60 protein-coding genes (2 of these 60 running past the window's edge) are annotated in these 54,081 nt (G+C 65.2%); 35 read left to right on the top strand and 25 right to left on the bottom strand.

Translation table 11 applies throughout. The annotated features are described in order from the left end of the window. The 3 genes from ACTJI2_RS16615 to leuE all read right to left on the bottom strand — a co-directional run. On the bottom strand, positions 1-1,203 hold the 5' portion of the coding sequence (locus ACTJI2_RS16615; protein WP_440842775.1) for an amino acid permease. 219 nt of this gene lie to the left of the window's left edge; the window shows 1,203 of its 1,422 coding nt (coding positions 1-1,203); the start codon lies at positions 1,201-1,203; its stop codon lies off the left edge, out of view. Between the two features lie 347 nt (positions 1,204-1,550). Continuing rightward, on the bottom strand, positions 1,551-1,904 hold the full coding sequence (locus ACTJI2_RS16610; RefSeq protein WP_440842774.1) for a DUF488 domain-containing protein: 354 nt from the start codon (positions 1,902-1,904) through the stop codon (positions 1,551-1,553). Positions 1,905-1,914: 10 nt separating this feature from the next. After that, positions 1,915-2,550: a leucine efflux protein LeuE gene (gene leuE, locus ACTJI2_RS16605; protein ID WP_440842773.1), complete on the bottom strand. Its 636-nt coding sequence runs from the start codon at positions 2,548-2,550 to the stop codon at positions 1,915-1,917. Positions 2,551-2,663: 113 nt separating this feature from the next. Here leuE and rmuC point away from each other — a divergent pair, with 113 nt between their 5' ends. Then, positions 2,664-4,013 (top strand): DNA recombination protein RmuC, encoded by a 1,350-nt coding sequence (gene rmuC, locus ACTJI2_RS16600; protein WP_192198251.1) that lies wholly within the window; start codon positions 2,664-2,666, stop codon positions 4,011-4,013. A gap of 233 nt (positions 4,014-4,246) precedes the next feature. On the opposite strand, the gene ACTJI2_RS16595 is transcribed toward rmuC, so the two are convergent. The 7 genes from ACTJI2_RS16595 to ACTJI2_RS16565 all read right to left on the bottom strand — a co-directional run bounded on the left by ACTJI2_RS16595 (position 4,247) and on the right by ACTJI2_RS16565 (position 9,489). Next, positions 4,247-5,284 (bottom strand): MlaA family lipoprotein, encoded by a 1,038-nt coding sequence (locus ACTJI2_RS16595; RefSeq protein WP_440842772.1) that lies wholly within the window; start codon positions 5,282-5,284, stop codon positions 4,247-4,249. Between the two features lie 32 nt (positions 5,285-5,316). After that, positions 5,317-5,625 carry an STAS domain-containing protein gene (locus tag ACTJI2_RS16590; protein WP_440842771.1) on the bottom strand — a complete coding sequence of 103 codons (309 nt, stop codon included), beginning with the start codon at positions 5,623-5,625 and terminating at the stop codon, positions 5,317-5,319. Then, positions 5,600-6,259 carry an MlaC/ttg2D family ABC transporter substrate-binding protein gene (locus ACTJI2_RS16585; protein ID WP_318288118.1) on the bottom strand — a complete coding sequence of 220 codons (660 nt, stop codon included), beginning with the start codon at positions 6,257-6,259 and terminating at the stop codon, positions 5,600-5,602. The genes ACTJI2_RS16590 and ACTJI2_RS16585 overlap by 26 nt, the downstream gene beginning before the upstream one ends. Before the next feature lie 8 nt (positions 6,260-6,267). Then, positions 6,268-6,801, bottom strand: coding sequence for an outer membrane lipid asymmetry maintenance protein MlaD (mlaD, locus tag ACTJI2_RS16580; protein ID WP_318288119.1), 534 nt, complete (start codon positions 6,799-6,801; stop codon positions 6,268-6,270). A 4-nt stretch (positions 6,802-6,805) separates the two neighbouring features. Next, positions 6,806-7,558 (bottom strand): MlaE family lipid ABC transporter permease subunit, encoded by a 753-nt coding sequence (locus ACTJI2_RS16575; protein ID WP_141454892.1) that lies wholly within the window; start codon positions 7,556-7,558, stop codon positions 6,806-6,808. A gap of 226 nt (positions 7,559-7,784) precedes the next feature. After that, the gene (locus ACTJI2_RS16570) at positions 7,785-8,576 is read right to left on the bottom strand and encodes an ABC transporter ATP-binding protein (RefSeq protein ID WP_440842770.1); all 792 of its coding nucleotides are present in this window, start codon (positions 8,574-8,576) and stop codon (positions 7,785-7,787) included. Positions 8,577-9,063: 487 nt separating this feature from the next. After that, on the bottom strand, positions 9,064-9,489 hold the full coding sequence (locus ACTJI2_RS16565; RefSeq protein WP_440842769.1) for a hypothetical protein: 426 nt from the start codon (positions 9,487-9,489) through the stop codon (positions 9,064-9,066). A 541-nt stretch (positions 9,490-10,030) separates the two neighbouring features. Between ACTJI2_RS16565 and ACTJI2_RS16560 the strand changes: the two genes are divergently transcribed. The 5 genes from ACTJI2_RS16560 to ACTJI2_RS16540 all read left to right on the top strand — a co-directional run bounded on the left by ACTJI2_RS16560 (position 10,031) and on the right by ACTJI2_RS16540 (position 20,613). Next, a complete protein-coding gene (locus ACTJI2_RS16560) occupies positions 10,031-10,810 on the top strand; it encodes a hypothetical protein (protein ID WP_440842768.1) in 780 nt (259 codons plus the stop codon). A 277-nt stretch (positions 10,811-11,087) separates the two neighbouring features. After that, positions 11,088-14,420, top strand: coding sequence for an exodeoxyribonuclease V subunit gamma (gene recC / locus ACTJI2_RS16555; protein ID WP_440842767.1), 3,333 nt, complete (start codon positions 11,088-11,090; stop codon positions 14,418-14,420). Next, positions 14,417-18,118 carry an exodeoxyribonuclease V subunit beta gene (gene recB, locus ACTJI2_RS16550; RefSeq protein ID WP_440842766.1) on the top strand — a complete coding sequence of 1,234 codons (3,702 nt, stop codon included), beginning with the start codon at positions 14,417-14,419 and terminating at the stop codon, positions 18,116-18,118. The genes recC and recB overlap by 4 nt, the downstream gene beginning before the upstream one ends. Next, positions 18,115-20,178, top strand: coding sequence for an exodeoxyribonuclease V subunit alpha (gene recD / locus ACTJI2_RS16545; protein WP_440842765.1), 2,064 nt, complete (start codon positions 18,115-18,117; stop codon positions 20,176-20,178). Before recB ends, recD begins: the two co-directional genes overlap by 4 nt. Positions 20,179-20,262: 84 nt before the next feature. Continuing rightward, on the top strand, positions 20,263-20,613 hold the full coding sequence (locus ACTJI2_RS16540) for a DUF2200 domain-containing protein (RefSeq protein ID WP_440842764.1): 351 nt from the start codon (positions 20,263-20,265) through the stop codon (positions 20,611-20,613). Positions 20,614-20,629: 16 nt separating this feature from the next. Here the strand turns inward: ACTJI2_RS16540 and ACTJI2_RS16535 are convergent, their stop codons facing one another. Next, complete coding sequence (locus ACTJI2_RS16535; protein ID WP_440842763.1) at positions 20,630-22,141, bottom strand: serine hydrolase domain-containing protein; 1,512 nt, start codon at positions 22,139-22,141, stop codon at positions 20,630-20,632. A 256-nt stretch (positions 22,142-22,397) separates the two neighbouring features. Here ACTJI2_RS16535 and ACTJI2_RS16530 point away from each other — a divergent pair, with 256 nt between their 5' ends. Further along, on the top strand, positions 22,398-22,610 hold the full coding sequence (locus ACTJI2_RS16530; RefSeq protein WP_141454886.1) for a ParD-like family protein: 213 nt from the start codon (positions 22,398-22,400) through the stop codon (positions 22,608-22,610). After that, a complete protein-coding gene (gene map, locus ACTJI2_RS16525) occupies positions 22,607-23,383 on the top strand; it encodes a type I methionyl aminopeptidase (RefSeq protein WP_440842762.1) in 777 nt (258 codons plus the stop codon). Before ACTJI2_RS16530 ends, map begins: the two co-directional genes overlap by 4 nt. Before the next feature lie 155 nt (positions 23,384-23,538). Here the strand turns inward: map and ACTJI2_RS16520 are convergent, their stop codons facing one another. Beyond that, positions 23,539-24,189, bottom strand: coding sequence for a glutathione S-transferase family protein (locus tag ACTJI2_RS16520; protein WP_440842761.1), 651 nt, complete (start codon positions 24,187-24,189; stop codon positions 23,539-23,541). A 166-nt stretch (positions 24,190-24,355) separates the two neighbouring features. Between ACTJI2_RS16520 and ACTJI2_RS16515 the strand changes: the two genes are divergently transcribed. Genes ACTJI2_RS16515 through ACTJI2_RS16505 form a run of 3 tightly spaced genes read left to right on the top strand, consistent with a single transcriptional unit; the run spans position 24,356 to position 25,514 of the window. Next, positions 24,356-24,643, top strand: coding sequence for a hypothetical protein (locus ACTJI2_RS16515; protein ID WP_318288130.1), 288 nt, complete (start codon positions 24,356-24,358; stop codon positions 24,641-24,643). Beyond that, positions 24,643-25,125, top strand: coding sequence for a hypothetical protein (locus ACTJI2_RS16510; protein WP_318288131.1), 483 nt, complete (start codon positions 24,643-24,645; stop codon positions 25,123-25,125). The genes ACTJI2_RS16515 and ACTJI2_RS16510 overlap by 1 nt, the downstream gene beginning before the upstream one ends. 5 nt (positions 25,126-25,130) lie before the next feature. Continuing rightward, positions 25,131-25,514, top strand: a complete 384-nt coding sequence (locus ACTJI2_RS16505; protein WP_318288132.1) for a hypothetical protein — start codon at positions 25,131-25,133, stop codon at positions 25,512-25,514. Between the two features lie 55 nt (positions 25,515-25,569). On the opposite strand, the gene ACTJI2_RS16500 is transcribed toward ACTJI2_RS16505, so the two are convergent. Further along, positions 25,570-26,574: a hypothetical protein gene (locus ACTJI2_RS16500; protein WP_318288133.1), complete on the bottom strand. Its 1,005-nt coding sequence runs from the start codon at positions 26,572-26,574 to the stop codon at positions 25,570-25,572. Then, positions 26,567-27,118, bottom strand: coding sequence for an RNA polymerase sigma factor (locus ACTJI2_RS16495; RefSeq protein WP_318288134.1), 552 nt, complete (start codon positions 27,116-27,118; stop codon positions 26,567-26,569). Before ACTJI2_RS16495 ends, ACTJI2_RS16500 begins: the two co-directional genes overlap by 8 nt. A 126-nt stretch (positions 27,119-27,244) precedes the next feature. Here ACTJI2_RS16495 and ACTJI2_RS16490 point away from each other — a divergent pair, with 126 nt between their 5' ends. The 9 genes from ACTJI2_RS16490 (at position 27,245) to bla (ending at position 33,691) form a co-directional block, all read left to right on the top strand. Continuing rightward, on the top strand, positions 27,245-27,916 hold the full coding sequence (locus tag ACTJI2_RS16490; RefSeq protein ID WP_440842760.1) for a dioxygenase family protein: 672 nt from the start codon (positions 27,245-27,247) through the stop codon (positions 27,914-27,916). After that, complete coding sequence (locus ACTJI2_RS16485; protein ID WP_440842759.1) at positions 27,913-28,479, top strand: cytochrome b; 567 nt, start codon at positions 27,913-27,915, stop codon at positions 28,477-28,479. Before ACTJI2_RS16490 ends, ACTJI2_RS16485 begins: the two co-directional genes overlap by 4 nt. A gap of 122 nt (positions 28,480-28,601) precedes the next feature. Beyond that, positions 28,602-29,522: a hypothetical protein gene (locus ACTJI2_RS16480; protein ID WP_318288137.1), complete on the top strand. Its 921-nt coding sequence runs from the start codon at positions 28,602-28,604 to the stop codon at positions 29,520-29,522. A gap of 63 nt (positions 29,523-29,585) precedes the next feature. After that, positions 29,586-29,978 (top strand): hypothetical protein, encoded by a 393-nt coding sequence (locus ACTJI2_RS16475; protein WP_440842758.1) that lies wholly within the window; start codon positions 29,586-29,588, stop codon positions 29,976-29,978. 225 nt (positions 29,979-30,203) lie between these two features. Then, entirely contained in the window at positions 30,204-30,971 is a 768-nt protein-coding gene (locus ACTJI2_RS16470) for a DUF4440 domain-containing protein (protein ID WP_440842757.1), read from the top strand. Positions 30,972-31,139: 168 nt separating this feature from the next. After that, on the top strand, positions 31,140-31,898 hold the full coding sequence (locus ACTJI2_RS16465; protein WP_440842756.1) for a DUF2225 domain-containing protein: 759 nt from the start codon (positions 31,140-31,142) through the stop codon (positions 31,896-31,898). Positions 31,899-31,941: 43 nt separating this feature from the next. Beyond that, complete coding sequence (locus tag ACTJI2_RS16460) at positions 31,942-32,265, top strand: hypothetical protein (protein WP_440842755.1); 324 nt, start codon at positions 31,942-31,944, stop codon at positions 32,263-32,265. A gap of 154 nt (positions 32,266-32,419) precedes the next feature. Continuing rightward, positions 32,420-32,632, top strand: coding sequence for a hypothetical protein (locus tag ACTJI2_RS16455; RefSeq protein WP_318288142.1), 213 nt, complete (start codon positions 32,420-32,422; stop codon positions 32,630-32,632). Between the two features lie 180 nt (positions 32,633-32,812). Next, entirely contained in the window at positions 32,813-33,691 is an 879-nt protein-coding gene (gene bla, locus ACTJI2_RS16450) for a subclass B3 metallo-beta-lactamase (RefSeq protein ID WP_440842754.1), read from the top strand. Positions 33,692-33,751: 60 nt separating this feature from the next. Here bla and ACTJI2_RS16445 read toward each other — a convergent pair whose 3' ends face one another. From ACTJI2_RS16445 to ACTJI2_RS16435, 3 genes are read right to left on the bottom strand one after another with little or no spacing between them, the layout of a single operon-like run. Beyond that, entirely contained in the window at positions 33,752-34,234 is a 483-nt protein-coding gene (locus ACTJI2_RS16445) for a PH domain-containing protein (protein WP_440842753.1), read from the bottom strand. Positions 34,235-34,253: 19 nt separating this feature from the next. Next, positions 34,254-35,273 (bottom strand): hypothetical protein, encoded by a 1,020-nt coding sequence (locus ACTJI2_RS16440; RefSeq protein WP_440842752.1) that lies wholly within the window; start codon positions 35,271-35,273, stop codon positions 34,254-34,256. Beyond that, positions 35,270-36,292 carry a radical SAM protein gene (locus tag ACTJI2_RS16435; protein ID WP_440842751.1) on the bottom strand — a complete coding sequence of 341 codons (1,023 nt, stop codon included), beginning with the start codon at positions 36,290-36,292 and terminating at the stop codon, positions 35,270-35,272. The genes ACTJI2_RS16440 and ACTJI2_RS16435 overlap by 4 nt, the downstream gene beginning before the upstream one ends. Before the next feature lie 248 nt (positions 36,293-36,540). Here ACTJI2_RS16435 and ACTJI2_RS16430 point away from each other — a divergent pair, with 248 nt between their 5' ends. From ACTJI2_RS16430 to ACTJI2_RS16410, 5 genes are all read left to right on the top strand, one after another. Beyond that, the gene (locus ACTJI2_RS16430) at positions 36,541-37,032 is read left to right on the top strand and encodes a restriction endonuclease (RefSeq protein WP_440842750.1); all 492 of its coding nucleotides are present in this window, start codon (positions 36,541-36,543) and stop codon (positions 37,030-37,032) included. Between the two features lie 460 nt (positions 37,033-37,492). Beyond that, positions 37,493-38,113 (top strand): DUF5343 domain-containing protein, encoded by a 621-nt coding sequence (locus tag ACTJI2_RS16425; RefSeq protein WP_440842749.1) that lies wholly within the window; start codon positions 37,493-37,495, stop codon positions 38,111-38,113. Then, the gene (locus tag ACTJI2_RS16420; RefSeq protein ID WP_440842748.1) at positions 38,110-38,676 is read left to right on the top strand and encodes a Swt1 family HEPN domain-containing protein; all 567 of its coding nucleotides are present in this window, start codon (positions 38,110-38,112) and stop codon (positions 38,674-38,676) included. Before ACTJI2_RS16425 ends, ACTJI2_RS16420 begins: the two co-directional genes overlap by 4 nt. A gap of 331 nt (positions 38,677-39,007) precedes the next feature. Then, the gene (locus tag ACTJI2_RS16415; RefSeq protein WP_440842747.1) at positions 39,008-39,262 is read left to right on the top strand and encodes a hypothetical protein; all 255 of its coding nucleotides are present in this window, start codon (positions 39,008-39,010) and stop codon (positions 39,260-39,262) included. A gap of 563 nt (positions 39,263-39,825) precedes the next feature. Continuing rightward, positions 39,826-39,999: a SymE family type I addiction module toxin gene (locus ACTJI2_RS16410; protein ID WP_203322098.1), complete on the top strand. Its 174-nt coding sequence runs from the start codon at positions 39,826-39,828 to the stop codon at positions 39,997-39,999. A gap of 107 nt (positions 40,000-40,106) precedes the next feature. Here ACTJI2_RS16410 and ACTJI2_RS16405 read toward each other — a convergent pair whose 3' ends face one another. Next, complete coding sequence (locus ACTJI2_RS16405) at positions 40,107-41,057, bottom strand: alpha/beta fold hydrolase (RefSeq protein ID WP_440842746.1); 951 nt, start codon at positions 41,055-41,057, stop codon at positions 40,107-40,109. Between the two features lie 128 nt (positions 41,058-41,185). On the opposite strand from ACTJI2_RS16405, the gene ACTJI2_RS16400 reads away from it, so the two are divergent. From ACTJI2_RS16400 to ACTJI2_RS16365, 8 genes are all read left to right on the top strand, one after another. Then, positions 41,186-42,013: a cupin domain-containing protein gene (locus tag ACTJI2_RS16400; protein WP_440842745.1), complete on the top strand. Its 828-nt coding sequence runs from the start codon at positions 41,186-41,188 to the stop codon at positions 42,011-42,013. Between the two features lie 102 nt (positions 42,014-42,115). Then, positions 42,116-43,006: a hypothetical protein gene (locus ACTJI2_RS16395; protein WP_192198224.1), complete on the top strand. Its 891-nt coding sequence runs from the start codon at positions 42,116-42,118 to the stop codon at positions 43,004-43,006. Positions 43,007-43,069: 63 nt separating this feature from the next. After that, a complete protein-coding gene (locus tag ACTJI2_RS16390) occupies positions 43,070-43,702 on the top strand; it encodes a hypothetical protein (RefSeq protein WP_192198223.1) in 633 nt (210 codons plus the stop codon). 108 nt (positions 43,703-43,810) lie between these two features. Next, entirely contained in the window at positions 43,811-44,029 is a 219-nt protein-coding gene (locus tag ACTJI2_RS16385) for a hypothetical protein (RefSeq protein WP_183639987.1), read from the top strand. A gap of 90 nt (positions 44,030-44,119) precedes the next feature. Further along, complete coding sequence (locus tag ACTJI2_RS16380) at positions 44,120-44,596, top strand: VOC family protein (protein WP_203322009.1); 477 nt, start codon at positions 44,120-44,122, stop codon at positions 44,594-44,596. Between the two features lie 19 nt (positions 44,597-44,615). Next, positions 44,616-45,005, top strand: coding sequence for a hypothetical protein (locus ACTJI2_RS16375; protein WP_440842744.1), 390 nt, complete (start codon positions 44,616-44,618; stop codon positions 45,003-45,005). Between the two features lie 27 nt (positions 45,006-45,032). After that, positions 45,033-45,581, top strand: coding sequence for a YdeI/OmpD-associated family protein (locus ACTJI2_RS16370; protein ID WP_440842743.1), 549 nt, complete (start codon positions 45,033-45,035; stop codon positions 45,579-45,581). A 255-nt stretch (positions 45,582-45,836) separates the two neighbouring features. Then, a complete protein-coding gene (locus ACTJI2_RS16365) occupies positions 45,837-46,124 on the top strand; it encodes a hypothetical protein (RefSeq protein WP_203322006.1) in 288 nt (95 codons plus the stop codon). 519 nt (positions 46,125-46,643) lie between these two features. Here the strand turns inward: ACTJI2_RS16365 and ACTJI2_RS16360 are convergent. From ACTJI2_RS16360 to ACTJI2_RS16330, 7 genes are all read right to left on the bottom strand, one after another. Then, entirely contained in the window at positions 46,644-47,192 is a 549-nt protein-coding gene (locus ACTJI2_RS16360; RefSeq protein ID WP_440842742.1) for a thioredoxin family protein, read from the bottom strand. Between the two features lie 2 nt (positions 47,193-47,194). Next, positions 47,195-47,899, bottom strand: a complete 705-nt coding sequence (locus ACTJI2_RS16355) for a cytochrome c biogenesis CcdA family protein (protein ID WP_440842741.1) — start codon at positions 47,897-47,899, stop codon at positions 47,195-47,197. Positions 47,900-48,030: 131 nt separating this feature from the next. After that, complete coding sequence (locus tag ACTJI2_RS16350; protein ID WP_183640000.1) at positions 48,031-48,447, bottom strand: organic hydroperoxide resistance protein; 417 nt, start codon at positions 48,445-48,447, stop codon at positions 48,031-48,033. A 59-nt stretch (positions 48,448-48,506) separates the two neighbouring features. Beyond that, on the bottom strand, positions 48,507-49,019 hold the full coding sequence (locus tag ACTJI2_RS16345; RefSeq protein WP_141454858.1) for a cytochrome P460 family protein: 513 nt from the start codon (positions 49,017-49,019) through the stop codon (positions 48,507-48,509). Then, the gene (locus ACTJI2_RS16340) at positions 49,016-50,071 is read right to left on the bottom strand and encodes an alpha/beta fold hydrolase (protein ID WP_440842740.1); all 1,056 of its coding nucleotides are present in this window, start codon (positions 50,069-50,071) and stop codon (positions 49,016-49,018) included. Before ACTJI2_RS16340 ends, ACTJI2_RS16345 begins: the two co-directional genes overlap by 4 nt. A gap of 27 nt (positions 50,072-50,098) precedes the next feature. Then, the gene (locus ACTJI2_RS16335; protein ID WP_440842739.1) at positions 50,099-51,427 is read right to left on the bottom strand and encodes an epoxide hydrolase family protein; all 1,329 of its coding nucleotides are present in this window, start codon (positions 51,425-51,427) and stop codon (positions 50,099-50,101) included. Between the two features lie 50 nt (positions 51,428-51,477). After that, positions 51,478-52,218 (bottom strand): SDR family NAD(P)-dependent oxidoreductase, encoded by a 741-nt coding sequence (locus ACTJI2_RS16330; RefSeq protein WP_192198214.1) that lies wholly within the window; start codon positions 52,216-52,218, stop codon positions 51,478-51,480. A gap of 218 nt (positions 52,219-52,436) precedes the next feature. Here ACTJI2_RS16330 and ACTJI2_RS16325 point away from each other — a divergent pair, with 218 nt between their 5' ends. Together ACTJI2_RS16325 and ACTJI2_RS16320 are read left to right on the top strand one after the other, a co-directional pair. After that, positions 52,437-53,228: an alpha/beta fold hydrolase gene (locus tag ACTJI2_RS16325; RefSeq protein WP_440842738.1), complete on the top strand. Its 792-nt coding sequence runs from the start codon at positions 52,437-52,439 to the stop codon at positions 53,226-53,228. Positions 53,229-53,350: 122 nt separating this feature from the next. Next, positions 53,351-54,081, top strand: partial view of a response regulator gene (locus tag ACTJI2_RS16320; RefSeq protein WP_141454854.1) — the 5' portion only. The gene runs 13 nt beyond the window's last position; 731 of the gene's 744 nt are visible here — the first part of the coding sequence; the start codon lies at positions 53,351-53,353; the stop codon falls past the right edge of the window.

Raw genomic sequence — 54,081 nt, 5'->3', positions numbered from 1 at the left:
CAGGCACACCGCCACCGCGATGAATGCCGCCAGCGTGCCGGCGTTGGCCAGCGCGGCGATTTCGTCCAGGCGCGCCACCCCGGCCAGCGCGGCCACCAGGATCGCGGTGAACACGGTGATCGCCACCGGCGTGCCGGTGCGAGGGTTGACCTTGGACAGGCCACGCGGCAGCAGGCCGTCACGCGACATCACGAAGAAGATGCGGCTCTGGCCGTACAGGAACGCCAGCAGCACGGTCGGCAGGGCGACCACGGCGGCGCCGGCGATGACCTTGGCGGCGGTGCCCTGGCCGAGTTCGCGCAGGATCAGCGCCAGCGGCTCCGGGCTCTGGCCGAACACGGTGTAGCTCATCGCGCCGACCGCGGCGGCGGCGACCACGATGTAGATCAGGGTGCAGCCAATCATCGAGCCGACGATGCCGATCGAAAGATCGCGACCGGGATTTTTGGTTTCCTCCGCGGCGGTGGAGATCGCATCGAAGCCGTAGAAGGCGAAGAAGATGATCGCCGCCGCGGCCATCACCCCGCGCTCGACGCCGTCCGCGCCCATCGACTTGACGAAGCCGTAGGGCATGAAGGGTTCCAGGTGGGCCGCATCGAACTGCGGCAACGCGATGGCGACGAACACCGCCAGCGCGATCACCTTCACCACCACCAGGATGGCGTTGAGGGTGGCGCTCTCGCGGGTGCCGGCAATCAGCAGGCCGGCCACCACGAAAGTGATCAGCACCGCCGGCAGGTTGATCAGGCCGCCGGCGTGCGGACCTACGGTCAGCAGGGTCGGCAAATCCACGCCCATGCCTTTCAGGAAGCCGACCGCGTAGCCCGACCAGCCCACCGCCACCGTGCTGACCACCAGCGAGTACTCCAGGATCAGGCTCCAGCCGACCACCCAGGCGATGGATTCGCCCAGCACGGTGTAGCTGTAGGTATAGGCGCTGCCGGCGGCCGGCATCAGCGTCGCCATCTCGGCATAGGCCAGCGCCGCGCAGGCGCAGACCACGCCGGCGACCACGAACGACAGCAGCACGGCGGGACCGGCCAGGTTCGCGCCCACCCCGATCAGGGTGTAGATGCCGGTACCGACGATCGCGCCGATGCCCAGCGCCACCAGATGAGGCCAGCTCAGCGTGGGCACCAGCCGGCGGCCCTCCTCGTGCACGGTGACGCGATCGATGGACTTGCGCCGGAGCCAGGTCTGCATGGAGTGTCCTTGAATACGGAAGGGACCCGGCAGGCCGGGCAGGGCTCGACGGCAATAGGGTCGAGGCGCGTGCAGGCTAAAGGCCGGCCGCCTCGGTGGCAATCGGCAGCGCACCACCGGTGTCCGGGTTTACGGTTGCCGAAGAGCGCTGGATGCTGGCGCGAAAAGCAAGCGCTTCTCAACCGCCGAATGGCGGGTCAATCCCCCGTCGACCGCTGAAGCGGCCGCCCGCCCTCTTTTTAAAAGGGGGCATCCAGACGATGCCCAGACCTGGGAACCCGCTTCTCTTCCCCCTTTGAAAAAGGGGGACCGAGGGGGATTTGCTTCTGCCCCGGGGCGCCGAAACCCTACCGCCCATGATGCTTCTTCAGATACTCCGCCAGCGCCACGGCCTGGTTGTGCTCGGGGTCGCGCGCGCCGTAGACCAGGGTCACCCGACCGTGCTTCAAAGCCTCGCGCAGCGGTGCCAATGCTTCGGGCTGGGCGTCCAGTTCGGCGAAGTAACGCTCCCGGAATCCATCCCAGCGCGATGGCTCATGCCCGTACCAGGTACGCAATTCGGTGCTGGGCGCCGCCGCCTTCATCCACTCCGCGTCCAGCTTCTCCTTCGACACCCCGCGCGGCCACAGCCGGTCGACCAGGATCCGCTTGCCGTCCGCCCGCGCGGCGGGTTCGTAGGCACGCTTGATCCGCAGGTCCATGGGAGTCTCCTCAACCGGTGCCCAGCCGCACGCCGAAACCAACCAGGAAAACGCCCGCCAGCGATTGCAGCCAGCGTCGCAGGCGCGGCTGCTGGCGCACCCGCTGGCTCATCGCGTGGCCGGCCAGGATCAGCAGCGAGCAGTACAGCAGCGTGATCACCGCGATCAACGCCGCCATCGTGGCGAAGGTCGCCAGGCCCTGGTGGTGGGCCGGATCGATGAACAGCGGGAAGAATGCCATGTAGAAGATGATGGCCTTCGGATTCAGCAGGGTGACCAGGATGCCCTGGCGGAAATAGCGCCCGGCTTCCATCCGCACCGGACCACCCGCGCCTTCGCCACGCTGCCACAGCAGTTGCACGCCAATCCAGATCAGATAGGCGGCGCCGGCGTACTTCACCAGCCCGAACAGCACCGGATTGGCCTTCAGCAGCGCGGCCACGCCGATCACCGCCAGCCACATCAGGATCTGATCGCCCAGCGCCAGTCCGGCCAGGGTCGCGTAACCGGCGCGCAGGCCGCCCTTGCCGGTGGCCGTCAGCAACGAAAACGTGCCCGGACCGGGAATGGCGAGGAAGACGATCACGGCCGCCACGAAGGTGCCGAGATCCTGGATGCCCATCCACTGCATGACGATTCGTTTCAATCAGGGGGACTCGGATTCTGCGCCCGAAAATCGGGCCTGTCATGCGCGTGCGCCGACGGTTTGCCGCGACGTTGGTATCAAGGACTGAGACGCGCCCGGCTACACTGTCCGCCATGGATACCCAGACCCTGCTTGTCCTGCTCCTGATCCTCGCCGCCGCGGCCGTCGTGTTGTTGGTCGTGTTGCTGCTGCGCCGACCCGAGGACCGTCTGGGCGGCGTACTGGAGCGCGCGCTGCGCGACGAGCAGCGCGACGGGCGCGGCGAGCTGCGCGAGCAGCTGGAAGGGTTGTCGCGCCAGCAGGAAATCCGCATCGAGGGCTTCGGCCGCAGCCTGGCCGACCTGAGCACCCGCACCGACCAGCGATTGGACGTCCTGCGCGAGGCACTGAACGAGGATGCCCGCAAAGGCCGGCTGGAAGCGGCCGAATCGCAGCAGCGTTTCGCCGACACTCTGGGCCAGCGGCTGGCCGAACTGACCCAGCGCAACGAGCTGCGCATCGGCGAGATGCGCACCACCCTGGAAGCGCGACTGAAGGAATTGCAGGCCGACAACACCGCCAAGCTGGAGCAGATGCGGCAGACGGTGGACGAAAAACTGCAGACCACCCTGGAAGCGCGGCTGGGTGCCTCGTTCAAGCTGGTGTCCGAGCGGCTGGAGCAGGTGCAGCGCGGGCTGGGCGAAATGCAGCAGTTGGCCACCGGCGTGGGTGACCTCAAGCGCGTGCTGAACAACGTCAAGGATCGCGGCGGCTGGGGCGAAGTGCAGCTGGAAAACCTGCTCGAACAGGTGCTGACCGGCGAGCAGTTCGCGCGCGGCGTGCGGGTTCGTCCCGAAAGCAGCGAAGCGGTCGACTTCGCCATCCGCCTGCCCGGGCGCGGGGAGGATCAGGCGCCGGTGTGGCTGCCGATCGACGCCAAGTTCCCGCGCGAGGATTTCGAGCGCCTGCTGGACGCGCAGGAACGCGGCGACACCGAAGCGATGCGCGGCGCGGGCGCGCAGCTCGAACGCGCGATCAAGGTGCAGGCCAAGTCAATCAACGAAAAGTACGTGGTGCCGCCGCACACCACCGATTTCGCGGTGATGTTCCTGGCCACCGAGGGCCTCTATGCGGAAGCGATCCGCCGGCCCGGCCTGGTCGATACCTTGCAGCGCGAACACCGCATCGTGGTGGCCGGCCCGACCACGCTCGCGGCGCTGCTCAACAGCCTGCAGATGGGTTTCCGCACCCTGGCCATCGAACAGCGCTCCAGCGAGGTCCGCCACCTGCTGGGCGCGGTGAAGACCGAGTTCGGCAAGTTCGCCACCGTGCTGGAGAAGGCCCACAGCCAGCTCGACACCGTGCAGAACAGCATCAAGGCCGCCGGCGTGCGCACCCGCGCCATCGAGCGCCAGCTGCGCAACGTCGAAGCCCTGCCCGGCGAGGACAGCCAGAAGCTGCTCGGCGCCGACGAGGCGGAATAGCGTCGCCCTGAAACCGAGCGTTGTAGGAGCGACGTAAGTCGCGACCTTTTCGCCTGTCGAACGATGGGTCTGTCGCGACTTACGTCGCTCCTACAAGGTACGAACCGGAATCGCTCGGGATTATCGGTAAACCTGAAAGGAGCCAGACAAGAAAAAACCGGCGCTTTGCGCCGGCTTTTCCTGGGTCTCCGATTCGCGACTGACGCCGCTCCCACGATTCGCAAAGCGGACGATCAGTCGCCCGGAGTGAGCTGTGGCATCGGCATGGCATTGGCCGGAACGGTCGGATCCGGATCCTCGTCGTTGAGGTAGTCCGGCAGCGACTGGTCCTGATCCTGCGAGCGGGTGCCCTCGATCTGGTAGGCGCGGCGCTGCATCCACGAATCGCGGACCAGGGTGTAGTCGTCGACCGCGCCTTCGCGCAGGCTGTCCAGCGACAGCAGCTGGGCGCGGGTGTCCACCAGGTTCAGGCCCTGCAGGAAGATGCGGGTCTTGTCGTCCTCGATGTAGCGCACCGGACTGAGCGGAATGTCGCCAGCCAGGCCGAACACGTCGCGCACGGTGCGCGGGCCGAAGAACGGCAGTTCCACGTAGCGTGACTTCTTCCAGCCCCAGACGCCCAGGGTCTGGCCGAAATCCTCGCTGCGGCGGGGCAGCTTCGCGTCGGAAGCCGGATCGAAGATGCCGCCGATGCCCAGCGTGGAGTTCAACAGGAACCGGCCCAGCGCCTGGCCGGCGTACTTGGGGCGGCCCTGCAACAGGTGGTTGATGGCGGCCAGCGGCTGGGTCAGGTTGTCGAAGAAATTGCTCACGCCCAGTCGCATCGGCCGCGGCACGACGTTGGAATAGGCGCGGGCCAGCGGGCGCGCGACCGCGCGATCCACCGCGTTGTTGAAGCGGTGCACCTTGCGGTTGAACTTCTCCCACGGGTCGTACACCGCCGGCGACGATACCGCGGCGGGCAGGGTGGGGTCGGCCACCGCACCGCCGTAGATGGCGGCGAAGTCGTCTTCGGCACTGGTGGCCGGCGCATCGGCATCGGTGGTCGCGGCGGTGGCCGGCACTTCCACCGGCGGAACCGTGGCGCCGGGATCCGGTGCGATTTCGGTCGAGGACGAAGGCGCGGCTTCGGCGGCGGCCACCGGTGCGCCGCCGTCGATCACGGTGGCGTCGGCGGTGGGATCCGGAGCGGAAGCCGTCTTCGGCGCCGACGCGCAGGCCGTGGCCAGCGCGGCGAACAGGAGCACGGTGCAGAGTCGGAAGGTGTTCATCCCGTTTCCTTGGAATCTCGGGGGGGAGAGGGTCAGGCCGGAAACTCCAGTCCCGGCGTCAGGCGGTACGCGGCACACAGTTCGGTGAAGCCGGCAGGCTGGCCTTCGATGGCCGGCACGCCGCCGGACGCGCGTACCCGCGCGGCCAGTTCGGCCAACAATGCCAAGCCGGCGCTATCCACGGTAGTGACATTGGTCAGGACGATGCGTTGCACGCCGGTGGCCTTGGCCAGTTGCGGCCACAGTGCGACCGCCGCGGCGCGATCCAGCGCACCGCGGAACACCAGCGCGTCGCCCTCGCGGGCGACGCCGGCGTCACTTCTTGCCGCTGGCGCTGGCATTGGTCTGCAACTTGCCGGCACGCAGGTCGGCGGCGACCTGGCTGATCGATTTCTGCCGCAGTGGGGTGTCGAACTGGGTCTTGAACGTCTGCACGAACGAGACGCCCTCCACCATCACGTCGAACACCTTCCACTTGCCGCCCGCCTGGCGCAGCAGGTAATCCACCGGAATCGGCTCGCCGTCCGGGCGCAGCATCTCGCTGGCGACCTTCACGCCGCGTCCGCCGGGCAGGGCGGACTCGGACTTCACCCGCACCTTTAGCTGGGTATTGAAGTCGAGCAGCGCCGAACCGTAACGGGTCATCAGGCTGTCGCCGAGCGCGTCGGCGAAAGTCTTGACGTCGGCGTCGCTGGCGCCGCGTCCGTGGATGCCCAGCACCAGCCGGGCCGCGTAGTCGCGGTCGAACAGGTTGTTGAACTCGCCGGAGATGTACTGGCGCAGGGTGGCCGGGTTGGCCTTGAACTCGGCACGGCGCTTTTCCAGCGTGCCGATGATGCGCGAGCTGTTGGTCAGCACCACCTGGCTGGCCGAACTCGGCGCGGCCTGGGCGGTGGCGGTCTGCGCGCTGGCGAGCACCGGCACGCCTGCGAGCAGCGCGGTGGCCAGGGCGAACGGCAGGAGGGAACGTTTCATGATCGTTTTCATGGCTGGGTTTGTTCTTCCGTCGGTTGTGCGGGCGGAGCGGCTTCTTCGCCGGGTGTGCTGCTGCCGGCGCTGCCGCCGCCGCTGAACATGTATTTGCCGGCCAGCTGCAACAGATCCACGGCCGGTTGGGTGAAGGCGATTTCCTCGCCGGGCTTCAGTACTTCCGGATCGCCGCCGGGCGACAGGCCGACGTAGTTCTCACCCAGCAGGCCGCTGGTGAAGATGCCGGCGGAGGTATCGGCGGGCAGATCCTTGAACTTGGTATCCAGGGACAGGGTGACGATGGACTCGAACTTGACCGGATCCAGCTGAATGTCGGCCACCTGGCCGACCACCACGCCGCCGATCTTGACCGGCGCCTGTTTGCGCAGCTGGCCCAGGTTGGTGAAGCGCGCCTTCAGCTCGTAGCTGCCGCCACCGATGCCGAAGCGCTTGTTGGTGGAGGCGATCGCCAGCACCAGCAGCGAGGCCAGGGCCAGCAGCAGGAAGGCGCCGACGGCGAATTCGAGACGGGGTCCACGGACAGCCATGGCATCAACTCCGGAAAAGCAGGGCGGAAAGGACGAAATTGAACATCAGCACCAGCAGCGAGGCGTTCACCACCGCGCGGGTGGTCGCCACCGAGGTGCCCTCGATGGTCGGTTCGGCGTGGTAGCCCACGTAGGCCGCGACCAGCGCGCTGGTGCCGCCGAACACCGCCGACTTCAGCAGCGCCACGCCGAAGTCGTCCCAGAAATCCACGCTGTTCTGCAACGCGGACCAGAACGTGCCGTTGTCCAGGCCCAGCACGTGCACGGCTTCGAAGTAGCTGGCGCTGATCGCCAGGCTGCAGAAGAAACCGGTCAGCAGCGGCACGGTCAGCACCGCCGCCCAGAAGCGCGGCGCGACCGCCTTGGCGACCGGATCGATGGCCATCAGCTCCAGCGCCTTGATCTGATCGGTGGCGCGCATCAGGCCCAGCTCGGCGGCAATCGAACTGCCGGCGCGGCCGATGAACAGCAGCGCGGTCAGCACCGGACCCAGTTCGCGGTACAGCGACAGGCCCAGCAGCGTCGACAGCGCGTCGGAGGCGCCGAACGTGGTCAGGGTGCGATAGCCCTGCAGGGTCAGCACCAGCCCCACGAACGCGCCGCCGACCGCGATGATCGGCAACGAGCGACCGCCGATCTTGTAGATCTCGCGGGTCAGCTCGGCGAGGAAGTCGCGGGTCGGCGCCGAGGCGCGGAACACCGACAGCGAGAACAGCCCCGCGCGGCCAAGCGAACGGGTGGCGGCGACGAACGGCATCAGTGGATCCCTCCCTTAGGCAGCAGTCCCTTCCCCCGCGTGCGGGGGAAGGTGCCCGAAGGGCGGATGGGGGCAAATGCAGGAACCTGGACGAATACGTCTTCATCCCTGCCCCCACCCCAACCCTCCCCCGCGTCGCGGGGGAGGGGGCTATTTATGAGTGCGGCAAGCCGGCCGTGCGCGAAGCCGGCTTCGATTCCCGATTCCCGATTCCCGATTCCCGGCTTCAAGCGGCTTCCCCCACGCGCTTGACCGCATCGAACGCGATCGGGCCATCCGGTTCGCCGCGCAGGAACTGGCGCACCAGCGGGTCGCCGGTGTTCTCCAGTTCGGCCGGCGTGCCGGTGAACACCAGGCCGCCGTTGGCGATCACCAGCGCCTGGTCGGCGATCGGCAGGGTTTCGTGGACGTGGTGGGTGACGATGATGCTGGTCAGTCCCAGGGTGTCGTTGAGGCGCTGGATCAGGCTCATGATCACGCCGCTGGCGATCGGATCCAGTCCGGTCAGCGGTTCGTCGTAGATCATCAGCGGCGGATCCAGCGCCAGGGCGCGCGCCAGCGCGACCCGGCGGGCCATGCCGCCGGACAGTTCGCGCGGATACAGATCGGCGGCGGCGCGCAGGCCGACCGCGTTCAACTTGAACTCGACCAGGCGCCGGACCAGCGGCGCGGCCAGCCGGGTGTGGGTGCGCAGCGGCAGCGCCACGTTCTCGGCCACGGTCAGATCGGTCAGCAGGCCATTGCCCTGCAACAGCACGCCGATACCCTTGCGCATCTCCAGCAGCGCGTGGCTGCGGCGCGGCACAGCCTGACCGAATACTTCCACCTGGCCCGCGGCCGGTGGCAGTTCGCCGGTCAGCGCAGCCAGCAGGGTGGACTTGCCGCTGCCGCTGGGACCGAGCACGGCGGTGATGCTGCCGCGCGGCACCGTCAGCGCGATGTCGCGCAGGATGGCGCGTCCGCCGCGATCGAGGCGGACATCGGACAGGCGCACGGCGGGTGTGTCGGCGGATGTCATGGCGGGGGCAGGCGCTTAACGGAAAAGCAACGAGGAAGCTTCGCGGCTGGCGGCTGAACAAAACCGAACTGACCGGTACAGGTATTGTGCCGGAAACCAAGGCCGACGGAGCCGAATCGGTGGGAAACACCGTCCCGGTATTCTTCATGACGAACGAAACCGTGGCCGGTTGGGCCGACCGTTACGATGTCGCGCGGCGGTGCGGGGCGCTCGAGCGCCTGTCCAGCGCAAGTGGCTTGCTCCGAGCGAGCGCTCCTGGAAAAAGAGCACGTCCACGGAGGGAGCATCGGGTGTGTCGCTTCCCGGGTAACCTTAATCAGGTGCCTGGTGCCCGCTGTTCAGCCTGACCTGGAAGAACCACGTGGCAAGTACCTGACCCTTCGAGGAGGGGAACGGAACCTCATCAGAAAGCGGTACTTCGACTGCGGATCAGGACGTGCCGCGAACGCGTAAGGAAATAAAGAAGCGATCAACCCTGCAGCGGTCCCTATCCACCAGTGGCCAGTCTGGAACAGTTGCGGAATGTACCAGAGGACTGCAACTGGACAGCATCACCGCTGCGATACAGCGACAACTCCTCGCCGATATAAGCTTCGTCGAAGCCGTTGGAAGCAGATTCGGCACGAGTCAACATCGTCGACCCGGAAGGCAGTTTCACCAGAGCGTTGTGTTTGTCGTAGGTCACCGTGAGACCGCTACTGTCGTCGCAGGCGTATACAACCATGCTTCCCGAGGACGTACCAGGTGCGGGGGCAGGCAATGAGGGCGGCGCCGGCTGGACTGCAACGGGAGCCGCTGCCATTTCTTCCGCAGGTGGCGTGGCCTCGGATTCTTCGGAGGCATTGTTGGGGGTGCATGCCGCAGTCATCGCGGCCAACAGGAATCCGGCTACCACCCGTAATCCGTAATTCATTTCAGTTCCCCGTGTGGATCAGCCGTGATCATAGTCTGTCCTGCCATGCCCCAAGTCGCCTTTTCTGCATGTGCCTGTTTTTCACGCCAGAGCGTGCGCGATGAATCCGACGGACGGTTGGCGCACACGGCGATACATGTGCGCTTTTTACGTTCACAGGTATGTTAAAAGGGCGGCCAGGGCGAGCATCCGAATCACACCAACAACTCTGCTTGGTGGCCTGGCCCAAGGGGAACATGCGTAGTCGGCACCAAGGAACTCCAGACGGGCTTCACCCGAGATGGGACGTTTGGCAACGGCATGTGTAAGGCAAGTCCCAACACTGACTTCAGGTACTAGGGGAACTATCATGGGCTCTAAGAAACCAGCATTGTGCTATCTGTTGCTCATATCGGTATTGCTCCTGCTTACCAGCGGGAGCGCGTTCGCACAGGCAACCCGAACATGGGTGTCTGGCGTCGGAGACGATGTCAATCCCTGTAGCCGTACCGCGCCCTGCAAGACATGGGCTGGCGCGATTTCCAAGACGGCAGCGGGCGGCATGATCAATTGCATCGATCCCGGCGGATTTGGTGCCGTGACGATCACGAAATCAATCACGATTTCCTGCAAGCATGTGGAAGGCTCGGCCTTGGCTTCCAGTACTACTGGCGTCACCATCAATGGCGCGGGCATTGATGTCGTGCTCCGTGGGCTGGATATCGATGGAAGTCCGACAACCTCACCAGGCCTGAACGGGATTCGTTTCCTCCAAGGGGCATCACTTATCGTCGATGACTGCGTCATCCGTGATTTCAGTGCGGCTGCGCCCAATGGAAATGGCATCCTTGTCAACAACACATCGCTAGTGGTCGAGGTTCATATCCTCAACTCGAGCATAACCGGAAATGGCGCAGGAACGACCGGCGCCGGGCTCAACATCGCGCCTACGGGTTCGGGTGGCGCGCGCGTCACCATCACGAACTCCGTGCTGTCGAATAACAGCGTTGGACTGCGTCTCGACTCAGCCGGTACTTCGGGCACTATCAACGCCACCATTACAGATACGACCGCAGCTGGCTCTTCATCCCATGGCGTTTTCGTGAATGCAGGCGGGCCGATCCGCGCGATGCTGAATCGAGTGACCTCCGTCAACAACCTGGGTGACGGCCTGCGGGCGGCAGGTGCCAATGCCATAGCCAGAATAGGTAGTTCCGTTGTAACGGGTAACAATGGAACTGGCCTTCTCGCTCTCAGCGGCGGCCAGGTCCAGTCTTATGGAAACAATCAGGTCAACAGCAACATGACAGACGGCGCGGCTACCGCGGTGGGCCTCAAGTGAAGCGCGCCGAGTGACCAACATTGATGACCATTCTGGCCCATGAATCGTCCGTTGCTAGGCAGCGGGCGATTCGTGGGGTTTTGCAGGACCCCGAGAATCGCTGACACAAGATACTGAAGCATCTTCGGCGTAGGCTCCGACGGAAGTCAGTTCGAACAATGCGGGCAATCTGATCAGGCGCCCGGTGATTGGACGCCTTGAGCTCTGTGCAGTGTCTCCACCCACTTCATGAGTCCGGCGACTCCGTTCCAGGGCCGCTCTGCGGCACAATGGAGTGATGCAAGGATCGCCCCCCGACTTCCGCCTCTACCACTCCAATTCCCTGGACGTGCTGGCGGGCCTGTTGGCGGCCGAACTGCGCCGGCCGGTACCCGGACAGCCGCTGCTGGCGCCGGAGCTGGTGCTGATTCCGCAGGTGGCGATGCGGCGCTGGTTGCAGGCCACGCTGGCGGCCGAACACGGGGTGGCGGCGAACCTGGAATTCCTGACTCCCGGCGAGTTCGTCGCCCGCGCGCTGGCCGCCAACGTGCCCGGCGAAGGCGAGGATCTGGACGCGGCCGGCCTGCGCTGGCGCCTGTACGCGGCGCTGACCGATCCGGCGCTGCTGGCGCGGCCCGCGCTGGCGGCGCTGCGCGCCTATCTGGCCGGCGGCGACCCGGTGAAGCCATGGGCGCTGGCCGGCGAGCTGGCCGGCGTGTTCGAGAAGTACCAGGCCTGGCGCCGCGACTGGCTGCTGCGTTGGGAAGCCGGCGCCGATCCGGAAGATCCGCAGGCGCTGCTGTGGCGGCACATCGCCGCCGGGCGCGAACATCGCGCGCGCCGCATCCAGCAATATCTCGATCGCTTCGCCGGCCCCGACTCGGCGCTGCCGGCCGGCTTGCCGGGGCGCCTGTTCGCCTTCGCCACCCTCAACATCTCGCCCGACGTGCTGCGCGTGGTCGCCACCCAGGCGCGCGCCGGCACCCTGCATTTCTATCTGCCCACGCCCACCCAGGCGTATTGGGGCGATCTGCAGACACTGGGCGAACGCCTGCGCGCGGGCGTGGCCGATCCCTTTGCCGGGCAAGCCGGCGAGAACCCGCTGTTGCAGGCCTGGGGCGCGGCCGGTCGCGATTTCATGGCCGTGCTCGGCAGTTACGAAGTGGTGCATCCGGCCGGCGAAATCGCCGCCTATGCCGATCCCGAACAGGACCCCGCGCCCACCCTGGCCGAGGGCGGTCTGTCCGACAGCCTGCTGCACCGCATGCAGCGGGATCTGTTCCATCGTCGTCCCGCGCCATCCGGTCCGCCGCGCGGGCAGGTGGATCGCCAGGATCCCGGCCTGCAGATCCACGCCTGCCACACCCGCCTGCGGGAAGTGCAGGTACTGCATGACCAACTGCGCGCGCTGCTGGACGACAAACGATTCGATCCGCCGCTGCAGCCGCGCGAGATCGCGGTGCTGGCGCCGGACATCGATCCCTACGTGCCCTACCTTGACGCGGTATTCGGCGGTGAAGGCCACGCCGACGCGCTGCCGTGGGCGCTGGCCGACACCAGTCCGCTGGCCAGCGAACCGCTGGCCGAGGTCTTCCTGCGGCTGCTGGCGCTGCCGATCTCGCGCTTCGGCCTGGACGAGATCCTCGATCTTCTGGCCAGCGCGCCGGTGGCCGAGGCCGCCGGGCTGGACACCGACGCCATCGAGCGCCTGCATGGCTGGCTGCGCGCGGCCGGCGCGCGCTGGGGCCTGGACGCCGCGCACCGCGCCGCGTCCGCTGCGCCCGCCGACGACGCCTACACCTGGCAGTTCGCGCTGGATCGGCTGTTGCTGGGCCACGCCAGCGGCGCCGCGGACGAGATCGCCGGGGTCGCGCCGTGGACGGAGCTGGAAGGCGGCGCGCTCGATGCGCTCGACACCCTGATCCGCCTGCTGCGCGAACTGGCCCGCCAGCGCCGCGACCTGGGCCAGGCGCTGGCGCCCGCGCAGTGGCGCGAACGCCTGTTGCGCCTGCTCGACGCGCTGCTGCCGGAGCGCCCGGCTGCGCCGCGCGCGCAACGCGCGCTGGATCGCCTGCGCACGCTGATTGATCGCTTCGCCCGCGACGCCGAGGCCGCCGGCCACGACGCCGAGGTGCCGGCGGAAGTGGTGCGCGCGCACTTCACCGAACTGCTCTCGGAAGCCGACACCCGCGCGCCGCTGCTCACCGGCGGCATCAGCGTGGGCCGGATGGTGCCGATGCGGCTGTTGCCATTCCGGGTGACCTGCCTGCTCGGCATGAACGACGGCGAGTTCCCGCACCGGGATCCGGCCGCCGGCCTCAACCGCCTCACCGCCGAACTGGGCACCGAGCGCCGCCGGCATGGCGACCGCTCCACCCGTGAGGACGATCGCTATCTGTTCCTGCAACTGTTCGCGGCCGCGCAGGATGTGTTCTACCTCAGCTACCAGGGCGCGGATCCGCGCGACGGCAGCGCCCGCGAGCCTTCGGTGCTGGTCAGCGAACTGCTGGACGCGGCGGCGGCGTACCACGCCGATCCGGCCGCGCGGAAAGCGCTGGTGGTGCAGCATCCCTTGCAGCCGTTCGCGCCGGCGGCGTTCGGTGGCGACGAACCACGCCGCTTCAGTTATCGCGCGCAATGGCGTCCGGCCGCGGATCGTCTGGGCGGCGTGCGCGCCGCGTTGTCGCCGTGGCTGGCCGGCCCGCTGCCGGCACTGGACACGCCCGCCACCGAATTGTCGCTGGACACGCTGCGTCGTTTCTTCGCCGATCCGCAGGGCCAGTTCCTCGCCCAGCGGCTGGGTTTGCGGCTGCCGGAGCCGATCGAACAGGCCGAGGATGTCGAACCGCTGGTGCTGCCCGGCCGCGGGCTGGAGCGCGCCGCCCTGCAACAGGCGGTGATCGAGGCGCTCGACGCCGGCGAGGAGTCCGGCCTGCGCGCCCGCCTGCGTGCCCGCGCGCTGCTGCCTTCCGGCGCGCTGGGCGAACGCCAGTTCGAAACCCTGCTCGCGGAAATCCGTCCGTTCGCGCAGGCGCGCCGCGACTGGCTGGCGAACGACGTCGTCGCCTCCGAGCGCTATGAAGTCCGCATTGACGATGTGCAGCTGCACGGTCGCGTCGCCGACGTGCATCCGCGCGGACTGGTGCGGATGCGCGCGGACCCGATCAATGGCAACGCCGCGCTGCGCTGGGGCCTGGATTGGCTGCTCGCCAACGCGGCCGGCGCGCGACTGCCGCTGGTGCAGTTCCATGACGGCGGCGATGGTCCGGGTCCGTACGTGATCGACGCGCCGGACGAGGCACAGGCGCGCGATGCGCTGCGGCAACTGCTTTCCCTGCACGCCCGGGGCCTGCGCGAACCGCTGTGGTTCGCGCCCTATACCGGCTGGGACATCTGGAACGCCGATCCGGAGAAGCGTCGCGGCGTCGCCTGGAAGCGCTGGCACGGCGACGGCAACGGCGGCTGGCCCGAAGGGGAGGGCGAGGCGATCCGGCTCGCACTGCGCGGTCGGGACCCGTTCGCCAACGAAGCCGACTACCGCCAGCTGGAAGACACCAGCCTGGTGATCTACGACCTCGTGCGGCGCGGCCATGCGCGCGATCGCGACGTCGGCGAAGGAGACGCCGCATGAGCGCGACCATGCCTGCGGCCAATGCCTACCTGACCCGCGCGCTCGATGGCGTGCAGCTGATCGAAGCCAGCGCCGGCACCGGCAAGACCTACACGCTCGCCACCCTGTTCACCCGCCTGATCGTCGAACAGCGCCTGCGCATGGGCCAGGTGCTGGCGGTGACCTACACCGAGGCCGCCACCCAGGAACTGCGCAAGCGCATCCGCGAACGCCTGTCGCTGGCCGCCGGCCTCGTCGGCACGCTCGCCGGCAACGACGACAGCCACGAGGCCGCGCTGACCCGCGGCATTCTCCAGCGCCAGCTCGAACGCGGCGAGGAAACTCCCGACCAGTTGTCCCGCCGCCTGCGCATCGCGGCGGAGGAAACCGATCTGGCCGCGATCTTCACCATCCACGGTTTCTGCGCACGCGTGCTGCGCGAGCACGCGCTGGAAACCGGGCAGGGCTTCGACGCGTTCGAACTGCTTGGCAACGCGCGCGACCTGTATGCCGAGGTGGCCGCGGATCTGTGGCGCATGCACGCGGCCGATCCGGCGGACGCCGACGCGCTGATGGGCCTGTGGAACGGACCGGACGCGCTGGCGGGGGACTTGCCGGCGCTATGCGGACCGTTGCCGCTGTATCCGCAGGTGCCGTCCGATACCGATCCGCGGGCGCAGGCTGAAACACAGGCCGTGCGCGCGGCCCGTGCCGCGAATCTGATCGAGGCCATCGCCAACCATCAGGCCGATGCGCGCGCGGCGATCGCCGCGGCGTTCGACAACAAGGTGTTCGATGGCCGGCGCGCGCGGCGGCCGAGCTTCGACAAGGCGTTCGAGGAACTCCAGGCGGGCACGCGGCTGGGCGACTGGCCACGCACTGACAAGACCCACGTGCAGAAGCTGTTGCCGGACGCGTTGGCCGGCTTCTGCAAGGAAGGGCAGGGTGCCGGCGCGCCGGCATCGCCGCTGTTCGACGCCTTGCGCGATTGGTGCGAAGCCGATACGGCCTGGCAGCGGGTGCAACTGCTGCAACGCACGGCCCTGCTGCACCACCTGCGCGCCGAGGCGCGCCAGCGCCTGGATGCGCTCAAGCGGCTGCGCCGCGTGCGCACCTACGACGATCTGATCGAAGGCGTCGCCGAAGCGCTGGAAGGTCCGCACCGGCAGGCGCTGGTGGCGCGGTTGCGCGCGCAGTACCGGGTCGCGCTGGTGGATGAATTCCAGGACACCGACGAGCGCCAATGGCGGATCTTCGCGCGGGTGTTCGGCGACTCGGACGAGGTGCGCGCGATCGGCGACGTACCGGCGCTATTCCTGATTGGCGATCCCAAGCAGGCCATCTACGGTTTCCGCGGCGGCGACGTGGCCACCTACCTGCTCGCGCGTGGCGAAGCCGACGAGGCGCCGCGGCTGGATCACAACTTCCGCTCGCGCCCCGGCGTGCTGCGCGCCGTCCAGGCGCTGTACGACGGCGCGCGGGAGGCGGGGCAGGACGCCTTTCTCCATCCCGGCATCCAGTTCGAACCCGTGCATGCCGGCGGCAAGCGCGGTGACGCCGACTATCTGCGCGATGGCGAACCGGCGCCCGCGTTGACCCTGCGCCTGCTGCGTCAGGCGGATGGCCAGCCGCTCGGCGCCGACGGCTCGCGCGACGCCGCCACCGCCGCCTGCGTGGCCGAGATCCATCGCGTATTGAACGACGCGCGCGAAGGCCGCGCGCTGCTCGACGGCCGTCCGGTGCGTCCCGGCGACATCGCCGTGCTGGTGCGCAACCACCGCGACGCCACCCGCATGCAGCAGGCGCTCGCCCGCGCCGGCGTGCCCGCCGTCGCCGCCGGCAAGCAGAGCCTGTTCGAGACCACCGAAGCCGGTGAACTGCGCACCCTGCTGCTGGCGCTGCTGCAACCGGCCGACAGCGGTCGCCTGCGTGCCGCGTTGTCCACCGTGCTGCTGGGTGAGGACGCCCACGCGATCGCCGCGCTGGAAACCGAAGGCGACGCGCAGCGGCACCACCAGGCCCGCCTGCTGCACTGGCGCGAGCGCTGGCAGCGCAGCGGTCCGTTCGCGCTGGTGTCCGATCTGTGCGCCGAACAGGCCGAACGCCTGCTTGGCCTGATCGACGGCGAGCGCCGCATGACCAACTACCTGCAGTTGGGCGAACAGTTGCAGGAAGCCGCCGCGCACACGCTCGGCCTGCACGGCCTGCTTGACTGGCTACAGGCGCGCATTGCCAACGCCGATCCCGACGACGAGACCCAGCTGCTGCGACTGGAATCGGACGCGCTCCGCGTGCAGATCGTCACCCTGCACAAGAGCAAGGGCCTGGAGTACCCGCTGGTCTATCTGCCCTTCACCGGCATCGGCACGCGCCGTCCGGACAGTGGCCGCTACCGCGTGCTGCACGAAGGCGGCCGCCGCGTGTTGCGCTGGCGCATCGACAAGGAGGATCCGGCGTGGAAGGCCGCCGGCGACGCGGCTTCCGGCGATGGCCAGGCCGAGGACGCACGCCTGCTCTATGTCGGCCTCACCCGCGCCGAGCATGCGCTGTGGATCGCGGCGGGCGACATCACCGACTTCGCCAGGAGTCGCCTCGCGCCGCTGCTGGCCGGCGCCGAATCGCTGCGCGGGCACGCCGATGTCCGCATCGTCGAAGGCCCGGCCGAACCGCCGCCGCCGCGCCTGCCCGCCGAACACGACGCAGGCGTGGCGCCCGCGCGCGTCGCCCGCCGCCGTATCGCCGCCGACTGGTGGGTCTACAGCTTCACCCAGCTCGCCCACGCCGAATCCGGCGCCGACCCGCTTGCCGCCGCCACCCAGGCTGACCCCGGCGGCGAGGACGAAACCCGCGTGGCCGACGTCGACGAATCCGGCGCCGAAACCGCCGCTTCCGTCTTCACCGCCGATCCGCGTTTCGCCGGCAGCCACTTCGGCGTGGTCATGCACGCCGCGCTGGAAGACGCCGACTTCGCTGCCTGGCGCGACTGGCGACCCGGCGACGATGCGCCCGCCGGACAGGACCGAATCATCGCCGACGCCCTGCGCGCGGGTGGCTATGCCGAAGCCGATGTCGCCGACGGCCTCGCCGTGCTGGTGCCGCTGATCGGCCATACCCTGGGCACGGTGATGCCCGAAGGCGGTCGCCTGGCCGACCTGCCGCCGGACATGCGCCGCGCGGAAATCGAATTCCATTTCGCCATGACCTCCACGCCGGTCACCGCGCTGCTCGCGTTGCTGCACGAGCATGGCGTGCTGCGCCAGCGGCACGCGTTCGGCCTGCGCCAGCGGCTGGAAGGCCTGATGACCGGCCTGATCGATCTGACCTATTGCCAGGACGGACGCTGGTACGTGCTGGACTACAAGTCCAACCAGTTGCCCGGCTACGACGCCGCGTCGATGCAGCAGGCGATGGCGCACAGCGAATACGACCTGCAGGCGCTGATCTACACGCTGGCCCTGCACCGGTGGCTGCGTTTCCGGCTGGGCGAGGCCTATGACTATGCACGCGACTTCGGCGGCGTGCGCTACCTGTTCTGCCGCGGCATGGATCTCACCCGGGATCCCTCGCCCGGCGTCCACGCCCAACGCTTCGCCCCCGAACTCGTCCATGCACTCGATGCCTTGTTCGCCGGCTCCGTTCCATCGTCCCGCGATCTGCCCCCTCCCCCGCAAGCGGGGGAGGGCCGGGGTGGGGGCAACCGCCAAGGTAATCGCGCATGAACACCCACAACCTCCTCGCCAACCTTTGGCAAGCCGGCCACCTGCGCACCCTCGATCACGCGCTCGCCCAGAGCCTGCGCCGTCTCGATCGCGATACTCCCGACGACGTCCTCGCCGCCACCGCGCTCGCCTCGCTCGCCGTCTCCAAGGGCCATGCCGGGCTATTGCTCGCGCAGCCGCAGGCACTGCTGGAGACGGATGCCGATATCGCTTGGCCGGCAGCGGACACGTGGGCTTCGCAACTGGCGGCGTCGCGCTGGGTTGCTACCCCGGATGATCCGGTTGCTGTTTCCGATCCGCATGCGCCGCTGGTGCTGGAGCGGGGACTGCTCTACCTGCGTCGTTATCGCGAATACGAACGCCAACTGGCGGAGGGTCTGCGGCGTCTCGCGGCGCATCGAGTTGATGCGGGAGAAGTGTCCGCGCTTGATGCGTTGTTTGTTCGGCTGTTTCCGGGTGCCCCCATCCCAGCCCGGCCCGGCCCGGCGCAGCACGCCGGGCGTTCGGATCATCCGCGCGGCAGTGCCGCGCAAACGGATGCTCCTCACTCCCCGCACGCGGGGGAAGGGCTCAAGGTAGAGAAGAATCAGACACTTCCTCTATTCGCGGAGGAGCAATTCGGTGCTGAACCCAACAAACCCCTTACCGCGCCTGCGGGGGAAGGTGCCCGAAGGGCGGATGGGGGCAACACGACCATCGATCACCAGGCACTGGCCGCCACCCTCGCCCTCCATCACAGCCTCCTGCTCGTCACCGGCGGCCCCGGCACCGGCAAGACCACCACCACCGCGCGCCTGCTGGTGCTGCTCGCGGCACAGGCGCGCGATGTCGGCCACCCGCCGCCGCGCATCGCCCTGGCCGCGCCGACCGGACGCGCCGCCGAGCGCATGGCCGAAAGCGTGCGCCATGCCATCCAGGCACTGGCCGCCGCCGGCATCGACGGCGATCTGCTTTCCGCATTGCCCACCACCGGCACCACCCTGCATCGCCTGCTCGGCACGATTCCCGACTCGCCGCGCTTCCGCCACGACGCCGATCATCCCTTGCCGTTCGACGTCGTGGTCGTGGACGAAGCCTCCATGGTCGATCTGCCACTGATGGCCAAGCTGGTCGACGCCATCCCCGGCGGTTCACGGCTGGCGCTGCTGGGCGATCCGGATCAGCTGCCCTCGGTGGAGGCGGGCGACGTCCTGTCCGCCATCCTCGCCGCCGCCATCGACGGGATCGCCCATCGTCCCGGCGAAGGCAGCGACCCGCACCCGGGCACGCAGGAAACCTTTTCCGGCATCCGCGTCCATCTCCAGCGTGGCTGGCGCCAGAGCGAGTCGCTGCAACTCGCTCCCCTCGCCGACGCCGTGCGCGCAGGTGACGCCGACACCACGCTCGCCCTGCTGCGCGCCGGCGAACTGTCCAGCGTCCACTTCCACGAAAACCTCGCCGACCCGCTGCAAACCCAGCAGGATGCCTTGCTCGCCCACTGGCAAGCGTTGGCGACCGCGACCACGCCCGCACAGGCGCTGGCACTCTCCAGCCGCCTGCGCATCCTCACCGCCGTGCGCGAAGGCCCGCAGGGCGCGCGCACGCTCAATGCGCGCATCGAACGCCTGCTGCTGGAAAGCCAGGGCGCCGGCCTGCCCCGCGCCGCCGGGCAGGGCCACTTCCACGGCCAACTGCTCATCGTCACCGAGAACAGCTACCGCCACCGCCTGTTCAATGGCGATATCGGCATCTGCCTGAGGGACGAACAGGGCGCGCTCGCCGCCTGGTTCCCCGGCGACGACCCGGCCCAGCCACGCGCCTTCCATCCCGCCGCCCTGCCCGCGCACGAATCCGCTTTCGCCATGACCGTGCACAAGGCCCAGGGCTCGGAATTCGACACCGTCTGGCTGCTGCTCCCCGCCCGCACCAACCGCGTGCTCTCGCGCGAACTGATCTACACCGGACTCACCCGCGCCCGCCGCGAACTGCACGTGGCCGGTGGCGAAGCGGTTATCCGCGAAGCACTGGCGAGGCACGCGAGCCGGTGGTCGGGGTTGGGGTGGCGGTTGGCTTCGACTTGATCGGGGCTGTCACCGGCTTGCCCGGATGGCATCCTTGCCATGCAGTCCGCATGCACCCACACCCCATCATCCGAGGAAATCCCGATGCGCCTAGAAAAGCTCTTCGCGATGAAGTTCTCCAGCGTGTATCCGCTGTACATCAAGAAAGTGGAATCCAAGGGGCGATCGCAAGAGGAGCTCGACCAGGTCATCCGCTGGCTCACCGGCTACAGCGAGGCCGGCCTGCGCAAGCAGATCGAATCCGACGCCAGTCTCGAATCCTTCTTCGCGCAGGCGCCGCAACTGAATCCCAACGTCTCGCTGATCACCGGCGTGGTGTGTGGCATCCGGGTGGAGGAGGTCGAGGATCCGCTGATGCGGAAAATCCGCTACCTGGACAAGCTGGTCGATGAATTGGCGAAGGGCAAGGCGATGGAGAAGATCCTGCGCAAATAGGGAATGTCCCGCACGATCACTCGTCCGCGACGCGCTCCAGATCCGTCCAGAACGGGAACATGTTCATGTTCTCGGAAGTCTTGCGCCAGGCGACGATTTCGCCGTCGATCCGGTTGCCGCGCAGCTTCAATGCCAATGCCAGATCCATCAGCCCTTCGCGGCGGGTATCCGGGCTGCCGACATCGCCCTTGACCTCGCCCGACACCAGCCCGTCGATCAGGCCGAAATCGGCAATCGGATTGGCCGGGCCGTCGCCGACCGCCAGCGTCGCCTTGCCGGCATCCGCAATGACCATCACGATCGGCACGCGCCGGCCCTGCGCCAGCAGCGTCCCGCGCCAGGTGCCGCGATAGTCCTTCACCGGCTGCAAGGGCAGCAGCGGCGCGTTCGCCGGCCGGGGCAGGCGGGTCCAGCCGGGCACGACTGTTTTCAGCAGGCGGTCGCGCACGTCGTCGATGAAGTTCTTCTCGCCGCGCCGGTTGCTGAGCACGATCACCGCGGCGTTGGCCGAAGGCACCAGCACGAACTCCGCCTTGACGCCCGCCTGTCCGCCACCGTGATGCAGCACGCCGATCTGTCCGGGCTCGTTGTAGATCTCCCAACCCATCCCGTAGTGGAAGTGCGGCGCGACCTGCGTGGCCGGACGATGCAGCTCGTCCAGTTGCGCCTGGCCCAGAATCTTCGCGGAAGCGTCCAGCCCCTCGCCGCCCAGGTGCAGCATCGCGAACCGCGCCAGATCGTGCGCGCTGGCGTACAGTTCGCCGGAACCCGGCGTGCCGGTCAGGTAAAACGGCAGCGGCTTGCCGTCGTCGGTGTAGCGCACGGCCATCTCCGCGCGGCGCGACAGATCGGTGTCGAAGAAGCTGTCCTTCATGCCGAGCGGCCGCAGGATGCGATCGCGCAGGAAGGCGCCGAGCTCCTGTTCCGATTGGCGCGCGACGATCTCGCCCAGGATGCCCATCGCCACGTTGGAATACTCGTAGCGCTCGCCGACCGGCGCGATCAGGTGGCCATAGTCGCGGATCAGTTCCGGCATGGTCGGTTGCCTGGCGACGCCGCCCTCGGGATACATCGAGAAGAACGTCGGCAAGCCCGACGAATGCGTCGCCAGCCGGCGCACGGTGGCCTCGCGCGAAGGCCCGTTTGCGTCGACGATCTTTTCCACGCCCAGGTAGTCATTGGCTGGGCGATCCAGATCCAGCTTGCCTTCGGTCGCCAGCATCATCACTGCCTGGGTGGTGAACGGCTTGGTGGTCGAGGCCACCGAGAACGCCGTGTGCGCCGTCGCCGGCCGGCGCGCTTCGCGATCGGCCCAGCCGAAGCCCTGCTCCCAGATAATCCGGCCGTCCTTGACCACCGCCATCGAAATACCAGTGAGCCGGTCGGCCGCGACTTCCTTCTCGACATCCGCCTGGATCGCCGCATACGGTTCCGGCGGCTCCGCGGCGGTGGCCGCGAACAGGGCGGACAGCCACAGGGCGGAACCGAGCAATATGCAAAGCAGGCGGAGCTTGCGCGCTGGACTCATGTGCCCTTTCCTCGCCGGGATTGCCCAATGGGATGCGCGAACCAGGCGTGCGGTTTAACCCGCCTTGCACCTCCCGGCACGCCGAAGCGGACTCAACCATGCAATCGCGCCCTGTAGGAGCGACGTAAGTCGCGACCACGTTACGCCCCGAGGCCTTCAATCAGTCAGATATCCATCTTCGAACAGGCAATGGCAGTCGTTGAGCACAATATACGAAACATATATACTTCGTATAATCCAACCACTGGAAAGACCCATGGGCATAGTCAACATCGACGACGACCTCCACGACCAGATTCGTCGTGCCTGCACCGTGACCAGCCGCTCCATCAACGCGCAGGCCAACTTCTGGATCAAGGTCGGCATGCTCTGCGAAATGAATCCGGAACTGAGTTTCCAGGACATCGTCGCCAACGAATTGCGCGCGGCCGGCGTGCGACCGCAAACCCTGCGCCCGGGCCGCACGTGATCAAGAGCACCGCCGAAATCGCGTTGATGGCGGAAGCCGGATCGCTGCTGGCCAAGGTGTTCGACGCGCTGGGTCGTATGGATCTGGAAGGGCGGAATACGCTGGACATCAATGATTTCGTCGAGCGCATGATCGTCGGCGAACTTAAAGCGCGGCCCGCCAGCAAGGGACAGTACGGATTTCCGTATGTGCTCAACGCCTCCATCGACGACGTCGTCTGCCATGGCATGCCGTCGAAGGACGACGTGCTGCGCGGCGGCCAGATCGTCAACCTGGATATCACCCTGGAAAAGAACGGCTACATCGCCGACTCCAGCACCACCTATCTGGTGGGGGAGGTCGCCTATCCGGCGCGCAGGCTGGTGGCCACCGCCTACCGCGCCATGTGGCAGGGCATCGCGGCGGTGCGTCCGGGCGCGCGCCTGGGTGACATCGGCCACGCCATCGCCCACTACGCGCGCGCGCTTGGCTACAGCGTCGTGAAGGAATATTGCGGCCATGGCATCGGCCGCGAAATGCACGAGGACCCACAGGTGCTCCACTACGGCACGCCGGGCACCGGGCTGGAACTGGAAGAGGGCATGGTGTTCACCATCGAGCCCATGCTCAACGCCGGCCGGGCGGCGATCCGCTCCCATCCGGATGAATGGCCGGTCTACACCCGCGACGGCAAGTTGTCAGCGCAGTTCGAGCACACCGTGGCGGTGACCCGGACCGGCGTGCGGGTGTTGACGCTGCGGGACGGAGAGAAGCCGCTCTGCGAACTCGGTTGAACCGTCATTGCGTCCAAAAATCCTGTAGGAGCGACGTCAGTCGCGACCACGGATTGCCATGCGCGTCGCGACTGACGTCGCTCCTACAGGGTCGGCCGCGCGTGGACATGCCACCGGAGTGATTGGACGACTCACTCGTCGTTCGATATCGCGCCTCACCCCGCCTGCGAAGCCTCGAACACCGCCAACTGCGCCGCGAACGCCCGCTTATACGCTTGCCTCGCTTCCCCTCGCGCCACATAGGCGGCGAGGTTCGGATACTCGTCCACCAAATTCGAACTGCGCAGCCTTTGCAGCACCGAAATCATCAGCAGGTCACCTGCGCTGAAGGCACCATCCAGCCAGTCGGCGTCGCCCAGGCGCGCGGAGAGCTGGGCCAGCCGGGTCCGGACCCGCTGCTCGATCATGGCAATGCGCGGTTCGAACCAGGGCTCGCCGCTCTCGAAGATCCTCATCATGGCGTGCTCGACGATGGGCGGCTCCATCGTGCTGACCGCGGTGAACATCCAGGTGATCGCGCGTGCACGGCCATTGGAGTCTTCGGGAAACAAGCCGGCGTGGCGCTCCGCGATGTGGAGCACGATGGCGCCCGAGTCGAACAGCGTCAGGTCGCCTTCCTCATAGGTAGGAATCTGGCCGAAGGGCTGCAGCGCCAGGTGCCCGGGTTGCTTGAGCGCGGCGAAGGACAATAGCCGCACATCGTAGGGTTGCCCGGCTTCCTCCAATGCCCAGCGCACGCGCACGTCGCGTGACAGGCCCTTGCCGCGATCCGGCGAGCTTTCGAAGGCGGTGATGGTGGGGCTCATGGCGGGTCTCCTGATGATGGGAAGGGCGCTGCCGCGCCGCCTTCTCTGGATAGACGAACGACCTGGCCGGAAATCGACAGGCCGCCAGAACCGGCGGTTTGTCCAACCCGTGACTGCATAAGTAGTATGGGGGGACCCCGGAACCTTCATTGGATGGCGGTCGCACATGGTCTACCCGCATTCGATCCTGTCCCCCCGGAATCTGGAGACGGTCAGATTGCACCTGGAATCTTCGGGATTCGCGGTCGTCCTCCATTGGCATCTTTTCGGTGCGAGCCATCCGACCCCGCTGGCTTTCAGCGACTTTGAGACTTTCCGTGACTATCTGGCGTCAGCAACCAAGCCAGGTGATGCCATCGACGTTTGGCCGTTTCCCAGGGAGGAAGGGCAACGAATCGCTTTCGGAAAGATCCCCGAAACCGACGGGAGAGTCGAACAGGGCGGTGCCTACTGATGCATCTTGATATCAGGACCCTGAGGGAAGCCCTCGCCCTACCCATTGCCACCTTCAGCTGCTCGGCCATGGCGGCGTGCCTGCTGGCCGCGCTGGCGTGGGGTGCCGGGCCGCACGCGCCTCTTATCCGGGGCGATTTCGGCGTCATGGTCTTTCTCGCTTTCGCCGTTTGCCTCCCCTACGTCGTGATCGTCGGTCTTCCGGTGGGCCTGTTCCTTGTCCACAAACGCATGTTCAGAGCCGTCCCCGCGTTCGTGGCGGGTGCCATTGCGGCCAGCCCGCTGCCGCTGATCTTGCTGGCGTCCGCATTTTGGGGCTCAATCTCGGCCGGCGAGGTGGGCATTGCATTTGCTTTTCTTCTTGTTGCGTCGCTGGTGGGCGGGTTCTCCGGGCTGGCGTTCTACTGGACGCACCGGTTCATGAGCCCTGAGCATCAACTCAATCCGGCACCCATTCGCTTGTCGGGTCAATCCAGGAGTTGAGCGGCATGAGGAAGTTTCATGTTTCAGTGTTGGTCATGTCATTCGCATGTGTGCCCCTTGCGCCCGCGCAGGCGGATGATCAGGTCGCGCCGCTGCAATGCGACATAGGCCCGCTCCAAAGGACCTATGGTGGGACCGAATGGGTCGTGTACGCCTGCTCCGACAAGAAGACGGTGGTGATCTACACGGATTCTTCCAATCCTGGAAAAGATTTCTTTTTCATGTTCACGCCGAAAGATGGTCAGTTGCAGCTCTACGGCGAAGGCAATGGAGACAAGAAGTACACCGCTGCTGCTTTTGATGAGCTCAAGTCCATGACACAGGATGACGTCGATGCTCTGATCAAGGAGACAGGGACCACCATGCCCCCGCCTGCATCGGGCAACTAGGCAGTGCTCGATACCTTATTGGAGGGGGATTTCTTCATCGAATGGCGTGCTCCCCTCACCCCAACGCATCCCGCCAGTTGAGCCACCACGCCTTGGGCGGGCGCGGAATCTGTTCCCACCATAGATTCATGGCGTGCACGCTGCCGTGCCGCCAGGCTTTGCGGTGATTGGGATCCGGAACCGGTCCATCGAACATCGTGGCGAGTCTCGGGTAGATAGGGCCGGACGCGAGTGCCGGATAGCGGGTGAGCAGGGTGAGCAGGGTAAAGCGGTCGGATGCGGTGGCCGTCTGGGCGACGACCGCCTCGATGTCGGATGCGCGGTTTCCCTCCGACATCGCCAGGTCCAGGTGCTCGACCGCGCGCCGGAACCCGACCGTCGCCGAAGTCGCAAGCGGAATGCCACTGCGCTGTTCGTTGAAGCCGAGCGTCGAGCCCGCCGGCACCAGCGTCTCCTGTCCGTTTACCCGATGCATGATCCAGCCGCTGGTGACGTGGATGGTTCCTTCGCCCCGCGCGTTGCGGCTCATGTCGAACTCGCAGCCCAGATCGACGGTTTCGCTGGCGCCCGCCGCGATGCCGAAATAGCCTGGCGGCGCCCAGATGCGTGCACGCACGCGGCCTTCCAGCAGGTCGAGGCGATGGTGTCCGCTGCGCGTGTCCGAGAGCGTGATCCGCGTGCCTGGAAGAATCTCCATCCGGCCGATGCGCGCGACCCGGATCGTCGCCGACTGATTGGCGGCAGTCGCCAACGTCTGGCCCACCGCCCACGTCTGCGGCAAGGTACGCACGTCCGTTTCGACCGCCCACTGCCGGTGATCGCTCCATTGCAAGCGCCACGGCAGCCAGGTCGCGATGCCGATCGCGCATGCGGCCAGCGTCGCGGCAACGGCGAAGACGATACGGCGCCCGCGCCCGCCCACCCGCGAGGGACGCGACTTCGACCAGACCACATCGGTCCTGGGCACATGGCGATACGCGCCCAGCGCCGATGCCAGGCGTTCGAGATCCGGATCGCCGGGCAGATCCGGATCCCACAGCGGATCGGGTTTCTCAGTCATCGCTCATCTCCTCTTGCCGGGACGCGATGCCCAGCGCGTCGCGCAGCCGGCCCATGCCGCGATGAAGATTCACCCGCACCGACTGCGGCGTCAGTCCGGTGAGCTGCGCGATCTCAGGGCCGCTCAAGCCTTCGACCAACCGCAGGATCAGCGTCTCGCGATAGGCTTCGGGCAGCTGCCGGATTGCGCGCAAGGCCTCGCTCGCCTGTGCCATCGATTCGGGTCCGGATCCCGGCCAGGCCGGTTCGTCCGCATCCGCCAGTTCCCGTTCCTCGACGGTCGCCGCCGGTCGGGTGCGGCGCGCGATCATCGCGATCCACGGCCCGAAGCGTTCCGGCTCGCGCAGCTGGTCCAGCTTGCCGAAGGCGATGGCGAAGGTTTCCTGGGTCAGCTCTTCCGCCCGCGCACGCGAGGTCATGCCCAGATGGATGGCGTGCACCAGCGGCGCGAAACCGCGATACAGCCAGGCGAATGCCGCCTGCGACCCGCGCTGGGCCGCGTGTACTTGCCGGGCGATGTCCTGGGGCGGTGTCGCGGCCTTCATGTCCTGGCGAATCCGGAGAACCTGGAAGTAGAGGAGACCCGCGGCCAAAGCGTTAACACGACGGACGGGGTTAACTCCGCCACGGGAAACGCGCTCTTCATCGGCGAACCCACCCGGAGCGCACCCATGCCCCACCCGCTGCCCCCCATCTTGAGCCTTGCCGTGGACGCCGCGCGAGTCTCGGCCCTGTTTCTCCTGCTGGCCACCTGTGGCCGGGCCGATGCCGGCACCACGCCGGTGGTCGGGCTGCCCTGCGAAGACTGCGACGTGCCCCTGATCGGCCTGCCCGCCGCGCCGCCGTCGCAAGCACGACTGGCGCCCGAAACCGAACCCGGCGAACGACTGCGCCTGGGCGGGCGAGTGACCGACGCGCAGGGGCGGCCGCGCCCGGGCGTGATCGTGTACGCGCACCAGACCAACCGGCAGGGCGTTTATCCGGGCGAGAAATCGGAAACGGATCCCGGCATCCGCGCCCACGGCCGGCTGCGTGCCTGGGCCACCACCGGTGCCGACGGCCGCTACACCTTCCTCACCATCCGCCCCGGCAGCTATCCGGGCACGCGGATGCCGCAGCACATCCACCTGTACGTCATCGAGACCGGCTGCGCGCTGTACTACATCGACGACGTGCTGTTCCGCGACGACCCGCACCTCACCCCCGCCGTGGCGCGCAAGATGGATCGGGGACGCGGCGGTTCCGGCATCGTCACGCCGGAGCGGGTCGCGGACGGATGGCAGGCAACCCGCGACATCGTGCTTGGCCGCAACATTCCCGGTTATCCGGGCTGTACCCCGTGAAAGCCCAGACGCCCGGGCGATATCCGCTCGCGCTGCGGCTGCTGCACTGGCTGCTCGCGCTGCTGCTGCTGGCGCAGGTGATGCTCGGATTCGCGGCCGAGCACTGGACGCCGCGCGCGATCTCCGACGCGCTGTTCCCGCCCCACTTCAAACTGGGCGTCCTCATCCTGTGCCTGATGATCCTGCGCCTCGGCCTGCGCCTGCGCTTGCCGGTGCCCGCCGACGCCAGCGATGCCCCACGCTGGCACCGCCGAATCCGATCCTGCGTCCACGCACTGATCTACCTGCTGGTACTCGCGCTGCCGATCAGCGGCCACGTCATCTGGGTATGGATGGGCGCGGATCGCACCCTGATCGGCGGACTCCAGCTGCCCGCGTTCTTCGTTCCGCCGCACGACAACGAAACCGGGCGCGTCTTCGCCTGGTACGTGCACGTCTACGGCGCCTGGACCCTGTCGGCGCTGGTCGGCCTGCATGTGGCCGCGGCGGTGCTCCGCCAATGGCGGCGGAAGGATGGCTATATCGCCCGGCGCATGGGATTCGGCCGCGTCAGGCCGGCCTGAGAGAGCGTTCCAGGCCGGGCCCCGCAACGGCGCCCGGCGCCAAATGGCGCCTCCGCCAGGACTTCGCTATCGTGGTGGTTACCGCCGTGCGGCGGGAGGGGTCAGGGATTCGGGGAGGCAGGATGCAAGCTCGTCATTGGATGTGCCTGACGGTCATCGTCGCGGCGCTGGGGTTGGTCGGATTTGGGGGCAAGTCGCGGCCTGCGATACCAATGCTCACTCCCGTGCAGATCCAGTACCTCGACGAGCCACTGAGCGTGATGCAATTACCCGCCGACACCGTGCGAGTGCCGGATAGCCAGATGATCGTGGCTGGTCCCCACTACTCCGCCGGATCGATGCTGCTTGGCGGTGCCCTGGGAGCGCTCGTCGACATGGCGCGGAGCAATCGCGAGTCGCAGCGCCTGATGAAAGAAAATCCGGAGGTCGCACTGCATTTTCAACTGAATGAGCGGGCGCGAGAAATTACCCGGGCGCGACTGGCGCAGATGCCACCGGGCAAGGTCAACACATTCGCCGCTGACGGCACCTCGCGCCTTGAGGTGCGAGTGATGGTGGTTCTCAATTTCACTCATGACAATGCTTACGCACGGCCCTACGTCTGGCTCAAAGCAGGCCTGGTTCCGGCAGGGATAAATCACGCGACCTGGCAGACCAATTACTTTGCATCCTGGGGACCGGCCCGGCCGATGCAGGGTGAGGACGGCTGGTCGGCGCAGGGCGGAGAAGAACTCCGCCGCACCGTGGATATCGCATTGCAGGAGGCCATCCACGTAATGCTGGCGGATGTGTCCCAGCCATTTCCCCGCGAGGCATCCACAATCCAGATCATCAAGATGGACTACCCGTACGAGCGCGAGGCCATGAACTCCAAGGTCTATCGCCTGGGTGAGGACGAGAAATTCGTGTACTTCATGCCCAAGGTGGGCGACACCTGGGGCAAGGCCGGCGTGCACGCGGTCGACAAGTACATGCTGGAGTACTACACCGGGACCGGCCGTTTCGCACCGAAGGCGGCGGAGCCGGTTGGACGTTCCGAGTGACCCCATTCCCGGCGTTCCGCCGGATCCATTGACCTCGAGGTTCGGATGATCAAGCCCGCATGCATGCTGATCCTGCTCCTGTTCACCGGAATGGCGCACGCCGGTGACGATTTCGACGCGCGTGTTGCCCGCGCCACCAAGGTGGAACGCTCATCGCCGGTTGGTCGCGAGTATCTGATGCAGGAGTTCATGCCGGAAACAGACGAGGCGTTCGAAAAGGCCCATGGCGATTGCTCCAGCCAGGGACAGAAAGGAACAACGGAGAAGTTCACCACGGTGTTCGACATCGATGCCACGGGCAACATCGTCAATGTCGCCGTCGCGGAAAAGGAACAGAGCAACTACACCCGGTGCTACGCGGAGCGCATCACGAAGATAAAAGCCCCGCCGCCGCCGGAGTCATTCGCCAAGAAGGGTTTCCCCGTCGTGATTCAGGGGACTTACCAGATTCGTTGAATCCCTCCATCGGCAGGACGTCTATTGCCACTGGCAGGAAGCAGCACCGGCAGCGTCACCACAAGCCCCAAGCCGAGCCCGCTATCCCCACCGGCAGTGCCGTTCCACCCGCATGCCTGGCTTCGCCGCCTTCGCCAGGCATTTGTCGGGAGCCGTGACTTACGGCGCTTGAGCCGGGAGCGGTAATCCTTCCCAATCGTGCCTGCTGAAGCGGAGGCATGGGACATGAAGCAGACCAGGTTTCTGATGGCCGCGTCACTCCTCGTGGCCATCGCGGCATCGCCCGCGGCGGAGAACGAAGACACACAGGTCCGCGCCGCCGACACGCAGTTCTGGAAGGCCTACAACGCCTGCGACATGAAGGAGATGGGCCGCCTGCTCACGGCCGATGTCGAGTTCTACCACGACAAGACCGGCCTGACGGTTTCACGCGAGGCCTTGATTGACTCGCTGCGAAAGGGTGTGTGTGGCAATCCACAGATGCGGGTGCGGCGCGAAGTCGTGGATGAAAGCCTGGTGTTCCATCCCCTCAAGGACGGCTATGCCATCCTCTCCGGCAAGCACCGCTTTTACGCGCAGGAAGCGGGAAAGCCCGAGTATCTGGACGGGCAGGCCGAATTCACCACCGTCTGGAAGTTCGCCGACGGCCAATGGCGCATGCATCGCGTCCTGAGCTACGGCCATGGTCCGGTCCCCTACACGCCGCCATCCGTCACCTTCGCACTCGACCCCTCGACGCTCGCCACGTGCGCGGGCCGCTATCGCTCGGCACGGATTGGCGACATCCTCGTTTCCGTCGACGGCGACCATCTCAAGCTCACCGCCGGCGACTTCGTGGCCACGCTCTATCCGGAGACGAAAACCCGCTTCTTCGCCCGGGAGCGCGATCTGCGCTTTGAATTCGAAAGCGACGCGGCGGGCAGGGTGCGTACGCTGGCGGTGTTCGAGAACGGGGCGGTCAGTGAACGGGCCGAACGCGTCGAATCTGATTAGAGACGGTCATACCGGCTTGGCGGGAGGAGTTGTCCGAGCGATTCAACCTGCTGCCGGATACCCGGCGCCAGGTACCCGGCCGCCCCATGCTAAGGTCTGCCCACGACGCGCGGAGCATTGGGGACGTTACTCTGCGTGGCCCTAGGGAACAGGCTAAAAGGGGATGCCATGCACCACTGGATTCGCACCAAAGCGCTGCTGATCGCAGCCCTGCTCTGTATCGTGCCCATGTCCGCCCGGGCGATCACCTGGGCCAAGAGCGAGGTGCGCGATCCGGTCACGAACGAGCGCGTAAAGGTCCACCAACCTATGTCGTCCGGCAGCTACGTCTACAGCTGGCCGGAAAAGTCCGACCAGGTCTTCTGGCCATTCACCGACAGCAACTGGCTCTGGTTCAACCCGGCGTCCGGCTACATCGCCTTCGGAAACGACTTCGCGGAGCTGGATTCGGCCAAGCGAGCTGTCCTGAAGGACTGGCTCAAGGCCAACTTCGATCGGAATGCGCCGCCGCAGTCCCGGCAGGATCTACTGAAGTGGGCAGAGAAAGTCTATGCGGCCCGGGGAATGGACGATGACTTCTGGTGCCATTTCTTCCGTTTGATGGCGTTCGAAACCCGCGACGACGGCGAGACGAGCCTTGCGTATGCAAGGAAGGCGCTTCCCCTGCTCGAGAAGAGCCTGGCAGCGTCGGCTGACCCCGGTGAGACCCTGAAAAACCTGTACCTGCTCGGCGAGTACAACCGAAGGATCGGCCAGGACGACGACGCAAAGCGTTACCTGGAGCGACTCAATGCGCTTGAAGTTGACGGCGAGCTTTCCGGGTTCAAGCAATACCTGCAAGAAATCGCCAAAGAGCAACAGGCGCTCCCGCCCGGAGAATCGCACCGGGACAATACCTCCGACCACCCTGCGGCTGGACACGATTGACCGCTAGGTACGTGCGAAGAACCAAGGCTTCTGTATCCATACGATGAAAGACTTCTCGCTGTGGCTCGAGTTCGAACAGTACGCTGATGGCTATCCGGGGCCGGAGGATGATCCCGCTTGCGACTTCGGCAACATCCAAGTCCGGTTTGGGGAGTTGCGATATGCGGCGAACGTATGGACATTTGCATACTTGGACAAGGTTCGCTGCGAGGCCATGACAGGGAGCGAAGGCGCCACCCCTGTTCGATGGTTGTTGCCGCCTGATTTGCTGGTGGCCAACCTGGACCGCGAAACCATCAGCCTGGCCATTGATGAGTTGTTGGCGACAGACGGATTGCCTGAAAGCTGGCTGATACCAGATCCATGACTTGTTTCAGTAGCTTGGCCGTTCACCAAAAATCTTGACGCACGCCATAGACATGCGCCCACCGCGATCTCCCGATCTGATCGTCGAAATCACTCTCGTACCAAGCCTGGAAAGAGGAAGGGGCAGCGGGTGGCGACCGAACAATGACTTTGGGTTGCCGCACTACAACGATGCCCATATCGAATTTCCGGACGGGGTGCTGTATCCCGGTAAGACGGCGCGTGCGGAGTTGTGGCTGCTCGCACCGGAGCTGCAAATGGGAAGGTTGAAGCAAGGATTCAACTTCAGGCTGCACGAAGGCTCACAGCTTGTCGCAAATGGCGTGGTCGTCCAGGTAATTCGTGCGGATTTGCTCGCTGGCGGCTAAGCGCCTTCGCAGGCCCGATTCGGTCCGCATGCAGTGCACTACGGGGCGACGAAGCGGACTCGCCATCCGGTCGATGGCATTCCCATGAGAACAACTAATGCGTCGGACAAATTTTGGTCATTTGTACGCCAGAACATCCACGGGCAATGTCTTCGCCAAATCCAACAAGGAGGCGGCAAATTGAAGAGCGGACATGAGTTTCGTTGGGGGCTGCGGGTTGTCGCGGCGGTCATGGCGGTCGTGGCGCTGCCGGTCCTGGCACAGGACCCGCCGGAATGGACGGCGCCAGTCAAACCTTTCCATATCGCCGGCAACGTCTACTACGTCGGCACCCAGGGCCTCGCCGCCTATCTCATCAAATCGGATGAAGGCGCCATCCTGCTCGACGCCACGCTGGCGGAGAACGCCAGCCAGATCGAGCGCAACATCGAAAGCCTGGGCGTGCCCCTACGCGAGGTCAAACTGCTGCTCAGCGACCACGCCCATGCCGACCACGTCGGCGCCATGGCGCAGCTCAAGCGCGACACCGGCGCGCGCTTCCTCGCCAGCGAAGGCGACCGCTGGGCGCTGGAGAACGGCCGGAACGAGGGCGACAACAACTACGGCGTCATGCCCTTCGACCCCATCCCGGTGGACGAGGTCATCCGCGACGGCCAGCAGGTCCGCCTGGGCGACGTCGTCCTGACCGCCCACCTAACCCCCGGCCACACCCGCGGCTGCACCAGTTGGAGCATGACCGTGGACGACCGCGGCACCCCGCGCCAGGTGCTGTTCCTGTGCAGCATCACCGTGGCCGGCAACACCCTGGTTGGCAACCAGGCATACCCCGGCATCGCCGACGACTACCGCGCCACCTTCGCCAAGCTTGCCGCCACGCGCGCGGACATCGTGCTGACCAGCCATCCCGAGATGGCGGATGTGCTGGAGCGGGCGGCTAGGCATGATGCGGGGGAAGTGGATGCGTTTGTTGAACCCGGCCTGCTTTCCACGTTGGTGAAGGATTTCAGGGCGGCGTTCGAGGACGCGTTGAAGGAACAGGAAGGCGGGAAGCGACCTTGAGGGTGAAAGTGGTTCCGGTTTAGGGTTGAATCCTGGGTCAATCCCCGCGAATACCGCCACCTAGTTCTTACCAAGAGCACGCAGGAAGCTCTCAGGGTCATCAGGCGTGAGCATCAGGTCGAATCCGGCTGACGTAGGGACATAGACGATGTTCTTTCGACTTGTCAGGACCGCAAAGACCTTCTTGCTTCTGGGACCACTAAACCATCCCTGGCAGTAACCCGGGATGCCAATTCCATTGAGTCTCCATCCGGGACTCCTCTTCTCGGCAGGGGAGAGAATCGAAGCTCCGCCCACATCTACCTGTGCAAGGGGAAGCCGGATCTTGTAGAGGCCACCACCCGCAATCAGATGATCATCTGAGACGCATATCTTCGATACATGGAGCTGGAAAAAGGTGGCAAGGAAGATAAGTCCCGCGATGGAGAGCACGTAGATAGAGAAGCCACGGTCGTTCTGGTTGGCGATCAGCATCGCAACGGCCGTGGCGAATACGGCCAATGCGGTGATGGATTTCCAATTGAAGGTGTTGACGCTGAACATACGGGGCGTTCCAGCGCCCTCAGAGTCCGGTGGTTTTGATTGCATAGGTGCTCATTGCCTCAATGATGCGTTCAGACTGTTCGGGGCTCAGAGATAGAAGTCCACTGTTCTGCATGGCGGTCACCACCGCTGTCATTTCGGCGATCACCGCCTCCTGCATACCACGGACAAGGATCTCCCTGTCTCCAGACAAGATGGAAATCTTGCCAATGCGATCCATGTCTTCCCCCACGTGGGGGTCAAGCATTGCGACCATTGGTGGAGATATACCCACCTCCGGTGGAGATATCCCCAGCTCCGGCCCGTGGACACTGACCCAGGCCGTAACCACCGTGAATACCATCACCTCTGCCAACACGGTGATCAGGACGGCAGCAATTGCAACGACCAGGGCAAAGGTCGCAAGAGGGCCCGTCATATCCATGGAAAGGAGCTCGCTGGCGATCGACAGATCCTCTTCGGAAAGCGAATGCCTTTCATCGCCGAGCGCAAACAAGAGTGCCTCGCGTTGGGATGGCGTGTCCGAGAACCTTCGATTCATCATTGCCTGGATTTCTTGGCGTCTTGCATTGATTCCAGACTCGATTCTCCGCGTCAGATCGGCAGACTGGAAGCCGTTGAGAACACCGTTCTGCCTCAGCCTGGCCAGGAATCCGCTGTAGTCCTTTCTGCGGATGTAGTCCTTCGTTCCTGGATCGGAAAGACTCGTGAGTAGGCGAAACGATCCATTCGCCATTACGCGGTCCGAAGTATCCAGTCCATGTTCTTGCATGTAACCCACGGGATTGGCATGGAACCGGCTTGCGGCCTCTTCTGAATCGAAGATCCGAATCACAGCCGCACTGACTGACTGAATATCCTTCCAGAACTCCGGAGGTAGGCCGGAGCGGGATATGGGCAGCAAAAGCCTGTCGGAGGCGAGTCCGACAGAACGTGGCGCAACGCTCTCCGGAGTTCCATAGAGTCTGGTCTGGGCAACACCAACGGCTGGAATGGTCAGGAGTGTTGCTTTGACGAACTTCCTTCTTTTCAATTTCATGCTCCTGCTTTGGATGGCTTCTGCATGTCGAGCGTCCTATCCAGGATGAAGCGAGTCATGATCTCCTTGGCGAACAGGGGATACTGTTTGACTGCCTCTTCTTTCAGGAATGGCGTTCGATGGAGGACGGCGCATGCCTGGCACTGATGGACAACGCCCTGAAGGAATTCTTCCGCACGGGTGCCAGCAACGCGCTCGATGATCGTGTAAGGCCCGTCTACACTCAGCCAGTACTTCATGAAGTCTTGCGACTGGGACAGATAGTCATCCCTGATGTTGTCGCCGGTGTTTTTGCCTAGGCGTAATTCGGGAATGTGTTCCAACGTCAATCCACAGCATGCGGACAGATTGTCGTGCGGCGTAATGACGATGTTGTCGAAGACCTGCTTGCAACCCTTGCGCAAGCCCCGAACATCGGGTTCCTGCGCCCTTGCGGGCGCGTCGGCGTGGAACGGCATCCAGAAGTTGGAGATGACGGTCAGCTTCCCGCTTCTGACAAGATCTCCGATGCGGGGATCAGACATGAGAGCCGCGTGGCAGTCACTTTCGGCGGTATCGGTCTCGACGGTAATCAGCGTGCGGATGCCTGCTCCGACGGCGGCAATCGCGGCGTTGATGACGGTCTCCCCGGGGACGAACGCCTGATGGTCCCGCCCAGTGCTGATGTTCAGCTCACTCAGACCGGCATCGGACACGGCACGGCTTATCGTTTCCGCTCGTTCCATGCGCTTTGCCCAGAATCCATTGGTGACCACGCGTGTCCCCAGGCCATGGCGGGTGGCAAAGGCAATGCACTCGGTGAGCTGCTCTTTCAGGAGAAACGCCTCTCCCCCACTGAAAACAACAACGCGGATATCAGGAAAGGCCTGGATAGCCTCTAGAATCCTGGCTTGGATGGTCTGACTGTCCAGGCGTCCAGTGATGGATGGATTGGACTCGAAGCAGCATTGCTGACAGGCGGCCGTGCACTGATACGTGCACAACACGGTCATGCTCTTCGGAGATATGAGCTTGTCCACCTTTGTTCCCGCCCCAGATGCCTTCCCCATCGGTAGCGGTAGGAATAGCAAGCGATCGAACTCAGTGCTTTTCCCCGTTTGTCAGCAGCACTTGCGGATATCGCTCACAGCAATTCGATCCATCCCATAGGCCAATGGCGACCCGGCATCGCGATCAATCCAAGGCGACCCGACAAGCGGCATGTGGACCACTTCAATAGCGCCCAGATTCGCGCTATGGTCCGCCCCGGGGTAATGGGGAAGGCCACATGGGACGTGGTAAACGCAATCTCATCGACGTGCTGGCGGGCCTGCCTTGGCCGGTTGGTCTGGTGGTCGGCGCGCTGGGCTATCTCACGCTCGCTCACGGCGTGCCGATGTGGTTCGCTCGTCAGGGCGGGTCGTTGGCGCAGGCGTTCGCCGGTGCGTCCAATCCGTTCTCGCTGCTCGGCTGGCTGTTCTTCGGCATGTGCGCCATCGGCGCGCTGGTCTCGTTCTTCAATGCCCGGCGCACTCGCCAGTTGCTGGATACATGCACCGGTCTGGAAAGCATCGCCGCGCTGGGTTGGCGCGACTTCGAGCGATTGGTAGGCGAAGCCTTCCGCCGTCGCGGCTACAGCGTCGAAGAAACCGGCCTGGGCGGCGCCGACGGCGGCATCGATCTGATTCTGCGTCGCGATGGCCGGCGTATTTTTACGAAGTACAAGCAAAAAATCTACGATTTTCCACATTGTCAAAATGCGGAGAAACGATGTTTTTAGGAGAAAATTATGAGGCCAGACACTAGAGCTTGCATCGCGTACGTCGCACTCCGTCTAATCTCGGGCCGAAATGCGTCTGCTGTTTACGACTACTCAGGATCCCGATACATCACTATTGATGGAGCGGTGACGGCCACGAATGTGGATGTGTATGACTATAGTCGAAGCGCTTATTTCAGTGGCGACGGTTCGCGCGGACAGTTTAGTTTGTACGACTATGGGAATTCCAATCACGTTGATCTTCAGATAAATGGTAGTGAATACGAAGGATATGACTACGGATCGTCATCTCACTTTAGTGGGAGCGTCAACGGTGTATCTACTTCGCTATATGATTATGGTAGCGGCGGGTACTTTGAATACTCGCTGTAGATGCAAAATTTTATCTAAATCGATTCTGCTTGTCCGATTGGATAGGTTTGTGGGCTAGACCTGACAATCACTTACTGGAGAAAAGTTGATGGCTTCGCCGCTTCCCTATCTCGCATCAAACAGGAATGTCGAAACACTATTCTCCAAGATTCAATCCGCGAAAGTGCCTGACAAGTTCACACACAGCTTTCTCCAGACTACGCTTGGTCTCAAAAATACGAACGATCGAGGATTCATTCCTCTTCTGCGAGCATTGGGCTTCATCGATCAGTCCGGAACTCCAACAAGCACATATCGGCTCTTAAAGAGTAAAGACACTGCAAAGGTCGCGCTTGGTCAAGCAGTAAAGATTGCATATGCGCCGCTTTTTGAAGCAGACGAAAAGGCTCATACCCATAGTGGCGACAAGCTTAAGGGGTTGGTCGCCCAAGTGTCTGGATCTGACGACGACATGACCTCTCGAATCACAGGCACATTCAATGCGCTTGTCCGCGCAGCAGATTTTTCGCTCCCTTCTCCGATGGTATCGGATCCGGAAGATGCCGAGAACGAGGATAGCGGGAACACACAGCGCGAGGTGGCATCGACGAAGATAGGTCGTTCGCTTCGACCTGAGTTTCATTACAACATTCAGATTCATCTTCCTTCTAACGCTACAGAAGACGTCTATCTCAATATTTTCAACGCCCTTAGAAAGACATTTCAATGACCATCGACTCAAGAGCCGCTCTGTTTGTGATGCTAGGTCAGACTGCATCTCGCTCAATCGCAGCTATTGATGAAGTCGTATCAGAAGATTCTTTGCTCTTGTCGCCATCATATGACCTGGCTCCTCTACTGCCTGAAAAAGTGAAGCGAGCAACTACTGCTGCCGAGGCATATCGCCTCTTTTTTGTTTTTGAGAATTTTCTGCGTGATTTTGTCGTTGAGGTTCTTTCAAAAGATCCATCACTGCAGTGGTGGGACAAAGTTCCAAAAGATGTTCAAGACGAAGTAATGAAGCTGGAAGAGACCGAGGAAACCAAGAGTTGGATGGCTCTGGGGTCTCGGGACAAATCGGCACTTATGACTTTTCCTCAGCTCCTTCGCGTCATTGAATTCGCTTGGAAAGGGAGCTTCGATGAGATCGTTAGAGATAAAGGGCTCATCCAAGAGGCGAGGCTTGTCGGGCACCTTCGGAACACCGTTTGTCATATGACGGAAATTCCGGCGGAAGAGATTGGCCGGGTGCGTCAGGTGATGCGCGATTGGTTTCGTGTGGTAGCACCATGACGCCAGACGATTGGTGCAAGTCTATAGGGCGGATTTTCTTGAATTAGGTAGGGAATCAAGTAAGAAGGAGGCCGTAGTGAACGGAACATCGAGTGCCCTTAGAGCAGCGTTGGCACGCCGCATACGTACCAGAGCACCACGTGAGTGGCAGGAGTTCTCGAATCTCTGGATGGCATTTAACGCAATCTACGGTGGAGAGCCAGATAGAAAAGAGCGGTCTCGCGTTATTTCTTCGGTTCGAAGAAATCTCAATGATCGTCAAGCGCTATCTGTTCTTCGTCATGTGGCGAGATCCGTTGATAGGTTGCTCGAAATTCCGCCCGGAAACATGATGATTGAATACTGGGATTCGAGCTTCCGGGCTGCTTCTCAACGATACGCAGCAATGTACCGGAACAGAAAAGAAACCCCTGTGGGGAGGCTGGCTGCTGTTTCTGCAATTCTGTATCAGGTACGATGCAATCTTATTCATGGAGATAAGGATCCACAGGTAGAGCGAGACAGGATGCTTGTTGCAGAAAGTCTGCAAATACTGAGTATTTTGGTTCGTGCTCTGGAGCGCGCATGCATCGATGATGATGCCTGATAGTTGCCGAATGCCATTCCATTTCAGAGCTAGGTATACGTTCTGGAAGGATCCTGTGACGAAGTCCACCCAGAAGAGAATTATCCAATGTCATTTGACGGCACGAACTTCTCATAGCACCATTCCCCCGCTGCCCTAAATCCGGCAGCCGGGTTTAGCAGCCCGACTCACAAGGCGCACCAGCGCCCATCGACCGATGACCGGCGCTTTTTTTGCGCCGTCATCGGCGTATGGAAGCATGCCCGTTACATGGCGGGCGGTGCGCGGAGACCGCGAGGTCTGCCGGTTCCTTGTGGCCGGTCTGCTAACCGCGTACCGTCCGTCGCCTTCGTTTAGCAGCGGAAGCGGCGGATTCCAGTCAACACAAGGAATCCCACATGCCCCGTCGCAAGTCACCGGCGCGCGCAGCCGCGCCCAAATCCCCCCGCAAACCCCGTCGCGCCCGATGCGTCTGGACCATCGCGGAAGATCCACCCGCCACGGAAGCCGCATCACCCGAACCGCCGCCACTCGCAAAGCCTCCGCGCCCACAGCGCCGCTTCCGCATCCCGCACCGCTGCACGATGGGTTTCCAGTATTACGACGAACGCCACGACGAGCAGGTCGTCAGCCGTCCCGTGCCCAAGCTGCGCCTGTCCGGCCGCTGGCTGGAGCAATGCGGCTTCGCGGTCGGCGACGATTTGCAGGTGACGGTCGGGCGTGGCGTGTTGCTGGTGAGTCGGCGCACGCGCGGTTGACGATTGACGCCATGCCGGCGCGGCCTCGCTGACCGAACCCGGTATCACCACCCACAAAAACAACAGGCCCGGACATCACTGTCCGGGCCTGTTGCCATGCGGCTGGCTTACTTGCTCAGGAAGTCCAGCAGGTCCTGGTTGAGGCGATCCTTGTGGGTGTCCGCCAGGCCGTGCGGCGCGCCCTTGTAGACGATGAGCTGTGCGCCCTTGACCAGCGCGGCCGAGGCCTTGCCCGAGCTGTCGATGGGGACGATCTGGTCGTCATCGCCGTGGACCACCAGGGTGGGCACGTCGAACTTCTTCAGGTCGGCGCGGAAGTCGGTGGCGGAGAATGCGGCGATGGAGTCGTACGTGTTCTTGTGGCCGGCCTGCAGGCCCTGGGCGACGAATGACTGGATCAGCGCGGCGTTCGGCTTCTGGCCTGGACGGTTGAAGTTGAAGAAGGGGCCGGAGGCGATGTCGGTGTACAGCTGCGCGCGGTTGTCCAGCGAACCCTTGCGCAGGCCGTCGAACACTTCGATCGGCAGGCCGCCCGGGTTGTCGGCGGTCTTGAGCATCAGCGGGGGCACGGCGCTGACCAGCACGGCCTTCTTGACCCGCGCGGTGCCGTGGCGGCCGATGTAGCGGGCCACTTCGCCGCCGCCGGTGGAGAAGCCGACCAGGGTGACGTCCTTCAGGTCCAGCGCTTCGATGACCGCGGCCAGGTCGTCGGCGTAGTGGTCCATGTCGTTGCCGTCCCACGGCTGGCTGGAGCGGCCGTGGCCGCGGCGGTCGTGGGCGACCACGCGGTAGCCCTTGGCGGCCAGGAACAGCATCTGCGATTCCCAGCTGTCCGAGTTGAGCGGCCAGCCATGGCTGAAGGTGACGACCGGGCCGTCCTTCGGGCCCCAGTCCTTGTAGTACAGCTGCACGCCGTCGCGGGTGGTGACGTAGCTGCCGCTGACGGTGGCGCCCAGGGCGGTGGGCGTCTGCGGGGATTGGGCGGCCTGGGCGGTGGCGCCGGTCTGGGCGGCAAAGGCGATCAGGGCGACGGCGACGGAGCGGGTGAGTGCGTTCATGGGTGGAATCCTTGGCTGAAGGGGTGGGTGGTCGGCGGTGAGGCCGTGCCGGCTGGCGAGGTGTACTTTGCGCGCCAAGGCGATACGATTGGCTACGTATCGTCCTTTAAACTTGACCGAGCGTCCTGATGTCCGACCGACTCGCCGCCCTGCTGGAGCGCTTTTCCGTCACCGCCCAGGTGTTCCAGACCGGGGCCCTGTGTGGCGTCAACCTGCTGGAGGCCGAGGCCGGCCTGGGCCAGCTGCACCTGATCCGGCATGGCGCGGTGGAGGTCTTCCACGGCAATGCCTCGCACTGCGTGGAGGTGCCCAGCCTGCTGCTGTACCCGCGGCCGCTGTCGCACCGCTTCGTCACCGATCCGGTGCGCGGCGCGGACATGACCTGCGCCAACGTGCGCTTCGACGGTGGCGCGAGCAATCCCATCGCGGCGTCGCTGCCGGAATTCATCTGCCTGCCGCTCGACGCGATTGATGGCGCCTCGCCGGTGCTGGATCTGCTGTTCGACGAGGCGTTCGCGCAGCGGTGCGGACGCCATGCCTTGATCAACCGCCTGTTCGAGGCGCTGATGGTCCTCATCCTGCGCCAGCTGATGGAACGCGGCGAGGTGCGCGGCGGCATGCTGGCCGGCATGTCCCACCCGCGCCTGCGCCATGCGCTTGTGGCCATGCACGAATCGCCGGCCCGGGAATGGACGCTGGACGATCTGGCCGCGACCGCCGGCATGTCGCGCAGCGTCTTCGCCGGCGCCTTCCGCGAAACGCTGGGCATCACGCCCGGCCAGTACCTGCAAGGCTGGCGGGTCAGCCTGGCCCAACAGGCCCTGCGCCAGGACCGCCCCCTGAAAGTCGTGGCCGCCGACGTCGGCTACGGCAGCGAAGCCGCGCTGTCACGCGCGTTCAAGGCGCACGTGGGGCTGGCGCCGCGGGATTGGAAGCGTGCGCAGGCTTTGGGGTGATGGGAAGCGTGTCGGGAGTGCTCAGCTTCGTCCTGTCTGGCCGTTGGCCGGCGTGATGCGGCTTCGCGGTTGGTGATGGCCGCAGGGGACTTCGGACGTGGCATGCTGCGGGTCGGTAAGACGCATCGGATCGATCAGGCAGAACAGGGACTCAAGGAATCATCAGGGATGGCCAAGTTTCCGGCTCGTATCCATGTCCTGCTGGCGCGTGATGCGCCGGTGGGTGTCGTCATCCGGCGTGGTCCGGCGAAGTCCGTGGCTGTCCTGCTGTGGGACCGACGCAAAGACCACTTCAGGCTGGGCCAATGGCTCAGAGGTCGCATCTACGAACGACGCTGCGATCTTTCACCGGATGGCGAGCATCTGATCTATTTCGCGATGAACGGCAAATGGAGCGGCGAGGCCAAGGGCTCCTGGACTGCCATCTCGCGCGCGCCGTATCTGAAAGCCTTGGCGATGTTTCCCAAGGGCGATTGCTGGAACGGTGGTGGACTGTGGACCGGTAACGGCCTCTATTGGCTCAATGACGGCTACGGGCACGAGGTGATGCATGACGTCCGATACATACGCCGCGATCTCAGTTGGCGCCCGTCCATCGACTATGGTGGCGAATGCCCTGGCGTTTACTACCACCGGCTGATGCGGGATGGATGGACGCTTGCGGGGCGGGAGCGCGCCGATCATCGGAACGAATGGTTCACCTTTGAAAAGCCCTGCCCCCGTGGCTGGACCCTGAAGAAGATGTCGCATCTGCAGCTCTACGCAGGCCCCGGCAAGGGCTGCTATTGGGATGAGCATGTGCTGGTTCATCCTTCCAGTGGGGCCATTGCTTGCCCGGATTGGGAATGGGCCGACCTGGACGGAGACCGTCTGGTCTGGGCAACCGGTGGCCGGCTTGAAACCGGGCGTCTGACGAACAAAGGGCTGATGGAAAGACGCACGTTGCGTGACTTCAACGAAATGGAGTTTGAAGCTATCGCGGCGCCGTATTGAGAAGCGGGGAAGATGGTATGCGCCATCTTTCAGGAAGAATGTCGGGTCAGGGAGGGTAGATAGATGATGGAAGAAATCCTCAAGGCGATAGGGACATCGGCGGTTGTGCCGATAGCGTCGATTGCGGTCGCGGGCTATGCGATCACGATGCTGACAGGACTTCACAGGACCAAGAGCCAGCAGCGAACCGAGTTTCTCGGCCTATGGAAGGGCGTGGAACAGATGGACGATATGGCGCTAGAAGTTGCCACTCGACATTTGTGCGGGACCTATTTGCCGGCGGGTGTCATCCGCCGGATATGCGCGTCGGACCATTGCGCGGACGGTATCTTTCAGGTCGCGCAGCTTTGGCCCCTGTATCAGTACGACCCGGTTGGCAGAACGGTTGTCTGGGCCAAGTCCCGGTATGCAACCGCGAAGGGGCTGGCGGTTACTTCGTTCCTGCATACCCTTGGGTACTTTCTACTGGCTTTATCAGCGGTCGGATTTCTGGTGGCCGCCGTCAGTGGTGGTCCGAAGAGCCTGTTCGCCTGGATCTGTGGTGTGAATTCGGTGCTGTTCGTCTTCCTGGCATTTATCTTTTTGTCCAAGGCGGAGACGTTTACGCTTGCCAAAAAGGAAGGGGCGCGTTGGCTGGAAAGACTGACCGGTGGCAATGGCAGTGAACATTCCTCGGCGACAGCGCCAAACAAGTAGACACGGGAATCACACCGGCAGCGGGCAAAACGCAAGAATCTTTAGGCAGAGAACATGTTCATCCACCGGACAAAGCGAAAGAGAAGCCCGCGCAGATGGGTATGGCGCATGGCGAGAATCGTGGTTGCGTCAATGGGCGTCTATGGTCTGTACATGATCGTTACAGGGCTGTCCGACGGCGAATTGCCGCTGTACGGCAGGTACACCAAAGGAGCAATGGTTGGATGGGCCGAAGAACCCATCGGATTCTGCCTCGCGCTTGTACTGCTGGCTGGCGGCAGCGCCCTCATGTTGTGGCTTGCGATTGCTGACTGGGGCGAGTCCTGATCTTTCGGCTGCTCTGAACGACTGAAATTCACTTGAACCAAATGTCGCCGCAGTACGCTCCCCTCCCAAACCCGACTCCCGAGGCCCGCCATGATCCCGCGCATCCAGCCCTGCCTGTGTTTCGACGGCAACGCCGAAGAAGCGGCCCAGTTCTACGCGGACACCTTCGCCGATAGCCGCATCGACAAGGTCAACCGCGCGCCCGGCGACTATCCCGACGGCAAGCAGGGCGGCGTGCTGACCATCGAGATGACGATTCTGGGCAAGCCCTTCCTGCTGTTGAACGGCGGGGCCTCGTTTACCTTCAGCGATGCGATGAGCTTCCAGGTGTCGACGGAGGATCAGGCGGAAACCGATCGCTACTGGAAGGCCATCACCGAAGGCGGCGGCCAGGAGATCATGTGCGGCTGGTGCAAGGACCGTTTCGGCCTGTGCTGGCAGATCACCCCCCGGCGCCTGATCGAGCTGGTCAGTGGTGGCGGCGAACAGGCCGAGCGCGCGTTCAAGGCGATGATGGAGATGAAGAAGATCGACATCGCGGCGCTGGAGAAGGCGGTGGCGAGCTAAATACTGATGGAATGATCCGATGGACTTTTCCTCGTTACCTCTGAAGCATATCTCCGTCCAGCCCTCGGGAGCTGGCACGGTTCACAACGTCCATATCACCGGTGAGTCAATGCGAAGTGCGCTTAGGCAGGTGATCAGGGCCTTGCCTGTTGATGCTCTCATTTATGTGCCCGTTCCGGACGACAACGACTCCACATTGGATGTCCGCCGAACCGAGGCGGAGCTGTTGGTCCGGCGAGGTCGTCACGCACCTCAAAAGGGATGGCGACACGCCAGCGAAGACGAAGCAGTGGAATGGATTTTCGATGGGGCGTCCCGTTCTTTGGGTGCGCAGACCGGGCTGTGGATCTCGATTCCAGATAGTCCTGTTCCTTCGAAAGGAGCGGGCCAGGCCAATGAAGGCGAATGACTCCTGCCGGTGCTATCTTTCGCCCCCATGAGCACAGCCACCGACACCATCAAATTCAAGGCGAAGCTGTCCCGGCCGGCGGAGCCGAAAGGCGCGGCCTGGACTTTCCTGGTCCTGCCGGCCGAGGCCAGCGCGAAGCTGCCCACGCGCAGCCAGGTGACCGTGGACGGCAAGCTCGACGGGCATGCCTTCCAGGCGACGCTGGAGCCGGATGGGCAGGGCAGCCACTGGCTCAAGGTGGAAAAGAAACTGCGCGAGGCCGCCGGCGTGTCGGTGGGCGATATCGTGGCGCTGGAAATGGCGCCGGTGGCGGTCGAACCCGAACCCAAGGTCCCGCCCGATATCCGCAAGGCGCTGGCCGAACACCCGGCCGCCAAGGCGCAGTGGGCCACCCTCACCCCGGTCGCGCGCCGCGACTGGATCCAGTGGATGACTTCCGGCAAGAAAGCCGAAACCCGGGTGAAGCGCATTGCTACCGCGTGTGATCAGCTGGAGTCCGGCAAGCGCCGGGCCTGCTGTTTTGATCGGTCGGGGATTTACAGCAATGCGTTCTGTGCGCCGGAGGCGGCGGAGTAGGGTTGACGTGAAGGCTCGCCACAAACCCCGATGCACACGAAGCAATGCAGAAAAAAACGAGGTAGGAGCGGCCTCCGGCCGCGATCTTTTTGCGCGATCGCCACGACCCTCACCGTCGCAATCATCGGAACCGGACATCGCGCGGGAGAGCTCGCGGCCGGAGGCCGCTCCTACCTGGGGTGGATATTCGCCCGTGAGGGCCTCGAGGGCATCAGCGCATTCCAGACATGCGGCAAGGCTGCATAGGAGAGCACCTTGGCAAGCTGGTCAGTGATTGCTTACAGGGACTTCTGGGACGTGCCGCGCATGGTAGTTGCGAGGCGTGGCGAGGAAACTTTTTTCTTTTACTCCCGCTTCGATGAAGAACTGGATGACTTCATCGGCCACTACGAGGTCTGGCGGATGCCATCGTTGGCAGAGGAAGACCTTCAGGGTTCATGGGAAGGGCTGGAATTGCGGGCGCTGGAACGGATGCCGGATATCGGTCTACGGGAGCTGCCATTCCCGTTTGTTCAACGGGGTTCCGGTAGAGGAGATGGCTGATGGTTCACAGAGATACCAAGGAGCGTGCATGAGCTGGATATGGGGCGCCCTCATCGCGGTTTGGTTGATACTCAACTTCTTTGCCTCCGCCAGGGTTGTTGGCGACGCCGACATGCCGCGTTCGCGCCGTGTGGCCCAGCTTGCGCTGGTGTGGCTGGTACCCGTATTGGGGGCGGTCGTCTGTCTTGCCTTCAGGGCCACGGTTACGCTCGGCGACAAGCCATTCATGGATCGGACCGCGTTCGCGAACAATGCGGATGCGACTGGCGGGGAGGCGCCTGGAGCTTCCGGGAGCGGCTTTGACGGATGTGCCGGGGGCGGTGGTGATGGGGGATGTTCGGACTAGTCTGGTGTGCGCGTCGATGTTGTTTGTGGATGTGGCTTTCCGATGTGTCAGCGTTTGGATGTTTGGCTTTTGATGGTGATCCGGGCTGCCGGGATTTCCGGTCGCGACTTACGTCGCTCCTGCAAGGGATGGAAGGGGGCGGTACCCGGGTGGCCGGGTACCGGTGAGGCGGGTTATTTGCGGGTGGCCAGGAGGCTGCGGATTTTGGCTTCGGTGGTGTCGTAGTCGCCTTCGCCGAAGTGCTGGTAGACGACGCGGCCGTTGGCGTCGATGAGGTACAGCGCGGGCCAGTACTGGTTGCCGTAGGCGTTCCAGGTTTCGTAGTCGTTGTCCTGCGCCACCGGGTAGGTGATGCCGAAGCGTTTCACCGCCGCCTGCAGGTTGGACAGTTTCTTTTCGTAGCCGTATTCGGGCGTGTGCACGCCGACCACCACCAGGCCCTGGTCGCGGTACTTGGCATGCCAGTCCTTGATGTGCGGCATCACCCGCACGCAGTTGATGCACGAGTAGGTCCAGAACTCGACCAGCACCACCTTGCCGCGCAGGGCGGCAAGGGTCTGCGGCGGGCCGTTGAGCCATTGGTCGATGCCGCGGAATTCCGGTGCGACCGGCGCGGGCGAACTGGCGGTGGGGGACACCGGATCGGCCTGCACGCTGGGAGAGCAGGAAGCGGCGAACAGGCAGGCGGCGAGCAGGGTGGAGAGGGAAGCGATCTTGTTCATGGTCAGAGTCCTTGCGAGACGGGGGGAAGCCACTGGGTGGCCCAGGCCGAGACGAACACGTCGTACTGGGTCAGTTGCAGCACGGCGACACCGACGGCCAGCGCGCCGAAACCCTGGCGCAACCGACCGGCATGGCGTTTGAGAAACGGCAACCGGTCGTTGATCCAGTGGCCGCCGTAAGCGATGAGCAGCATCGGCACGCCGGCGCCGGCCGCGTACAGGCCGAGCAGCGCGCTGGCCTTGCCCGGTGCCTGCGAGGTCGCCGCGAGCGACAGCACCGAGGCGAGTACCGGTCCGGCGCAGGGCGTCCACGCCAGGCCGAGTGACGCACCCACCAGCAGCGCGCCGGGACGGCCGCCGATGCGCGGACCGCTCCAGCCTGCCGGCACGAGTTGCTGGCGCCATTGCTGGAACAGCATCACCAGCCGATCGAACGGCGCGGGCCAGAAGCAGGCCAGGCCGGCCAGCAGCAACACGCTGATGGACGCGGTGCGGATGACGCCTTGCAGTTCGCCGGAAGAGGCGGACAGCGCGCCGAGCAGGATGCCGCCGGCGGCGAAGGTGCCGACGAAGCCGGCGATCACCCACAGCGGGCCGGCGCGACCGCCGCCGGTGCTGGTGGCCAGCACGATCGGCAGCACCGGCAGGATGCAGGGAGACAGGATGGTGGCCATGCCGGCGGCGATGGCCAATGCGTATTCGATCATGGGAAGAGACTCGCGTGCGGGATGGAGGCCATTGCAACGCGCGCATGTCACTGGGCTGTGTGCGGCGCCCGGCGGTTTTGTATCCGGACGTGTCCGGGACCGGGCGCCGCGTGCTTCGTTACCGAACGGGATCAGACGATCCGGATCTGCACGTCGATATTGCCGCGCGTGGCCTTGGAGTACGGGCAGGTGCGGTGCGCTTCATCGACCACCGCCTGCGCCTGCGCGGGATCCACGCCAGGCAGCGAGATATTGAGACGTGCCTGCAACTGGTAGCCGTCGCCGACCTTGCCCAGATCCACCTCGGCGTCGATGGCCAGATCCGCCGGCAGGGCGATGCGCTGGGCGCGCGCGGCGATCTTCATCGCGCCTTCGAAGCAGGCCGACCAGCCGGCGGCGAACAGCTGTTCGGGATTGGTGCCGGGACGGCCGCTGCCGGGCGGCGACAGCGCGGTGTCGAGCTGGCCGTCGTCGCTGCGAGCGTGGCCTTCGCGGCCGCCGGTGACGCGGGTCTTGCCGGTGTAGAGGACGGTGTCGAGTGTGTTCATGGGAATCTCCTGTGATGGGTGGGTGTTGTGGGTTGGAGCGGGAGAGGAACGCCGTGGACTCACGGCGCGTAGCGGGTGAACACGTAATCGCGATCGCTCACGCGGGCGGCGTGGCAGGCATGGCAGGTGCGATGCTGGGCTTCATCGACCGGACGCCCGTCGATGAAGCGCCCGTAGCCCCAGCCGCCGGTGGACGCGTAGCGCTTGGAATCCTTGACCATCACCTGCACGGTGGTGGCGGCGCCGGGAATGGAGGCCGGTTCGAAATCCGGCGATTGCTCATGTTTCCAGGCGCGCTTGACCAGCACGCTGCCGTCGGGGAAGGGGCGGATGTTGTCGCGGTAGGCGCGCATGGCGATCGGGTTGCCGACGATCACACGCAGTTCGTCCAGCGGCGCGGCTTCCTGCGCGGGCGCCACCAGCGGCCAGTCGCGGTAGCCGTCCGGCAGTTGCACGCCATAGATCGGCGCGGCGGGCGAGCGGCTGCCGTCGCGTGCTTCCACGATGCCGATCAGGCCGAGCGTCAGCGCGGCGGCGCCGAACACGCCGGCGGCAATCAACAAGCGTCTCATCGCGCACCTCCCTTCGCGTGGGCCAGGTGGGTGGCGTCGATGACCGCCTGCACGAAGGCCTCCGGCGCTTCCTGCGGCGGGTTGTGGCCGATGCCGCCTTCGAAGGTGCGGTGCTCGTACTTGCCGGTGAATTTGCCGGCGTAGGCCTGCGGCTGCGGATGCGGCGCGCCGTTGGCGTCGCCTTCGATGGTGATGGTCGGCACGGTGATGGCCGGGGCCTGCGCCAGTTGCTGCTCCAGTGCCGCGTACTTCGGTTCGCCCTCGGCCAGGCCCAGCCGCCAGCGGTAGTTGTGCACGACGATGGCGACGTGGTCCGGGTTGTCCAGCGCGGCGGCGCTGCGCGCGAAGGTGGCGTCGTCGAACTTCCAGCGCGGCGAGGCCAGCTGCCAGATCTGGCGGGCGAAGTCGTGCGTGTACTGGGTGTAGCCGGCGCGGCCGCGATCGGTGGCGAAGTAGTACTGGTACCACCATTGCAGCTCGGCCTGCGGCGGCAGCGGCTTGCGGCCCGCGTCCTGGCTGCTGATCAGATAGCCGCTGACCGCGACCAGCGCATTGACCCGCTCCGGCCACAGCGCGGCGACGATGTCGGCCGAGCGCGCGCCCCAGTCGTAGCCGGCCAGGGTGGCGCGCGGAATCTTCAGCGCGTCCATCAGCGCGATGACGTCGGAGGCCAGCGCCGCCGGCTCGCCGTTGCGCGGCGTGTCGGCGGAACGGAAGCGGGTGCTGCCGTAGCCGCGCAGGTGCGGAACGATCACCCGGTAGCCGCGCGCGGCGAGTTGGGGCGCGACCTGGGCATAGCTGTTGATGTCGTAGGGCCAGCCGTGCAGCAGGATCACCACCTCGCCCTTGGCCGGCCCCAGATCGGCGTAGCCGATGCTGAGATCACCGGCGTCGATCTGCTTGTCGGCGATCAGCGCGGGCGTGGCGGTGCTGGCCGGTGCTTGGACCGGCGCGGCGGCGGCGGTGCCGGAAGCGAGCAACGCGGCCAGCAGCCAGGACACCAGGGGCAGGCGGCGGAGGGAGGAAGTCGGAGCGATGGAAACGGTGTTCATGGCGATGCCTCGATGCGAAGGGAGGGGTCAGAGGGTCTTGCGCAGCGGCCGGAACGCGGCGCGCAGTTCGGCACTGAACAGCTGCGGCTGTTCCCAGGCGGCGAAGTGCCCGCCCTTGTCGAGCGAGTTGAAGTAGTACAGCGAGGGATAGGCGCGCTCGGTCCAGCTGCGCGGCGCGCGGTAGATCTCGCCGGGGAACACCGAGACCGCCACCGGCACGGTGATGCGATCGGTCTTCTGCGCGGTGGCGCTGAAGTTGTTGTTGTTGTTTTCCCAGTAGAAGCGCCCGGCCGAGGTCGCGGTGCCGGTCAGCCAGTACAGGCTGATGTCGTCGAGGATGGCGTCGCGGCCGAGCACGCGTTCGGGCTGGCCGTCGCTGTCGGTCCACTGCGCGATCTTGTCGTACATCCACGCGGCCAGGCCGACCGGCGAATCGTTCAGCGCATAGCCGATCGTCTGCGGCCGGGTGACCATCATCGCGCCGTAGGCGGCGTTGCGGCCGAAGAACGCGCTCAAGGCCTGGAATGCCTCGCGCTCGTCGGCGGCCAGTCCGGCCGGCGGCGCGGCGCCGGCGTTGATCGCCGCCATCAGATCGCCGGGCACGGTGGCCGGCATGGTCAGGTGGATGCCGCGCAGGCCCGGCGGCGGCTGCCGGCCCATCGCGTCGGAGATCACCGAACCGTGATCGCCGCCCTGCGAAACATAGTGGTGGTAGCCGAGGCGGCGCATCAGCTCGTCCCATGCGCGGCCGACCCGCTCCGGCCCCCAGCCGGTGGTGTCCGGACGCGAGGAGAAGCCGTAGCCGGGGATCGACGGGATGACCACGTCGAAGGCGTCTTCGGCGCGTCCGCCGTGCGCGGTGGGGTTGGTGAGCGGATCGATGGCGCCGAGGAATTCGAGGAAGGAGCCCGGCCAGCCGTGGGTCAGGATCACCGGCAGCGCATCGGCATGGCGCGAGCGCACATGGATGAAGTGGATATCCACGCCGTCGATGCGGGTGATGAACTGCGGCAGGTGGTTGATGCGCGTTTCCAGCCGCCGCCAGTCGTAGTCGCCGCCCCAGTAATCGACCAGCGTGCGCAGCGTCGCCAGCGGCAGGCCCTGCGAGGTATCGGCGACGGTTTCGCGATCCGGCCAGCGGGTGGCGCGCACGCGCCGGCGCAGATCGGCCAGGTCCTGTTCGGACACCTGCGCCCGGAACGGGCGGATGCGGTCATCGCCCTGCGACGTGGCGGCGCGCACGGCGGCCGAGGGCAGCAGGGCAAGCAGTCCCGCGCCGGCCGCGGCGGCGGCGGCCGAGCCGAGCAGGCGACGGCGTTCGAGATCGACGGGGAAGCGGGCATCGGACAGCGACATGGGAATCTCCTGAGGGGGAAGGGCGTGCGGATACGGGGAAATCGGCGGGACTAGATCGAGAAGCCGCCGTCGAGGGTCAGGCTGGCGCCGGTCATGTAGCCGGCCTCGTCGCCGGCCAGATAGGCGGCGAGCGCGGCGACTTCGTCGGGGTGGCCGATCCGCTTGAGCGGATTGCGATCGGCCAGCACGTCGACGATCCCGGTGGTGATGTCGGTGTCGATCGGACCGGGCTGGATGTTGTTGATGGTGATCCGGCGCGGTGCCAGATCCAGCGCCAGTTCGCGCACCAATGTGGCCACCGCGGCCTTGCTCATCGCGTACACGCTGCTGCCGACCACACCGCCGCGCACGGCGGTGTTGCTGCCGATGGTGATGACGCGACCGCCGTCCACCATTTGTGCCGCAGCGGCCTGGATGGCCAGGAACACGCCACGGATGTTGATCGCCAGCATCTGGTCCAGCATCTCCAGCGGAAACCGATCCAGCGGACTGCCGCGGTAGACGCCGGCATTGATCACCGCGACCTGCAGCGGGCCGAGGCGGGCGGTGGCATCGGCCACCGCCGCGGTGACCGCATGCGGGTCGGCGCTGTCGGCCTGTATCGCGATGGCCTGGCCACCGGCGGCCCGGATGCCGGCAACCACCTCGGCCGCCTTGTCGGCGCGCGAGGCATAGGTCAGCGCCACCGCATGGCCCTCGCGTGCCAGCCGGCGGGCGATCGCGGCGCCGATGCCGCGGGATCCGCCGAATACCAGCGCGGTCCTGTTCGAAGTCGAAAGGTCTTGGCTCATGTGCGTGTCCTCGTGGGGAGCCGGCGGAGGCCCCGTCGGCGATGGGGCCATTGCACGCCCCGGGCGTATCGGCGACGTGTCCCCGCAAGCCCGCATTTGTCAGCCAAGCCGGGGAAAACCGGCGGTCGATACATTCGGATACAAAGCGGCCGGCGGCCGACACCCGGCGGATACAGCGCGGCGGTGCAATGGCGCACCCCAACCCGAGGAGTGTTCCCATGCTGCGTTCGCTATCGCTTTCCCTGAGCCTGTCGCTGGCGGCCCTGTCCGCCGCCCTGCCCGCCACCGCCGCGCCGCGCGCGGATGCGCAGGCGCCCACCGTCATCCTCGTCCACGGCGCCTTCGCCGACGCCTCCAGCTGGGACAAGGTGGCCGAACGCCTGCGCCAGCGCGGCGTGCCGGTGGTCGCGGTGGACAATCCATTGAGTTCGCTGGGCGACGACGTGGCCGCCACCCGCAAGGCGATCGCCGCCGCGCCGGGCAAGGTGGTGCTGGTCGGCCATTCCTGGGGCGGCACGGTGATCACCGAAGCCGGCGACGATCCCAAGGTCTCCGGCCTGGTCTACGTGGCGGCGTTCGCACCGGATGCGGGTCAGACTTCCGCCCAGCAGGGCGAAGGTTTCCCGGTCGCTCCGGGCCTGCAACAGTTGCAGGAGCGCGACGGCTGGCTGTCGCTCTCCCCGGCCACGCTGGCCAGCGATTTCGCCCAGGACGTGGCGCCGGAAGAATTGCGCCAGGTCGAAGCGCACCAGTTGCCGCTCAAGGCCAGCGCGCTGGGCGAGTCGGTGACGACCGCCGCGTGGAAATCGCACCCGAGCTGGTACGTGCTCTCGCGCAACGACCGCATGCTCTCACCGGAGTTGCAGGCCGCCACCGCGCAGCGCATCGGCGCCCATCTGCGTGCGACCGATGCCGGCCACGTGTCGCCGTTGTCGGCGCCGGACGCGGTGAGCGAGGCCATCCTCGAAGCCAGCGGCCTGCCGTCCGCGCAAGCCACCGGCGACCACTGAACCGCATCGCATTGCCCGCCGTGTGCCCGCTTTGAAGGAACGGGCACACGGTCAGGCGCTAACATTCGACATCCACATAGAACCACCGGCCCCCGTGGCCGGATTTCCGGAGCAGAAGACGCATGTCATCCCACACCGATCATGTCCTGGTGGTCGACGACGACCGCGAGATCCGCCAGATGGTGGGGGACTACCTGCGCCGCAACGGCCTGCGGGTCAGCCTGGCCGCCGACGGGCGCGAGATGCGCGCCACCCTGGACACCAGCGACATCGACCTGATCGTGCTGGACGTGATGATGCCCGGCGAGGACGGCCTGTCGCTGTGCCGCAACCTGCGCGCCGGCAAGCACCGCACGGTGCCGGTGGTGCTGCTGACCGCGCGCGACGACGAGACCGACCGCATCATCGGGCTGGAGATGGGTGCTGACGACTACGTCACCAAGCCGTTCTCCTCGCGCGAGTTGCTGGCGCGCATCAACGCGGTGATCCGCCGCGCGCGGATGCTGCCGCCCAATCTCCAGGTCAGCGAGGCCAGCCGCCTGATCGGTTTTGGCCAGTGGCGACTGGATACCACCGCGCGCCACCTGCTCGACGCCGACGACACCGCCTACCCCCTCAGCGGCGCCGAGTTCCGGCTGCTGCGGGTCTTCATCGATCATCCGCAGCGCGTGCTCAGCCGCGACCAACTGCTCAACCTCACCCAGGGCCGCGATGCGGAACTGTTCGATCGCTCCATCGATCTGCTGGTCAGTCGCCTGCGCCAACGCCTGGGCGACGGCGCGCGCGAGCAGACCTACATCAAGACCGTGCGCAACGAAGGCTACGTCTTCAGCCAGCCGGTCGTGCTGGTTGG

Origin of the sequence: Pseudoxanthomonas sp. 22568 (assembly GCF_052044485.1) — a bacterium.
GTDB classification, from domain to species: domain Bacteria; phylum Pseudomonadota; class Gammaproteobacteria; order Xanthomonadales; family Xanthomonadaceae; genus Pseudoxanthomonas_A; species Pseudoxanthomonas_A beigongshangi.
The sequence above is the reverse complement of the archived record's forward strand: the minus strand, read 5'-3'. Positions and strand labels throughout refer to the sequence as shown.

What these genes read in the sequence shown, in the direction of transcription:
- ACTJI2_RS16610 (WP_440842774.1), bottom strand. Translation starts at nt 1,904, where the DNA reads ATGGACCTGCGGATCAAGCGTGCCTACGAACCCGCCGCGCGGGCGGAC.
- rmuC (WP_192198251.1), top strand. Translation starts at nt 2,664, where the DNA reads ATGGATACCCAGACCCTGCTTGTCCTGCTCCTGATCCTCGCCGCCGCG.
- ACTJI2_RS16595 (WP_440842772.1), bottom strand. Translation starts at nt 5,284, where the DNA reads ATGAACACCTTCCGACTCTGCACCGTGCTCCTGTTCGCCGCGCTGGCC.
- ACTJI2_RS16590 (WP_440842771.1), bottom strand. Translation starts at nt 5,625, where the DNA reads ATGCCAGCGCCAGCGGCAAGAAGTGACGCCGGCGTCGCCCGCGAGGGC.
- ACTJI2_RS16585 (WP_318288118.1), bottom strand. Translation starts at nt 6,259, where the DNA reads ATGAAACGTTCCCTCCTGCCGTTCGCCCTGGCCACCGCGCTGCTCGCA.
- mlaD (WP_318288119.1), bottom strand. Translation starts at nt 6,801, where the DNA reads ATGGCTGTCCGTGGACCCCGTCTCGAATTCGCCGTCGGCGCCTTCCTG.
- ACTJI2_RS16575 (WP_141454892.1), bottom strand. Translation starts at nt 7,558, where the DNA reads ATGCCGTTCGTCGCCGCCACCCGTTCGCTTGGCCGCGCGGGGCTGTTC.
- ACTJI2_RS16570 (WP_440842770.1), bottom strand. Translation starts at nt 8,576, where the DNA reads ATGACATCCGCCGACACACCCGCCGTGCGCCTGTCCGATGTCCGCCTC.
- ACTJI2_RS16565 (WP_440842769.1), bottom strand. Translation starts at nt 9,489, where the DNA reads ATGAATTACGGATTACGGGTGGTAGCCGGATTCCTGTTGGCCGCGATG.
- ACTJI2_RS16560 (WP_440842768.1), top strand. Translation starts at nt 10,031, where the DNA reads ATGATCAATTGCATCGATCCCGGCGGATTTGGTGCCGTGACGATCACG.
- recC (WP_440842767.1), top strand. Translation starts at nt 11,088, where the DNA reads ATGCAAGGATCGCCCCCCGACTTCCGCCTCTACCACTCCAATTCCCTG.
- recB (WP_440842766.1), top strand. Translation starts at nt 14,417, where the DNA reads ATGAGCGCGACCATGCCTGCGGCCAATGCCTACCTGACCCGCGCGCTC.
- recD (WP_440842765.1), top strand. Translation starts at nt 18,115, where the DNA reads ATGAACACCCACAACCTCCTCGCCAACCTTTGGCAAGCCGGCCACCTG.
- ACTJI2_RS16540 (WP_440842764.1), top strand. Translation starts at nt 20,263, where the DNA reads ATGCGCCTAGAAAAGCTCTTCGCGATGAAGTTCTCCAGCGTGTATCCG.
- ACTJI2_RS16535 (WP_440842763.1), bottom strand. Translation starts at nt 22,141, where the DNA reads ATGAGTCCAGCGCGCAAGCTCCGCCTGCTTTGCATATTGCTCGGTTCC.
- ACTJI2_RS16530 (WP_141454886.1), top strand. Translation starts at nt 22,398, where the DNA reads ATGGGCATAGTCAACATCGACGACGACCTCCACGACCAGATTCGTCGT.
- ACTJI2_RS16520 (WP_440842761.1), bottom strand. Translation starts at nt 24,189, where the DNA reads ATGAGCCCCACCATCACCGCCTTCGAAAGCTCGCCGGATCGCGGCAAG.
- ACTJI2_RS16515 (WP_318288130.1), top strand. Translation starts at nt 24,356, where the DNA reads ATGGTCTACCCGCATTCGATCCTGTCCCCCCGGAATCTGGAGACGGTC.
- ACTJI2_RS16510 (WP_318288131.1), top strand. Translation starts at nt 24,643, where the DNA reads ATGCATCTTGATATCAGGACCCTGAGGGAAGCCCTCGCCCTACCCATT.
- ACTJI2_RS16505 (WP_318288132.1), top strand. Translation starts at nt 25,131, where the DNA reads ATGAGGAAGTTTCATGTTTCAGTGTTGGTCATGTCATTCGCATGTGTG.
- ACTJI2_RS16500 (WP_318288133.1), bottom strand. Translation starts at nt 26,574, where the DNA reads ATGACTGAGAAACCCGATCCGCTGTGGGATCCGGATCTGCCCGGCGAT.
- ACTJI2_RS16495 (WP_318288134.1), bottom strand. Translation starts at nt 27,118, where the DNA reads ATGAAGGCCGCGACACCGCCCCAGGACATCGCCCGGCAAGTACACGCG.
- ACTJI2_RS16490 (WP_440842760.1), top strand. Translation starts at nt 27,245, where the DNA reads ATGCCCCACCCGCTGCCCCCCATCTTGAGCCTTGCCGTGGACGCCGCG.
- ACTJI2_RS16480 (WP_318288137.1), top strand. Translation starts at nt 28,602, where the DNA reads ATGCAAGCTCGTCATTGGATGTGCCTGACGGTCATCGTCGCGGCGCTG.
- ACTJI2_RS16475 (WP_440842758.1), top strand. Translation starts at nt 29,586, where the DNA reads ATGCTGATCCTGCTCCTGTTCACCGGAATGGCGCACGCCGGTGACGAT.
- ACTJI2_RS16470 (WP_440842757.1), top strand. Translation starts at nt 30,204, where the DNA reads ATGAAGCAGACCAGGTTTCTGATGGCCGCGTCACTCCTCGTGGCCATC.
- ACTJI2_RS16465 (WP_440842756.1), top strand. Translation starts at nt 31,140, where the DNA reads ATGCACCACTGGATTCGCACCAAAGCGCTGCTGATCGCAGCCCTGCTC.
- ACTJI2_RS16460 (WP_440842755.1), top strand. Translation starts at nt 31,942, where the DNA reads ATGAAAGACTTCTCGCTGTGGCTCGAGTTCGAACAGTACGCTGATGGC.
- ACTJI2_RS16445 (WP_440842753.1), bottom strand. Translation starts at nt 34,234, where the DNA reads ATGTTCAGCGTCAACACCTTCAATTGGAAATCCATCACCGCATTGGCC.
- ACTJI2_RS16440 (WP_440842752.1), bottom strand. Translation starts at nt 35,273, where the DNA reads ATGAAATTGAAAAGAAGGAAGTTCGTCAAAGCAACACTCCTGACCATT.
- ACTJI2_RS16430 (WP_440842750.1), top strand. Translation starts at nt 36,541, where the DNA reads ATGGGACGTGGTAAACGCAATCTCATCGACGTGCTGGCGGGCCTGCCT.
- ACTJI2_RS16425 (WP_440842749.1), top strand. Translation starts at nt 37,493, where the DNA reads ATGGCTTCGCCGCTTCCCTATCTCGCATCAAACAGGAATGTCGAAACA.
- ACTJI2_RS16420 (WP_440842748.1), top strand. Translation starts at nt 38,110, where the DNA reads ATGACCATCGACTCAAGAGCCGCTCTGTTTGTGATGCTAGGTCAGACT.
- ACTJI2_RS16415 (WP_440842747.1), top strand. Translation starts at nt 39,008, where the DNA reads ATGATTGAATACTGGGATTCGAGCTTCCGGGCTGCTTCTCAACGATAC.
- ACTJI2_RS16410 (WP_203322098.1), top strand. Translation starts at nt 39,826, where the DNA reads ATGGGTTTCCAGTATTACGACGAACGCCACGACGAGCAGGTCGTCAGC.
- ACTJI2_RS16405 (WP_440842746.1), bottom strand. Translation starts at nt 41,057, where the DNA reads ATGAACGCACTCACCCGCTCCGTCGCCGTCGCCCTGATCGCCTTTGCC.
- ACTJI2_RS16400 (WP_440842745.1), top strand. Translation starts at nt 41,186, where the DNA reads ATGTCCGACCGACTCGCCGCCCTGCTGGAGCGCTTTTCCGTCACCGCC.
- ACTJI2_RS16395 (WP_192198224.1), top strand. Translation starts at nt 42,116, where the DNA reads ATGCTGCGGGTCGGTAAGACGCATCGGATCGATCAGGCAGAACAGGGA.
- ACTJI2_RS16390 (WP_192198223.1), top strand. Translation starts at nt 43,070, where the DNA reads ATGATGGAAGAAATCCTCAAGGCGATAGGGACATCGGCGGTTGTGCCG.
- ACTJI2_RS16385 (WP_183639987.1), top strand. Translation starts at nt 43,811, where the DNA reads ATGGCGAGAATCGTGGTTGCGTCAATGGGCGTCTATGGTCTGTACATG.
- ACTJI2_RS16380 (WP_203322009.1), top strand. Translation starts at nt 44,120, where the DNA reads ATGATCCCGCGCATCCAGCCCTGCCTGTGTTTCGACGGCAACGCCGAA.
- ACTJI2_RS16375 (WP_440842744.1), top strand. Translation starts at nt 44,616, where the DNA reads ATGGACTTTTCCTCGTTACCTCTGAAGCATATCTCCGTCCAGCCCTCG.
- ACTJI2_RS16370 (WP_440842743.1), top strand. Translation starts at nt 45,033, where the DNA reads ATGAGCACAGCCACCGACACCATCAAATTCAAGGCGAAGCTGTCCCGG.
- ACTJI2_RS16360 (WP_440842742.1), bottom strand. Translation starts at nt 47,192, where the DNA reads ATGAACAAGATCGCTTCCCTCTCCACCCTGCTCGCCGCCTGCCTGTTC.
- ACTJI2_RS16355 (WP_440842741.1), bottom strand. Translation starts at nt 47,899, where the DNA reads ATGATCGAATACGCATTGGCCATCGCCGCCGGCATGGCCACCATCCTG.
- ACTJI2_RS16350 (WP_183640000.1), bottom strand. Translation starts at nt 48,447, where the DNA reads ATGAACACACTCGACACCGTCCTCTACACCGGCAAGACCCGCGTCACC.
- ACTJI2_RS16345 (WP_141454858.1), bottom strand. Translation starts at nt 49,019, where the DNA reads ATGAGACGCTTGTTGATTGCCGCCGGCGTGTTCGGCGCCGCCGCGCTG.
- ACTJI2_RS16340 (WP_440842740.1), bottom strand. Translation starts at nt 50,071, where the DNA reads ATGAACACCGTTTCCATCGCTCCGACTTCCTCCCTCCGCCGCCTGCCC.
- ACTJI2_RS16335 (WP_440842739.1), bottom strand. Translation starts at nt 51,427, where the DNA reads ATGTCGCTGTCCGATGCCCGCTTCCCCGTCGATCTCGAACGCCGTCGC.
- ACTJI2_RS16330 (WP_192198214.1), bottom strand. Translation starts at nt 52,218, where the DNA reads ATGAGCCAAGACCTTTCGACTTCGAACAGGACCGCGCTGGTATTCGGC.
- ACTJI2_RS16325 (WP_440842738.1), top strand. Translation starts at nt 52,437, where the DNA reads ATGCTGCGTTCGCTATCGCTTTCCCTGAGCCTGTCGCTGGCGGCCCTG.